The sequence below is a fragment of the Parafrankia colletiae genome (assembly GCF_001854655.1).
GTDB lineage: Bacteria > Actinomycetota > Actinomycetes > Frankiales > Frankiaceae > Parafrankia > Parafrankia colletiae.
Genome location: NZ_MBLM01000145.1, coordinates 1 through 55,784, shown reverse-complemented (window position 1 = coordinate 55,784; position 55,784 = coordinate 1). Strand labels below are relative to the sequence as shown.

At 70.1% G+C, this 55,784-nt stretch carries 59 protein-coding genes, 1 other RNA gene and 2 pseudogenes (1 of these 62 running past the window's edge); 29 read left to right on the top strand and 33 right to left on the bottom strand.

Annotated features, from left to right (window positions below):
* Positions 1-423 carry the 5' end (the start) of an SNG1 family protein gene (locus tag CC117_RS25810; protein WP_241830422.1) on the bottom strand. It extends 618 nt beyond the left edge of the window, so the window shows 423 of its 1,041 coding nt (coding positions 1-423); its start codon is at positions 421-423; its stop codon lies off the left edge, out of view.
* Between the two features lie 92 nt (positions 424-515).
* Here CC117_RS25810 and CC117_RS25805 point away from each other — a divergent pair, with 92 nt between their 5' ends.
* From CC117_RS25805 to CC117_RS25765, 9 genes and pseudogenes are all read left to right on the top strand, one after another.
* A complete protein-coding gene (locus CC117_RS25805; protein WP_071088563.1) occupies positions 516-1,088 on the top strand; it encodes a TetR/AcrR family transcriptional regulator in 573 nt (190 codons plus the stop codon).
* A gap of 399 nt (positions 1,089-1,487) precedes the next feature.
* Positions 1,488-1,700 carry an SDR family oxidoreductase gene (locus tag CC117_RS40690; RefSeq protein ID WP_241830421.1) on the top strand — a complete coding sequence of 71 codons (213 nt, stop codon included), beginning with the start codon at positions 1,488-1,490 and terminating at the stop codon, positions 1,698-1,700.
* Between the two features lie 188 nt (positions 1,701-1,888).
* Positions 1,889-2,371, top strand: a complete 483-nt coding sequence (locus CC117_RS25795) for a MarR family winged helix-turn-helix transcriptional regulator (protein WP_071088561.1) — start codon at positions 1,889-1,891, stop codon at positions 2,369-2,371.
* Between the two features lie 157 nt (positions 2,372-2,528).
* Complete coding sequence (locus tag CC117_RS25790; protein WP_071088595.1) at positions 2,529-3,152, top strand: DsbA family protein; 624 nt, start codon at positions 2,529-2,531, stop codon at positions 3,150-3,152.
* 47 nt (positions 3,153-3,199) lie between these two features.
* Positions 3,200-4,006, top strand: a complete 807-nt coding sequence (locus CC117_RS25785) for an MBL fold metallo-hydrolase (protein ID WP_071088559.1) — start codon at positions 3,200-3,202, stop codon at positions 4,004-4,006.
* Between the two features lie 5 nt (positions 4,007-4,011).
* Positions 4,012-4,434: a nuclear transport factor 2 family protein gene (locus CC117_RS25780; RefSeq protein ID WP_071088557.1), complete on the top strand. Its 423-nt coding sequence runs from the start codon at positions 4,012-4,014 to the stop codon at positions 4,432-4,434.
* Positions 4,435-5,132: 698 nt separating this feature from the next.
* A pseudogene (locus CC117_RS39380) lies at positions 5,133-5,360 on the top strand (transposase); the annotation flags it as partial.
* A gap of 90 nt (positions 5,361-5,450) precedes the next feature.
* Positions 5,451-5,672, top strand: coding sequence for a hypothetical protein (locus tag CC117_RS25770; protein WP_071088552.1), 222 nt, complete (start codon positions 5,451-5,453; stop codon positions 5,670-5,672).
* Entirely contained in the window at positions 5,669-6,073 is a 405-nt protein-coding gene (locus tag CC117_RS25765) for a type II toxin-antitoxin system VapC family toxin (RefSeq protein ID WP_071088550.1), read from the top strand. The genes CC117_RS25770 and CC117_RS25765 overlap by 4 nt, the downstream gene beginning before the upstream one ends.
* Before the next feature lie 249 nt (positions 6,074-6,322).
* On the opposite strand, the gene CC117_RS25760 is transcribed toward CC117_RS25765, so the two are convergent.
* Genes CC117_RS25760 through CC117_RS25750 form a run of 3 tightly spaced genes read right to left on the bottom strand, consistent with a single transcriptional unit; the run spans position 6,323 to position 9,755 of the window.
* Positions 6,323-8,551: an FtsX-like permease family protein gene (locus CC117_RS25760; RefSeq protein WP_071088548.1), complete on the bottom strand. Its 2,229-nt coding sequence runs from the start codon at positions 8,549-8,551 to the stop codon at positions 6,323-6,325.
* Positions 8,548-9,234: an ABC transporter ATP-binding protein gene (locus CC117_RS25755; RefSeq protein ID WP_071088546.1), complete on the bottom strand. Its 687-nt coding sequence runs from the start codon at positions 9,232-9,234 to the stop codon at positions 8,548-8,550. Before CC117_RS25755 ends, CC117_RS25760 begins: the two co-directional genes overlap by 4 nt.
* A complete protein-coding gene (locus CC117_RS25750; RefSeq protein WP_071088544.1) occupies positions 9,231-9,755 on the bottom strand; it encodes a PadR family transcriptional regulator in 525 nt (174 codons plus the stop codon). The genes CC117_RS25755 and CC117_RS25750 overlap by 4 nt, the downstream gene beginning before the upstream one ends.
* Before the next feature lie 576 nt (positions 9,756-10,331).
* On the opposite strand from CC117_RS25750, the gene CC117_RS39375 reads away from it, so the two are divergent.
* The gene (locus CC117_RS39375; RefSeq protein ID WP_071088542.1) at positions 10,332-11,150 is read left to right on the top strand and encodes a hypothetical protein; all 819 of its coding nucleotides are present in this window, start codon (positions 10,332-10,334) and stop codon (positions 11,148-11,150) included.
* 178 nt (positions 11,151-11,328) lie between these two features.
* Here the strand turns inward: CC117_RS39375 and CC117_RS36695 are convergent, their stop codons facing one another.
* The 4 genes from CC117_RS36695 to CC117_RS25725 form a co-directional block, all read right to left on the bottom strand.
* Positions 11,329-12,729, bottom strand: a complete 1,401-nt coding sequence (locus CC117_RS36695; RefSeq protein ID WP_116287903.1) for an ankyrin repeat domain-containing protein — start codon at positions 12,727-12,729, stop codon at positions 11,329-11,331.
* 123 nt (positions 12,730-12,852) lie between these two features.
* Positions 12,853-13,221, bottom strand: a complete 369-nt coding sequence (locus CC117_RS25735) for a hypothetical protein (RefSeq protein ID WP_071088541.1) — start codon at positions 13,219-13,221, stop codon at positions 12,853-12,855.
* Entirely contained in the window at positions 13,218-13,712 is a 495-nt protein-coding gene (locus tag CC117_RS25730) for a MerR family transcriptional regulator (protein ID WP_071088538.1), read from the bottom strand. Before CC117_RS25730 ends, CC117_RS25735 begins: the two co-directional genes overlap by 4 nt.
* Positions 13,709-14,056 carry a hypothetical protein gene (locus tag CC117_RS25725; RefSeq protein WP_241830420.1) on the bottom strand — a complete coding sequence of 116 codons (348 nt, stop codon included), beginning with the start codon at positions 14,054-14,056 and terminating at the stop codon, positions 13,709-13,711. Before CC117_RS25725 ends, CC117_RS25730 begins: the two co-directional genes overlap by 4 nt.
* A 200-nt stretch (positions 14,057-14,256) precedes the next feature.
* Between CC117_RS25725 and CC117_RS25720 the strand changes: the two genes are divergently transcribed.
* Positions 14,257-15,195 carry an arsenic resistance protein gene (locus CC117_RS25720; RefSeq protein WP_071088590.1) on the top strand — a complete coding sequence of 313 codons (939 nt, stop codon included), beginning with the start codon at positions 14,257-14,259 and terminating at the stop codon, positions 15,193-15,195.
* Positions 15,196-15,305: 110 nt separating this feature from the next.
* Here CC117_RS25720 and CC117_RS25715 read toward each other — a convergent pair whose 3' ends face one another.
* From CC117_RS25715 to CC117_RS25700, 4 genes are read right to left on the bottom strand one after another with little or no spacing between them, the layout of a single operon-like run.
* A complete protein-coding gene (locus CC117_RS25715) occupies positions 15,306-15,716 on the bottom strand; it encodes an arsenate reductase ArsC (protein WP_071088536.1) in 411 nt (136 codons plus the stop codon).
* Positions 15,717-15,773: 57 nt separating this feature from the next.
* Positions 15,774-16,460, bottom strand: a complete 687-nt coding sequence (locus CC117_RS40175; RefSeq protein WP_071088534.1) for an arsenate reductase ArsC — start codon at positions 16,458-16,460, stop codon at positions 15,774-15,776.
* Entirely contained in the window at positions 16,457-17,242 is a 786-nt protein-coding gene (locus CC117_RS25705; RefSeq protein ID WP_084132788.1) for an aquaporin, read from the bottom strand. The genes CC117_RS40175 and CC117_RS25705 overlap by 4 nt, the downstream gene beginning before the upstream one ends.
* A gap of 8 nt (positions 17,243-17,250) precedes the next feature.
* Positions 17,251-17,757 carry an ArsI/CadI family heavy metal resistance metalloenzyme gene (locus tag CC117_RS25700; protein ID WP_071088532.1) on the bottom strand — a complete coding sequence of 169 codons (507 nt, stop codon included), beginning with the start codon at positions 17,755-17,757 and terminating at the stop codon, positions 17,251-17,253.
* 98 nt (positions 17,758-17,855) lie between these two features.
* Between CC117_RS25700 and CC117_RS25695 the strand changes: the two genes are divergently transcribed.
* Positions 17,856-18,254 (top strand): ArsR/SmtB family transcription factor, encoded by a 399-nt coding sequence (locus tag CC117_RS25695; protein WP_071088531.1) that lies wholly within the window; start codon positions 17,856-17,858, stop codon positions 18,252-18,254.
* A 7-nt stretch (positions 18,255-18,261) separates the two neighbouring features.
* Here the strand turns inward: CC117_RS25695 and CC117_RS25690 are convergent, their stop codons facing one another.
* From CC117_RS25690 to ssrA, 3 genes are all read right to left on the bottom strand, one after another.
* Positions 18,262-19,536: an MFS transporter gene (locus tag CC117_RS25690; RefSeq protein WP_071088528.1), complete on the bottom strand. Its 1,275-nt coding sequence runs from the start codon at positions 19,534-19,536 to the stop codon at positions 18,262-18,264.
* 157 nt (positions 19,537-19,693) lie between these two features.
* Positions 19,694-20,617, bottom strand: coding sequence for a substrate-binding domain-containing protein (locus CC117_RS25685; protein WP_256385413.1), 924 nt, complete (start codon positions 20,615-20,617; stop codon positions 19,694-19,696).
* A 327-nt stretch (positions 20,618-20,944) separates the two neighbouring features.
* Positions 20,945-21,319: a transfer-messenger RNA gene (ssrA, locus tag CC117_RS25680) on the bottom strand.
* 290 nt (positions 21,320-21,609) lie between these two features.
* Here ssrA and CC117_RS25675 point away from each other — a divergent pair.
* Positions 21,610-22,080 (top strand): VOC family protein, encoded by a 471-nt coding sequence (locus CC117_RS25675; protein ID WP_071088526.1) that lies wholly within the window; start codon positions 21,610-21,612, stop codon positions 22,078-22,080.
* A 73-nt stretch (positions 22,081-22,153) separates the two neighbouring features.
* The gene (locus CC117_RS25665) at positions 22,154-23,074 is read left to right on the top strand and encodes a YoaK family protein (RefSeq protein ID WP_241830417.1); all 921 of its coding nucleotides are present in this window, start codon (positions 22,154-22,156) and stop codon (positions 23,072-23,074) included.
* Here CC117_RS25665 and CC117_RS25660 read toward each other — a convergent pair.
* The 4 genes from CC117_RS25660 to ftsE are packed head-to-tail and all read right to left on the bottom strand — an operon-like array spanning position 23,028 to position 26,638.
* Positions 23,028-24,413: a THUMP-like domain-containing protein gene (locus CC117_RS25660; RefSeq protein ID WP_071088521.1), complete on the bottom strand. Its 1,386-nt coding sequence runs from the start codon at positions 24,411-24,413 to the stop codon at positions 23,028-23,030. The genes CC117_RS25665 and CC117_RS25660 overlap by 47 nt on opposite strands.
* Positions 24,413-24,889: an SsrA-binding protein SmpB gene (smpB, locus tag CC117_RS25655; protein ID WP_018638655.1), complete on the bottom strand. Its 477-nt coding sequence runs from the start codon at positions 24,887-24,889 to the stop codon at positions 24,413-24,415. The genes CC117_RS25660 and smpB overlap by 1 nt, the downstream gene beginning before the upstream one ends.
* A gap of 58 nt (positions 24,890-24,947) precedes the next feature.
* Entirely contained in the window at positions 24,948-25,820 is an 873-nt protein-coding gene (gene ftsX, locus CC117_RS25650; RefSeq protein WP_071088519.1) for a permease-like cell division protein FtsX, read from the bottom strand.
* On the bottom strand, positions 25,820-26,638 hold the full coding sequence (gene ftsE, locus CC117_RS25645; RefSeq protein WP_071088517.1) for a cell division ATP-binding protein FtsE: 819 nt from the start codon (positions 26,636-26,638) through the stop codon (positions 25,820-25,822). Before ftsE ends, ftsX begins: the two co-directional genes overlap by 1 nt.
* 227 nt (positions 26,639-26,865) lie before the next feature.
* On the opposite strand from ftsE, the gene CC117_RS25640 reads away from it, so the two are divergent.
* Both CC117_RS25640 and CC117_RS25635 read left to right on the top strand, forming a co-directional pair.
* Positions 26,866-27,048 (top strand): hypothetical protein, encoded by a 183-nt coding sequence (locus CC117_RS25640; RefSeq protein ID WP_071088515.1) that lies wholly within the window; start codon positions 26,866-26,868, stop codon positions 27,046-27,048.
* 87 nt (positions 27,049-27,135) lie between these two features.
* A complete protein-coding gene (locus CC117_RS25635; protein WP_071088514.1) occupies positions 27,136-27,801 on the top strand; it encodes an AAA family ATPase in 666 nt (221 codons plus the stop codon).
* A gap of 38 nt (positions 27,802-27,839) precedes the next feature.
* Here CC117_RS25635 and cobA read toward each other — a convergent pair whose 3' ends face one another.
* From cobA to prfB, 3 genes are all read right to left on the bottom strand, one after another.
* Positions 27,840-28,616 (bottom strand): uroporphyrinogen-III C-methyltransferase, encoded by a 777-nt coding sequence (gene cobA, locus CC117_RS25630; protein WP_071088512.1) that lies wholly within the window; start codon positions 28,614-28,616, stop codon positions 27,840-27,842.
* A 424-nt stretch (positions 28,617-29,040) separates the two neighbouring features.
* The gene (locus tag CC117_RS25625) at positions 29,041-29,910 is read right to left on the bottom strand and encodes a polysaccharide deacetylase family protein (RefSeq protein ID WP_071088510.1); all 870 of its coding nucleotides are present in this window, start codon (positions 29,908-29,910) and stop codon (positions 29,041-29,043) included.
* 438 nt (positions 29,911-30,348) lie between these two features.
* Positions 30,349-31,449 (bottom strand): peptide chain release factor 2, encoded by a 1,101-nt coding sequence (gene prfB / locus CC117_RS25620; RefSeq protein ID WP_071088583.1) that lies wholly within the window; start codon positions 31,447-31,449, stop codon positions 30,349-30,351.
* A 1,351-nt stretch (positions 31,450-32,800) separates the two neighbouring features.
* On the opposite strand from prfB, the gene CC117_RS25615 reads away from it, so the two are divergent.
* Positions 32,801-33,871 carry a hypothetical protein gene (locus tag CC117_RS25615; protein ID WP_071088508.1) on the top strand — a complete coding sequence of 357 codons (1,071 nt, stop codon included), beginning with the start codon at positions 32,801-32,803 and terminating at the stop codon, positions 33,869-33,871.
* A gap of 139 nt (positions 33,872-34,010) precedes the next feature.
* Here the strand turns inward: CC117_RS25615 and CC117_RS25610 are convergent, their stop codons facing one another.
* From CC117_RS25610 to CC117_RS25600, 3 genes are all read right to left on the bottom strand, one after another.
* Complete coding sequence (locus CC117_RS25610) at positions 34,011-34,499, bottom strand: pilus assembly protein TadG-related protein (protein WP_071088506.1); 489 nt, start codon at positions 34,497-34,499, stop codon at positions 34,011-34,013.
* Positions 34,500-34,510: 11 nt separating this feature from the next.
* Positions 34,511-36,862: a molybdopterin-dependent oxidoreductase gene (locus CC117_RS25605; protein ID WP_071088504.1), complete on the bottom strand. Its 2,352-nt coding sequence runs from the start codon at positions 36,860-36,862 to the stop codon at positions 34,511-34,513.
* A gap of 104 nt (positions 36,863-36,966) precedes the next feature.
* Complete coding sequence (locus CC117_RS25600; protein ID WP_071088502.1) at positions 36,967-37,767, bottom strand: alpha/beta hydrolase; 801 nt, start codon at positions 37,765-37,767, stop codon at positions 36,967-36,969.
* A gap of 257 nt (positions 37,768-38,024) precedes the next feature.
* Between CC117_RS25600 and CC117_RS25595 the strand changes: the two genes are divergently transcribed.
* Both CC117_RS25595 and CC117_RS25590 read left to right on the top strand, forming a co-directional pair.
* The gene (locus CC117_RS25595; protein WP_071088500.1) at positions 38,025-39,047 is read left to right on the top strand and encodes a helix-turn-helix domain-containing protein; all 1,023 of its coding nucleotides are present in this window, start codon (positions 38,025-38,027) and stop codon (positions 39,045-39,047) included.
* A gap of 500 nt (positions 39,048-39,547) precedes the next feature.
* A complete protein-coding gene (locus CC117_RS25590) occupies positions 39,548-40,192 on the top strand; it encodes a dihydrofolate reductase family protein (RefSeq protein WP_071088498.1) in 645 nt (214 codons plus the stop codon).
* A gap of 95 nt (positions 40,193-40,287) precedes the next feature.
* On the opposite strand, the gene CC117_RS25585 is transcribed toward CC117_RS25590, so the two are convergent.
* Positions 40,288-41,049: a TetR/AcrR family transcriptional regulator gene (locus tag CC117_RS25585; RefSeq protein WP_198541986.1), complete on the bottom strand. Its 762-nt coding sequence runs from the start codon at positions 41,047-41,049 to the stop codon at positions 40,288-40,290.
* A gap of 85 nt (positions 41,050-41,134) precedes the next feature.
* Between CC117_RS25585 and CC117_RS25580 the strand changes: the two genes are divergently transcribed.
* On the top strand, positions 41,135-41,545 hold the full coding sequence (locus CC117_RS25580) for a VOC family protein (RefSeq protein ID WP_071088495.1): 411 nt from the start codon (positions 41,135-41,137) through the stop codon (positions 41,543-41,545).
* Positions 41,546-41,608: 63 nt separating this feature from the next.
* Here CC117_RS25580 and CC117_RS25575 read toward each other — a convergent pair whose 3' ends face one another.
* Entirely contained in the window at positions 41,609-43,825 is a 2,217-nt protein-coding gene (locus tag CC117_RS25575) for a WD40 repeat domain-containing serine/threonine protein kinase (RefSeq protein ID WP_071088493.1), read from the bottom strand.
* A gap of 474 nt (positions 43,826-44,299) precedes the next feature.
* Here CC117_RS25575 and CC117_RS39365 point away from each other — a divergent pair, with 474 nt between their 5' ends.
* Positions 44,300-44,716, top strand: a complete 417-nt coding sequence (locus CC117_RS39365) for an alpha/beta fold hydrolase (protein ID WP_071088491.1) — start codon at positions 44,300-44,302, stop codon at positions 44,714-44,716.
* Positions 44,717-44,723: 7 nt separating this feature from the next.
* On the opposite strand, the gene CC117_RS25565 is transcribed toward CC117_RS39365, so the two are convergent.
* Positions 44,724-45,413, bottom strand: coding sequence for a histone deacetylase (locus CC117_RS25565; protein WP_071088579.1), 690 nt, complete (start codon positions 45,411-45,413; stop codon positions 44,724-44,726).
* Between the two features lie 76 nt (positions 45,414-45,489).
* Between CC117_RS25565 and CC117_RS38245 the strand changes: the two genes are divergently transcribed.
* The 4 genes from CC117_RS38245 (at position 45,490) to CC117_RS25550 (ending at position 48,080) form a co-directional block, all read left to right on the top strand.
* Complete coding sequence (locus CC117_RS38245) at positions 45,490-45,744, top strand: hypothetical protein (protein ID WP_198541985.1); 255 nt, start codon at positions 45,490-45,492, stop codon at positions 45,742-45,744.
* A gap of 386 nt (positions 45,745-46,130) precedes the next feature.
* Positions 46,131-46,493 carry a hypothetical protein gene (locus CC117_RS25560; RefSeq protein ID WP_071088489.1) on the top strand — a complete coding sequence of 121 codons (363 nt, stop codon included), beginning with the start codon at positions 46,131-46,133 and terminating at the stop codon, positions 46,491-46,493.
* A 387-nt stretch (positions 46,494-46,880) separates the two neighbouring features.
* Entirely contained in the window at positions 46,881-47,285 is a 405-nt protein-coding gene (locus CC117_RS25555) for a YchJ family protein (protein ID WP_071088487.1), read from the top strand.
* Between the two features lie 438 nt (positions 47,286-47,723).
* Positions 47,724-48,080: a VOC family protein gene (locus tag CC117_RS25550; RefSeq protein WP_071088486.1), complete on the top strand. Its 357-nt coding sequence runs from the start codon at positions 47,724-47,726 to the stop codon at positions 48,078-48,080.
* Here CC117_RS25550 and CC117_RS40685 read toward each other — a convergent pair.
* Entirely contained in the window at positions 48,058-48,630 is a 573-nt protein-coding gene (locus CC117_RS40685; RefSeq protein ID WP_198541988.1) for a PIN domain-containing protein, read from the bottom strand. The two genes, CC117_RS25550 and CC117_RS40685, sit on opposite strands and share 23 nt — an antisense overlap.
* 48 nt (positions 48,631-48,678) lie before the next feature.
* Positions 48,679-48,822, bottom strand: coding sequence for a hypothetical protein (locus tag CC117_RS39360; RefSeq protein ID WP_241830425.1), 144 nt, complete (start codon positions 48,820-48,822; stop codon positions 48,679-48,681).
* Positions 48,823-48,933: 111 nt separating this feature from the next.
* Between CC117_RS39360 and CC117_RS39355 the strand changes: the two genes are divergently transcribed.
* Positions 48,934-49,242 carry a C40 family peptidase gene (locus tag CC117_RS39355; RefSeq protein WP_321572642.1) on the top strand — a complete coding sequence of 103 codons (309 nt, stop codon included), beginning with the start codon at positions 48,934-48,936 and terminating at the stop codon, positions 49,240-49,242.
* A gap of 263 nt (positions 49,243-49,505) precedes the next feature.
* On the opposite strand, the gene CC117_RS35295 is transcribed toward CC117_RS39355, so the two are convergent.
* The gene (locus tag CC117_RS35295; protein WP_084132779.1) at positions 49,506-50,717 is read right to left on the bottom strand and encodes a patatin-like phospholipase family protein; all 1,212 of its coding nucleotides are present in this window, start codon (positions 50,715-50,717) and stop codon (positions 49,506-49,508) included.
* A gap of 1,015 nt (positions 50,718-51,732) precedes the next feature.
* Here CC117_RS35295 and CC117_RS25540 point away from each other — a divergent pair.
* A pseudogene (locus tag CC117_RS25540) lies at positions 51,733-51,942 on the top strand (DUF4326 domain-containing protein); the annotation flags it as partial.
* Between the two features lie 734 nt (positions 51,943-52,676).
* Here the strand turns inward: CC117_RS25540 and CC117_RS39840 are convergent.
* Positions 52,677-52,805, bottom strand: a complete 129-nt coding sequence (locus tag CC117_RS39840; RefSeq protein ID WP_256385411.1) for a hypothetical protein — start codon at positions 52,803-52,805, stop codon at positions 52,677-52,679.
* Between the two features lie 169 nt (positions 52,806-52,974).
* Here CC117_RS39840 and CC117_RS25535 point away from each other — a divergent pair, with 169 nt between their 5' ends.
* Entirely contained in the window at positions 52,975-53,466 is a 492-nt protein-coding gene (locus tag CC117_RS25535) for a dihydrofolate reductase family protein (RefSeq protein ID WP_071088480.1), read from the top strand.
* A gap of 289 nt (positions 53,467-53,755) precedes the next feature.
* Here CC117_RS25535 and CC117_RS25530 read toward each other — a convergent pair whose 3' ends face one another.
* Complete coding sequence (locus CC117_RS25530) at positions 53,756-54,655, bottom strand: Vgb family protein (RefSeq protein ID WP_071088478.1); 900 nt, start codon at positions 54,653-54,655, stop codon at positions 53,756-53,758.
* Between the two features lie 300 nt (positions 54,656-54,955).
* Here CC117_RS25530 and CC117_RS25525 point away from each other — a divergent pair, with 300 nt between their 5' ends.
* Positions 54,956-55,603: a TetR/AcrR family transcriptional regulator gene (locus CC117_RS25525; protein ID WP_198541983.1), complete on the top strand. Its 648-nt coding sequence runs from the start codon at positions 54,956-54,958 to the stop codon at positions 55,601-55,603.
* The last annotated feature ends 181 nt before the right edge of the window (positions 55,604-55,784 follow it).

Below are 55,784 nucleotides of genomic sequence, written 5' to 3'. Positions count from 1 at the left end.
GGTGGCCGGGACGTCGCTGGCACTCGCGATGCCGGCGCCGACCCCCTGCGCGGTGGCGGCGATCGAGACGCTGGCCGCGCTGGCGACGAGGGTGTGGACGCCGTCCGGGTCCAGGATGACGGCGCCGTAGATCTTGCGTTCCAGGATCGCGGTCCGGGCGGCGTCGGCGTCGGCGTAGGTCTTGATGTCGAAGGCGTCACCGCGGCTCTCGAGCTGCTGTCGCGCTGCGGTGACGGCCGATGGCGGGCCGACGACACCGAGGCCGACATGGTGGGGGTTCAGGTTCGCCGCAGGCAGGGCGAACGCCGTGAGCATCACCCCGAGCAGGATCGTCAGCCCCGCGACGACGCCGGCCACGCGCACCGCGTCGGAGGGGGTTCGGCCCGGCGCTGGGGAGCCGGTGGTGGGGGATGTAGCGCCCATAGAGGACTCCCTTAAGTTACGATACGTTCCTTAACCCATGGGCACGATAGTCTCGGCCCTTAGGGAACGCAACGTAGCTTTGAAGGAGTGGGATGGCCGCCACACGTCGACGCGGCGCCGAGCTGGAGAGCGCCATCCGCGAGGCCGTGCTGGCCGAGGTCGCCGAACACGGCTACGCCGGGACCACCTACGAAGGCGTCGCCGCTCGGGCCGGCACCGGCAAACCGGTCCTCTACCGGCGGTGGCCGACAAAGGCTGAGATGGTGCTCGCGGCCAAGGTCGACGACTTCGTGCTCCCGCGTGCACCAGACACCGGCAGCCTGGAAAAGGACCTCAAAGCCCTGCTCCATGAGCTGCGCTCGATGGTCGAGGTCGTCGGCCGCGAGACAATGCTGCGCCTGCTGGCTGACCTCGAGCCGCCGTCCATGGGCATCATGCGCTCGTTGCTGCTGACCCGGGGTATCGAGGCCACCGCCCCGGTGATCGAGCGTGCGTGGGCCCGCGGCGAGCTGCCGGACATCGACCTGCCGCCGCGGCTGCTGTCGCTTCCCCTAGACCTGGCCCGGCACGAATTCATTCTCGCTGGGGAACTGCCGGACGATGTCATCGACGCCATCGTCGAAGAGGTACTCCTCCCGGCGATGCGCCATGGCCGCTCTGCATGAGGGCGAGAGGTTGCCTGCTCCAACACGACCGCGTCGGCGCGCCGCGCGGCGGCCAGGCCCGCGGCGAAGTGCTCGGCGGGCAGGTGCCGACCCAGCAGCAGCACCCCGATCAGCACGCGGGTTCCCTTGATGTCACGGTGGGCCTTGCGGGCGGCGGTCCATAAGGCGTCGTGGACCGGAGGAAACTTGCCCGCTGCGCGGGCCTGTTCGAGCACCGTCGCTCCGGGCAGCGCGCCGGGTTTGCGGAGCAGCAGCTCCAGGAGCGATCGAGTTCGAGGCGTGAGGTCGGCTTCCCGGACAGGCGTTCGCGGCGGGCGATCTCGGCCCGGCCGTCGAATACGACAATCTCCGTTCACCCGGCAGGCCGCGGCGGAGGGTGCCGCGCGTGGGATCCGGGCGGTGGCGATCAGCCCGGGGACGATCGAGACGCCAGGCGCGGCGGAGCAGTTCGCGGTCCCGGAGGTCCGGGAGGCCCTGTTCGGTGGGGACCTCATCCCGCGTCCGGGCCAGCCGGTCAAGGTTGTCGACCTGGCGGTTCTCCTCGCCTCCGACGAGGCGTCCTTCATCACCGGCGCGAATTTCGTCGTGGACGGGGGCATGTCCGTGATCTGACCGAGATCTCCGTACGAGAGCAGAACCGGTGCGGCGTAGGCGAACGCCCAGCTCGCGTCTGATCCTGGCTGGGTCGGCCTGCCTGCTGGCAGGGTGGGGATGGCTCTGTTCTCCGGCTTGCACCACGGCATGATCGGTGTGTGGGTGCCAGTGGCGACGACGTAGACAGGGGACCTGTTCATGAGCGGATGGGGATCTCGACGGCAAGAGACGCCGCGAATGACAGTCTCATCTTGGCCTTCGGACGGTTGCAGGGGGCGGCCAACCGGCTGGGGTATCTGCTCGGGCGAGCACTGGAGGAGGAGTGCGGGATCARCCATCTGATGTTCGAGGTGCTGCTGATCCTGGGGCGGGCGGGCGAGCCGGGGCTGTCGATGCGGTCCATCGCCCAGGAGCAGGTGTTGACCACGGGTGGTGTGACGCGGCTGGTGGACCGTATGGAGGCGGCCGGGTTTGTCGAACGTACGGAAGCCCCCGGTGACCGGCGTGGGAGGCTGGTTCGACTCACTCCTCTCGGTGAAGAGACCGCTGTCCGTGCTTCCCGGATCCATGTGGAGAACATCAGGCGGTACTTCCTGGAGCCACTCCCCGTAGCGGACCGCGAACGGTTCGCGGAAGACCTCCGCATTCTCAGCCATACGGCGCGGGACACGCTGCCGCGTCTACCCTGAGCCGCAGCCGGCGCGGGAGCGCCGATGCGGTGGCACCGGAGACCTGAGTGTGTCGGAGGTCACTCGCCAAATCTCGAAATATCTGACTGGTCAGATACTGTTCTGTCAGGTGAATCGCTCGCATCGGACGATGCGTCGCACCCTGGCGAGGTTCTCGGTGAAATTTGTCTACGTTTTCGATGCCTATTGTGGCTGGTCGCACGGGTTCTCCGACACGGTGCGCGAGGTCCTTCACCGCCATCCCGGGCTGTCGATGGAGGTCGTCTCGGGTGGCCTGTTCACTGGGRAGCGTCGGGTACCGATCCGGGCCTTTGGCTACGTGCAGGGAGCGAACGCCAAGATCAGCGAGCTGACCGGGGCGGAGTTCGGTGACGCCTACGATCGGCTGATCTCTGACGGTTCCTTCGTCATGGACTCCGAGGCCGCCGCCCGTGGTGTGGCCGCCCTGCGTCAGGCCGCCCCGGGACAGGCGGTGGAACTCGCGGCGGCCCTGCAGCGGGCCTTCTACGTCGACGGGCGCAGTCTGTCCGATCCGGCCACCTATCGGAAGGTCGCCGAAGAGGCCGGGCTGGACGGCGATGCCGTCGTCGCCGCCTTCTGGGCGCCCGAGACACAGGCCGCGGCCGAGGCGGACTTCCGCCTCGCCGCCGAGCTGGGCGTCACCAGTTTTCCGACCCTGCTCGCCCTTGACGGCGAGCGCGTCACCGCGCTGGCCCGCGGCCACGCCACCGTCGGCGAGGTCGACCAGCGCCTGGCCACGCTGCGCACCGGCACCCGCTGAACGTTCCGTCCGTCTCCGTCCGTCCCACGGAACAAAGGAGCACTCGCATGAGCACCCTGGACTTCACCGTCTTCGACCTGGACTTTCCCGTAGGCAGCAAGAACAAGACCGCCACCCTCGTCACGGGTGAGAACGAGGCACTGCTGGTCGATGCCGGCTTCACGCGCGCGGATGGCCACCGGCTGGCGGCCGCGGTGCTGGACTCCGGCAAGAGGTTGACCACCGTGGTCGTCAGCCACGGCGACCCGGACTTCTACTTCGGCGCCGAGGTGCTCGCCGACGCCTTTCCCGATGCGCGCCTCGTCGCCACCGAGCCGGTCATCGAGCACATCCACCGCTCCTACGAGGGCAAGCTCAAGGCGTGGGCGGCGCTCGGCGCGAACCTGCCCACCCGCTTGGTCGACCTGGCCCCGCTGAGCGGCGGCCTCACGCTGGAAGACCACCGTTTCGAACTGAAGGGCGGCTCGGCTGAACTGCCCGACCGCCACTATCTGTGGCAGGCCGAACAGCGTGCGATCCTCGGTGGCGTGCTGCTGTTCCAGCAGGAGCACGTCTGGGTCGCCGACAGCCCCACCCCGCAGCAGCGGGCCTCCTGGATCAGGCAGCTGGACGACATGGCCGCCCTCAAACCGCGGCTGGTCGTGCCCGGCCACCGCCTGCCGGACACCCCCGCCGACACCTCCGCCATTACCGCCACCCGCGACTACCTCACCGTCTTCGAGGAGGAACGCGCGGGCGCCGCCGACGGCGCCGCGCTGACCGACGCCCTCGTGCGGCGCTACCCCGGCCACGGCATGCTGATCGCCGCGCAAATCGGAGCCAAGGTCGCCAAAGGCGAGATGACCTGGGGCTGACGACCATGACCGCACAGGCCACCGACTTCGCCGCCTCCACCGCGCCCGCCGACGTCGTACGCCGCCAGTACCTGGCCTCCGCCGCCGGCGACCTGCAAGCCCTGCGCGCCAGCCTCGCTCCGGACGTGGAGTGGACCGAGATGGCCGGCTTTCCCCTCGCCGGCACCTACCGCACCCCCGAAGGCGTCACCGCGGGTGTCATGGAACGGCTCGCCCAAGACTGGGACCACTGGACCGCCCACGACGACACCTACATCGTCGACGGTGAAAACGTCGTCGTCCTGGCCCGCTACACCGCAGTGAACAAGAACACCGGCAAACCCCTCGACGTCCGCGTCGCCCACCACTTCACCGTCCGCGGCGGCCAGATCGTCCGCTTCGAACAGTTCGTCGACACCGCGTTCGTCCGCGACGCGATGACCGACTGACTGCAGCCAGGATCTTCGAAGTAGATCAACATTTCTGGCTTTCTGTCGACGGAAAGGCGCGGCCAGCCCGTCGTCGATGATCTCGGCGCCCTTGGCTCGCGGGTGGGCTTGGGCTTCCTGCCTTGTACCGGTCCACCGGAAGCAGAAATCGGCCGATCCAGGGTCGACCGACGGGCGACGAGCTTCGCGCCGTTGCCTTGCTGGTAGATGTTCAGGCCTGCGGTACCTCATCGAATGGGGCTTCCGGTGTCGGTGACACAGGAGGCCATTCCGCCGACCGATCCGTCAGCGGACAACGTCCGCTGCCAGATCGCCCCCAAGAGCGCCTCGGAGTACACGCCGACGGTCGATGCCATTTGCCGACCCCCCCGCCGCAACTACGCCCCGTAACCAAGGTCCGCCGGCACGTTCAGGGATCGAACCAAACGATCAATACCCCGACCTGGACATCTCCCATTTGATCAACCATCAGATCTCATAGGTTTTACCTATTTGCCCAGGTCAGGGCATTGTTACGCATCGTGGTGGACCTGACGCAACACAATAAGAACCTCCTGATCTTGGTTCAGGGCCCTGAGATCATCGTCCGCCCGGTCTCTGCGAGGCTCCCGACCAGGGGCGATGCCGAGTGAGCACTCGACTCGCGACATCATCGCCAGAATCGAACACGCGTTCCGTAGGTCTGGCGGGTCTGGACGCTGCGGTCCCGTTGGCGGCGCCAAGCGGGTCCCGTCGTCCCGTCAGGGGTGTGTCGCCCTCGTCCTGGCCTGGCGCCGCATCCCTGGCGGCAAGCCCCAGCCGAACTCACCGGATGGTGTGCCCGCCCGGTCCTCGCCGACGCCGGCTACGGAGACTCGGCGGAGTTCCGCCAAGACCTCACCGGCCAGAACCTGGTCTACGTCGTCGGCGCGGCCCACACCGCGACCGTGGCGGCCGTGCGGGGCTGAGATCCGCCGTGCAGCTCGCGTCCCGGCGGATCTCGGTGGCTGGCCACGCGTCGGTCGTATCCTCGATGGGTGAGTACTCTGCGGGACGAGCTGCACAGTCTGATCGACCGCCTGCCCGAGTCGCACGTGGCGCCGATCCTGGCTCTCGTGCGCGAGAGCGCGCCCGCCGAGAGCGGCGGCGACGAGTGGCCACTACCGGATTTCGTAGGTGCGTTGGCCAGCGGCAAGGGCGATCTCGCCGCCCGTTCGGCTGAGATCCTGCGCGCGGAACTGGGGCGCGACCCCGAGTGATTGTCTGGGACACCGGGCCGCTGATCGCCGCCGCCGACACCGACGACGAGCACCACGCCCGCAGCGTCGCGCTCATGCGGCGCACGCCCCGGCCGCTACTCGTTCCCTATCCTGTCTTGACCGAAGTCTGTTTCATGCTCGAACGGGAGAAAGGCACCCGCGCCGAAGCCGCATTCCTGCGCTCCATCAGCACGGGACAGATCAGCCTGATCCCGCTGGCTCGCCAGGACCTCGCCCGGATGGTCGAACTGGTCGAAAAGTACAGCGACTTCCCACTCGGTGCCGTCGACGCCTCCGTTCTCGCGATCACCGAACGGCTCGGTGCCGATGCCATCGCGACCCTCGACCGGCGGCACTTCTCGGTCGTCCGCCTCACGAAACCGGTCGCACTGCTGCCATGACGCGCTGACGGAGCGTCCGCCGGCCTTGAAACCGGCCGGCGGTCCGAGGCATGGCAGGGTCGTTCCAATACTGGCCGTCTTGCGGCTGGGCGCCTGAGACTTCGCCGGACGACGCGTTGCGGGGCAGCCTCGAACGCGGCGATCCGGACGGACGGGGCAAGGTCGGTCGTCGCTCATCCACCGAATCCGGACGACGGATAGGGCAGGCCACAGTTGGGCTCCGTCGCGGTGGGGGCGTGGCGGGAAGCATCAGCTGTTACGCGTGGCCTCCGGGCCTGTGATCCGCTTGAGCAGGGGCAGGGTCGAGGTGATGATTCCCAGCGCCGCGGCCAGACCGAGGACGACGAGCGTGTAGTACGCCGCGCCTGGCGAGATCAGGTCGTATTCCATCTGGGATTTCAGGAACATGGCCGCGGCGGCGAAGCCTGTTCCGATCGAGAGGGCGGCTCCGGCCAGCAGCGGCAGCGCGCTTTCCAGGCCGACGACTCGCTGCAACAGTCGTAGGGGCGCGCCGGTGAGCCGCAGGCTCGCGAAGGGGCGCCTGCGTTCGGACAGGCCCGCGACGATGCTGACCGCGAGGCTGGCGCCCGCGATCGGCAGGGTGGTCAGTAGCACCACATTGGCCAGCTGGCGCCAGCTGGCCAACTCCTGTTGCTGGTGGGAGCCCCAGTCGTTGACCGTGCGGGCCATGTAGTTCGGGTAGGTCCTGGTCAGCAGGGTCCGGGTCTGCTCCATGGCCGCCGTCGACCCGTCGGTGGTCACGTAGAGCATCTGTACGGGCAGTTTGGCGGCCTGCTCCGGGGAGATCGTGGCGGAGGGCCACTGCCGGGTGCTGTTCGACTGGACGTYGAGGAACGTGAAGAGCGGCACGGCCGCGCTGCCCGCCCCGGGCGGGCAGCGGCCGATGACCGGGATTTGCACCAAGTCGGTGYAGACCACCAGGCCGGGCGCCCATGGCCGGGGATCCGCCGGATCCATTCCGATCTTGTGGGGGTTGGCGTGGACGATGCCGAGGCCCCGGAAGCCCGGGACTGCCCGGATGTCCGCGAGGAGCCGGTCCGGCATGGCGCCTGTCATCGGCGGGTCACCGGGCTGCGCACCGTCCACTACCGCGACCCGGGTCTGCGGATCACCGCTGAGCACCCCGCGGTTGTGGTCGATGGTTCCGATGATGCTGACCGTCGCCGTGGTGACGAACAGGGCCAGGACCAGTCCGCTGACCGAGCGGAAGCCTGCCTTCGGGTCGTCCGCGAGCCGGCGCGCCGCGATCAGAGTCGCCGGACGGCTGGTGCGCCGTGCGACTACCCGGGCCGCGGCCATGGTGAGCCACGGCCCCGCGACCACCAGGCCCAGCATCACCAGGAGGAAGCCGCCGAGGTAGGCAGCCGTCTGGCCGTTGGTGGTCGCCGGACGGCGGGCGACGAAGAAGGCGAGTTCCCCGAGACCGGCCAGCAATGGGACCAGCCACCAGGCCCGGGGCGGACGTGGGGGCACCCGGCGGGTCACGCCCAGCGGGGAGATTGTGACCCGGCGCAATGCCAGGCGAGCTGCGATCGCCGCTGCCATCGGGACGCCCAGGGCAGCCCCCAGCTCCTGGGAGGCGGTGAGCGTCAGATCCTCGGCGAAGAAGCGGCTGCTGGTGAACGGCACTGTGGCGAGTACCGGACGCAGCGCGAGGTAGAGACCGAAGCCGACGGCTGTGCCGGCGGTGGCCGCCAGTGCGGACTCGACCGCTGCGATCAACGAGATCTGCCGAGGGGTGGCGCCGGCCAGTCGCATCGCGGCGTAACGCTGCTCCCGCGTCGCGGCGGACAGGCGGGTCGCGGTCCCAGTGAAGATCAGAATCGGGAAGATCAGCGCGCCTGCCACCACCGAGAGGACGAGGGTCATCGCGTCACCGCGCACGCCCTCGCCGAGACATGCATCGTCGCAGGCGGGCGGCAGCATGCTGGCGATGGTGGTGACTGCTCGTGCCCCAGGCGCGGCCTTGACCTCGGCCGGGGCGCGGCCGATGACCGCCACCAACGAGTCCGGGGAGGCAAGCGCGGCCTTACCGATCCTGCCGACCATCCGGCCCGGGATGCGGTCGCCCAGCTGGGCCGCCGGAATCTCGTGCAGCAGCGTGGCAAGCGCCGGCGAGGCGTAGTACTCACCGGGGGCCGGAAGCCTGCCGAGGCCCGGCGGGACGGGCGAGGTCGGCCCGGTGGCAGCGACATCCATCTCGATGAGCGACTTGCCGTCGTAGAAGTCGCGGTGGGCCCGCCACCACAGCGGGTCCACCGAGGCCGTCTCGGTCCGACTGGCAGCGCCGGTGTTGTACCAGAGCTGCCGGGCGTTCGACCGGTCGACGGCGTTGAGGCTGGCGAGCGTGGACAGCAGCAGCCCCACGCCGATGGCGACGGCAGCAGTGATCATCACAAGCCGAGCGAGGGCGTGGCGGCCGCCGCTGACGGCGAGGCGGAGCGCGAAGAGGATCACGGGGCGATCCGTTCGGCCGCGAGTGTGCTGGCCTTGCCGTCCCGAACGACGGTCTCCCGGTCGGCGTAGGCAGCGACCCGGGGCTCGTGGGTGACCAGGATGACGGTCGTGCCCTGCTCGCGGGCCGTGCCCACCAACAGTTCCATCACCTGTTCGCCGGTGAGCGAGTCGAGTGCGCCGGTCGGCTCGTCGGCGAAGAGCACCTGGGGCCGGGCCACCAGGCCACGGGCGAGCGCGACACGCTGCGCCTGGCCTCCTGACAGTTCGCCGGAACGGCGCCGCTGCATGCCGTCCAAGCCGAGCCGGGCGAACCAGGGCCGAGCCTGGGCGAGTGCTCCTGCCCGGCGGGTACCGCCGAACAGCAATGGCAGAGCGACGTTCTCCTCGGCGGTCAGCTCGGGGACGAGCTGACCGAACTGGAAGACGAAGCCGAAGGTGCGTCGGCGCAGTTCGCTGCGCTGGGCCTCGTTCATGGTGTCGATTCGTCGGCCGTTGAAGTGCACCTCCCCCGAGTCGGGGGTGAGGATGCCGGCCAGGCAGTGCAACAGGGTGGACTTGCCGGAACCGCTCGGGCCCATGAGGGCGAGTACCTCGCCGGCATCGGCGGTCAGGCTGGCGCCGCGCAGGGCAGGGGTCTCACCGAAAGTGAGCGTGAGATCGCGGGCCTCGATCAGGGCGGTCATGAGCGCACCGCCTCGGCGATCGCGTCCAGCCGGGCCGTGGTCAGGTCGATCCAGCGCAGGTCAGCTTCCAGGTGGAACAGGCCGTGGTCGGCGAGCAGTGCGTCGACGAGCGGGCCGGTACGCCGTAGCTCGGTCAGCTCGCGCATCCGCCGCAGGTGGGCAGCGCGCTGCGCGTCAAGGTACTGCTGGGCGTCGCGGCCGAGCATCAGCGCCAGCACGACCTTGGTGAACAGCACCGTCTGCAGGGAGGGTTCGGGGGCCACCGGTTCGGTCAGCCAGCTCTCGAACTCCGTCGCCCCTGTCTCGGTGATGACGTAGCGCTTGCGGTCGGGCCCGTCGCCGGGCTCCGCCTCGCCGACCATGACCTTGCCGTCGCGCGCCAACCGGCCGAGCGTGGCGTACACCTGCCCGAACGGCAGCGGCTTGCCCCGGCCGAAGAACTCGTCGTAGACGCGCTTGAGGTCATAGCCGTGACTCGGCTCCCGCTCCAACAGCCCCAGCAGGGTCAAAGGAACACTCACGAGGGCACTATACGCTAGAAATATACTTCGAGTGTATACCCCGCGAGAACGCGGCGTTGACCTGCGGCGAAGYGGACACCAGGCTCGCTACAGAGGTGCAGGACGGGATGAAGTCGCCGGTGTGACCGGGGTCAGGTTCCCATCGTCGCCCGGCGGGCAGCCGCGTAGCCGCCAGTAGCGGGTCAGCAGCTCCGCTACGTCATCGCAATCTTTGATGATCTCCGGACGTAACGCGCCGCGGACAGATGGCGTTCCCAGACCGTGCCACCACCGCCGATGACGCCATGATCCCACCGCCCTGCCACCGGATCGCGCCCGCAAGATCCCGGAGGCTCATGGCCCCGGCTACCACCACCCGACCACCCCGGGCCAGATCCACGCCGGCCGCTCGGGGGTCCGGGGGTCGCCCCCGGAAAACATCGCGGCCCGCCGGGAAGCCGACCAAAGGTCGGCAACCACGGCGGGCCAGCTCGTGGACCTAACGCAACACAATAAGAACCGCCTGATCTTGGTTCAGGGCCCAGAAATCACCGTCCGCCCGGTCTCCAAGAGGCTCTTGACCAGGGACGATGCCCGGTGAGCGCCCAGCCGACAACATCATTGACCGAGTCGAACATACGTTCCGTAGACCTGGYGGGTCCGGACTCTGCGATCCGTCTGGTTACCGTGATCGTGGGGATCGTCGTCGGATTGACGTTCCTGTTCGGCCTCGGCAACGTCGCTACGCTCGGTGTCCGTCTGGGAGTCCCGACATACGTCGCGTTCCTGGTGGCACYGGCGGTCGATCTGTCCGTTGTGGGCCTTCTGCTCGGCACTCGACACCTCRTGCTGCACGGCGGGCCAGCAGAGGTGGTTCGTTCCGCGCGGCGTCTACTCATGTTCTCCAGCGCTGTAACGCTCGCGTTGAACATTGCGGAACCCCTCATCGCCGGCCACTACGGCAAAGCCGCGTTCGACGCGGTCGGACCGCTTCTTCTTATCGGGTGGGCAGAGGTCGGGCCGAGCCTGCTCCAGGCCATGCAGACCACGACGGCAAGCGCACCTACGCTGGGCGGCGAGGCGGCGAGCGACTCGTCTGCGTCGATCCTTGCAGTTCAACCCGGAGTGCCACGGTCTACTCGTCCACAGGTCGGGGCGGGAACGCCGTCAGCCGAGGTGACGGACGACGGGAACAGGTCTGGCGCGCGGTACCAGGACCTGCTTCACCGGGCACGCGCCGAAGACGTCCTACATTGGCAGCTCCATCGCCGCCCGATCTCCGCCGAGACGCTCCGCAAGCGGCTTCACGTCGGTGCGGGCACCGCCCGCAGCATCGTGGCCCAGCTACGCCGCGATGCTCGGCCCGCTGTCGATGCCAGGACGCCCCGGCCRTCGGCACCGTCACCGACCTCGTGACGGTGGGCTTGCCGCACGTCAAGATCCTCACCGGGCGCCTTACATTTGRGCGCCGGTGTCACCGTCCGCCGTCCTGTGGACGGAGGACGTGGTGCCCATGGGCCGTGCCGTGTTTCATCAAGATCTGGCCCGATTTCTTCGACGGATTCTGGCACCAGTTGTCCGCGTTGTCGCCGGGTCAAGCGGAATGCTGGGCCGATGTGCCGCCGTGCTGTTCGAGCCATTCGACTACATCGGCCGCCTCCGAGCGGCGAGCTGTGTCGAGTGGGGTGAGGTCGTCGTAGCCGGCCCAGTTGATGTCGGCGCCGTGGTCGAGCAGCATTGCGGCGGTGGCGACGTGGCCGCCGTGACAGGCGCCCCAAGAGCTGCTGGTGATGTCTTCCGCGGCCGGCTGGCTGGTGTGCAGATGCCGGTGGACTTCAGCGACGAGTCCGAGGGCGGCGGCTTCGAAGAGGTTGGTGCCGGCGCCGCGTTCGAGGAGGCGGCGGGCCGCGTCCCATTGACCGAAGGCGGTGGCGTCGGCCATAGGGGTGCCGCCGGCGACGACGGCGCCAGGTGCGTCGATGTCGGCGCCGTTGTCGAGCAGGGCGTCGATAGCAGCGACGTCGTCGCTGCTCGCCGCCCAGTGCAGCGGTGTCTCGGGGTGCTCTCCGACGGCGCCGGTGTTCGGGTCGGCCCCGGCGGCGACGAGTGCCGTGAGGGTGGCTGCGACGTTCGGGAAGTGCCCTGGCCAGTCGGTGGCGACGTGCAGCAACGTGCGGTCCCCGTGCCGCTGCAAGCGGATCGAGGCGAGGCGGGGGTTCTCGGTCAGGAGCCGTTGCAGGGCAGGCACGTCGCCGCTGTGGATCGCATCGACAGCGGCGTCGTGGGCGGGATCGCCGATCAGCGCTTCGATGATCCACTCGTCCGGTGGGGCGCCGACGGTGCCGTCGGGGGTGCGGTAGACACGGCACTGCATCCCGTAGCGGCTGGCCGCGTCCTTCGTCACGTGGGCCTGCCGCTCGGCGGCCGGGTCGACGTCTTGGCCGTTGACGCGGACGGTGGGTGAGCCGAGGAAATGGTGGGCCTGGGCGTCCTCGTCGTCTCGGACGCGGACCAGGGTGACCGGGGCAGTGATGTGGTGTTCGGCGAGCAGTGCGGTCAGGTGCGGCAGGAACGCCTCGTGGTTCGGGCAGCCGTCGAAATAGAGCACCTCGACGGTCGGCAGCGGGTCGAGTTCGCGGATGTCGGCGATCAGACCGTCGCGCAGTGTGAGTCGAATGGTGATCTGCGGCGGGAACTCGTCGCCGTCCGGTGACCGGATCTGCAATCGGGCGGTGACCTGTGCGGCCTCGCCATTGGGGGCGGTCCCAAGCTCGGCGAGTTGGAGGGTGATGCCGGCGGCYAGGAGGCCCGCGTAGTGGTCGCCCGCCTGTTCACGGCTGGTGCATTCGTTGCCGCCGTGTTCGCCGCCCCAGCGGACGTCCTCGGTCAGCAGCGCGGTGAACGCCTCGCGGGTGCCGGTGGTCAGAGCGGCGGTCAACGTCGTGCTCAGGGCCGCGAAAGGGTCGCCGGCAGCGCCACGGCTCGGTGCGGACATGGCGAACTCCTTCTGGGTCGAGGGCGTCAGTATCGGCCCAGCGGCCTGGCGGTGTCAGCAGTGCGTGCCTCGCGGCGGTGGGCGTTCAGGTCCGGTGGCGACTGATGGTCTTCGTGCCTGGTGTCAGCAGGCGCATCCTCCGCCGCAGCCGCAGGACCCCCCGCCGGTCACGGTGCATGCGGTGGTCCTGCGGCGCTGGTGCCATCCCAGGAACACCACCGCGAGGACGGCCAGGGCGATCGCGGCGGCGACCAGCGTCTGGTTGACCGCGGCGGCGGCTCCGGCCGTGAGTAGCCCCGCGCCGATCAGCAGCGGCAGCGCGCAGCACGCGGCGCAGGCGAGCACCGCCAGGGTCGCCGAGACAGCGGCCCGGCGCGGTGTCCGAGATCGGTCCGAGGCCGGGGGCTGCTCGGTGGCCGTCCGGAGCTCGAACGGTCCCGCGGCGGTCGAAGGCGGCGTGGCGGGACGTGGGTCGGTGGGCGTGGGGGTCACGGCTGGCTCCTCGTGAGGGCGACAGGGCTGGGCGAGCTGGCTGGGCCGGGCGGGATGGCATCGGGATGGTCGGGTGGACGTCGCGCGATCTCGACGTAGGGCAGGGGGCAGTCGGGGCAGGTGCAGTAGGTGAGGCTGTCGCAGCCGGCCTCGACCACGCCGGACAGCGCGGCTCTGATCGTCTCCAGGTCGCGGATTTTGATGTTGATCTCGTCGAGTTTCGCCAAGGCACGCTCTTTCAGCGCGCCGCTGGGGTGGCGGCGGCGGCCGGTGTCGAGCAGGTCGGCGACCTCGTCGAGGGTGAACCCGAGCCGCTGCGCGGCCTTGATCACGCCGAGCAGGGTCACCGCGTCGGCTGGGTAGAGCCGGTGCCCGCCGGGGGTGCGTTCCGGTTCGGCGAGCAGCCCGCGTCGTTCGTAGTAGCGCACGGTTTGGAGGTTCACCCCCGCCGCGGCGGCCAGCTCACCGGAACGCAACCCTGCGCCGGTCATCGGGCTGTAGGTGCGGCGGCGGCGGCGGTGAGCGTGACGAGGCCGTCGAGGACCGCGGTCTGCGTGTCAGGTACCTGGACGTCGAGGACGACCTGGTCGCCGGTGGGGGTGATGGTGAAGGTGAAGAAGGTGCAGCACTGGCTTTCCCGGGCGGTCAGGTCGCGGACGGTGTCTTCCAGTCCGCCGTCTCGGGTCAGGGTCAGCCGCAGGTGGCGGGCATCGATGCGCTCTATCCGGTACAGGGCTGTCGCGAACAGGGCGTCGAACTCGGCGATCCGCAGCGGTCGAGCGGCGGTCGGCAGAGTGCAGGCGTCCACGTGCGGCACCTTCATGGTGAAGGGCATCAGCTTCTCCTGTCGGGCCTGGTGGCGCCGTGTGCTGGCGCCCTCGACTCGACGGTAAGGCTGTACCTGGGTACCGGATGCAAGCCCGCCCGCCCGCCAGCTTCGTCACAGGAACGGCTGGGTCAGGATGAGCGGACAGCCATGGTGGCCAGGTCGGACAGGGCAGGGGGCTGGATGTGATCGACAGGGTCGTTGCGGCGATGGAACGCCACCAGATAGCGATCTACCTCGCCGCGATCGCGGCCGGCGGCCTGCTCGGCTGGGCCGCGCCCGGCGCCAGCCCCGGGTTCGAACACGCGATCAACCCGGTGCTGGCGGCGTTGCTGTTCGTCACGTTCCTCCAGGTCCCCGCCGCGGAGCTGGTCCGCTCGCTGCGAGCCGGCCGGTTCCTCGGCGCCGCGCTCGCCGTGAACTTCCTGGTTGTTCCCCTTGTCGTGGCGGCGATGTTCCCTGTCCTGCCCGACGACCAGGCGCTACGGCTGGGCGTCCTGCTGGTGCTGCTCTGCCCGTGCGTCGACTACGTCATCGTGTTCAGCGGCCTGGCTGGCGCGCGCAACCAGCAGCTGCTCGCCGCGACACCGCTGCTGCTCGTCGCGCAGATGCTGCTGCTTCCACTGTTCCTGCTGGCCTTCCTCGGCTCGGGGCTCGCCGACGTGGTCGACGCGGGCCCGTTCCTCGAAGCCTTCACCTTTCTGATCGTCGTCCCGCTCGCCCTGGCCTGGACAGTCCAGGCATGGGCCGCCCGCCGGCCCCGCGGGCAGGCCGTCATGGCGGTGGCGGGGACGACCATGGTGCCGCTGATGGTGGCAACCCTGGTCACGGTCGTCGCCTCCCAGGTCCCCAAGCTCGACGACAACCTCGCCGACATCGCCCGGCTGGTGCCCTTCTACGTCCTGTTCCTGCTGGTGATGGCCTTCGCCGGGCTCGCCGTCGCTCGCCTGTTCCGTCTCGACGTCCCCGCCGGCCGCGCGATCGTGTTCACCGGCGCGACCCGCAACTCCCTCGTCGTGCTCCCGCTCGCGCTCGCTCTGCCCGACCACCTCGCCGTCGCCGCCGTCGCCGTCGTCACCCAGACCCTCGTCGAGGTCGTCGGCATGGTCGTCTACGTCCGCGCCGTTCCGCGGCTCCTCCCTGTGTAGGGCTCTTCCAGGGCAGCTCGAAGAACGCGGGCAGGGGTGTCCGGCGGCTCCCGTGAGCACGGGAGCCGCCGGCTGTTCGGTGAGAGCGGCCGTGTGGTGTGGCCCGGGTGTCAGCGGCCGGCGGGCAGGAGCTCGCCGATCAGCTTCTCGACGCGGGCGCGAATGTCGTCGCGGATCGGTCGGACCGCGTCGATGCCCTGCCCGGCGGGGTCATCGAGTTTCCAGTCCTCGTAGCGTTTGCCGGGGAACACGGGGCAGGTGTCACCGCAGCCCATGGTGATGACCACGTCAGAGGCTTGGACGGCCTCGACGGTGAGGATCTTCGGGGTTTCGGCGGTGATGTCGATACCGACCTCGCTCATCGCGGCGACGGCGGTCGGGTTGATCTGCTCCGCGGGCATGGAGCCGGCGGAACGGACCTCGATCTTCCCGGCCGCGAGGTGGGTGAGCCAGCCGGCGGCCATCTGGGAACGGCCGGCGTTGTGGACGCAGACGAACAGCACCGAGGGCTTCTCGGACACAGGCAGGTCCTTTCGACCAGGTGGGCGTGCGCGGCCGGGGCGGGCCGCGCGTGAGGGTCAGCGGGGGTCGGGCAGGGTGAGCTCGGGGAGCATGCTGGCGATCAGCCCGCGGACCCGCCGGTCGATGTCGTCGCGGACGGCGGCGACCTGATCGGCCGGCGCGCCGTCAGGGTCGTCGATCGGCCAGTCCTCGTAGCGTTTGCCGGGGACGTAGGGGCAGCGGTCCCCGCAACCCATCGTGATGACGACGTCGGCGGCGGCGAGGATGTCATCGGTCAGCGGCTTGGGGAACTCCTCGTCCAGGCTCAGACCAATGTCCTTCATCGCCGCGACCACCTCGGGATGGATGTGCTCGCCCGGGTCGGAGCCGCCGGTACGAATGTGCAGCGCAGTCCCGGCGTAGTGCCGGGTCAGCGCGGCGGCCATCTGGGAGCGGCCGGCGTTACGAACGCAGACGAACAGCACCTCGGGGACCCGCTTGGCGATCAGTCCGCGGGTCGCACCGAGCGCTTCGAGGCGTTCCCGGGTCAGCCGTTCCGCCAGGGTCGGGAGGAACAGGGTGACCCGGGCGGTGCGGGCGAGCTGGCGGTAGGAGTCGAGGAGCACCTCCTCGACCTCGCTCGCCGGGAAGGTGGTGTCGTAGTTGTAGGCGAGCCGGGCCGCACTCGCGGACAGCGCCCGTGCGGTCACCGGGTCCAGACCCGGTAAACCGCCGGAGTCGGTCGAGTCGGTCGGGGTGGTCATGAGACACCTCCAGGAAGACGTGGCTGGGCGGCACCGTTCGCCGCGGCGGCCGTGTCGGGGTGTGGGAGCAGGACCTGGGCGGCCTGCGCCGGGGTGCTCGGGATCGGTGGGTAGAACAGGCGCACCAGCCCGTACCCGACCAGCCCACCCACCGCCTGGACGGCGACGAAGGCGGGCACGGAGGCGGGGGCGATGCCGGCGAAGGTGTCGGAGAACATCCGCCCGACGCTGATCGCCGGGTTCGCGAAACTGGTGGAGCTGGTGAACCAGTACGCCGCGCCGATGTAGGCGCCGACCGCGGCCGGGGCCCGTTCGCCGCGCCCGGACCGCACCAGAGCGAAGATCAGCAGGATGAGACCGGCGGTCGCGACGACCTCGGCCAGCAGATGCGCCCCGGATGCCCGATGGTGCGTCGAGATCGATACGGCCGGCTGGTCGAACATCAGGTTCGCCAGCACCGCCCCCGCGATACAGCCGGCGACCTGGGCGGGCAGGTAGGTTGCGGCGTCCCGCCACTTCAACCCGCCGAACGCCGCGTCTACCGCGGTCACGACCGGGTTGAAGTGCGCCCCGGACACCGGCCCAACCATCAGGATGATCGCGTAGAGGCCGGCGGCGGTCGCCGCGGCGTTCTCGACCAGTTGCAGGCCGGTCTGGTCGGGGCTGAGGTGTTGTGCGGCGATTCCCGACCCGATGACCAGGGCGGCGAGCAGCATGCTGCCCACCGCTTCGGCGGCGAGGCGCCGCACCAGCGGCGGCTGGCTCTCCCCGTTGTCCGACACGTCCGGTGTCAGCGGGTCGCGCCGGCGGGGGCCGGTTCGATCGTCACCGTGGGAGCGCAGACCGGCCCGCAGTCACACGCGGAACCCGGACCGTCGCCCGGTTCGACGGTACGCAGCTGCGTGCCGGTGCTCTCAGCGATGTCGGCGAGCACCGTGTAGATCTCCCACGGCGCGCCGTCCGGGTCATCGACCCACACCTTGTCCTGCACCGCGTAACAGCAGGCGGTGTTCTCCTCGACCGCCGTGTCCAACCCGGCGCCCGAAAGCCGCGCGGTCGCGGCACCCACCTCGTCGGAGGACTCGACCTCGACCCCGAGGTGGTTCAGCGCACCGGCGACGCCGGCGCCGCGGGCGTCCGGGTTCTCGATCAGCACCAGCTTCAACGGCGGCACGTCGACGGCGAAGTTCGCGTACCCCGGCCGGCGCTTCGCCGGCGCGACTCCGAACAGCTTCGAGTAGAACTCCACCGCCGCGTCCACATCGGACACGTTCAACGCCAACTGCACCCTGGCCATCACAACCACCCATCACATCGACACTCGTCTATGTTGCTGACGAGCCGAGGATGGACGCAGACATAGACGCCTGTCAATAGCTGAGGCATGCTGGAGGCATGGCGACCACCACCGCAGCGGCGACCCTGCCGGTCCTCGGCGCGACGGCCGACAGCCCGCCGGGTCTCGCAGGGGCGATCTCGGCCTGTTGCACCCCGCTGTCCCGCGCACCGCTGTCCGCCGAGGAAGCCGACACCCTGGTCGCCGTCCTCAAGGCCATCGCCGTCCCCACCCGACTACGACTCCTGTCGATGATCTACGCCCGGGACGGCGGCGAAGCCTGCGTCTGCGAACTCACCGAACCCCTCGGCCTCACCCAACCCACCATCAGCCACCACCTCAAAGTCCTCGTCGACGCCGGCCTGATCACCCGCGACAAACGCGGCGTCTGGGCCTACTACCGCGCCGTCCCCGAAGCACTCGTTGCCCTCGCCGCCGTGTTCAGCCCACCCCAGTAGGCCCGGTTCAGGAGTGTGTGGGCCGACGGGCGCGAACCGGCTCCGAGCCAGGGGTTTTCCGCGTCGCCCACAGGAGCACTGTGAGCGCGAGCGCCATCCAGGCCGCGAGGTAGCCGAACGCGAACGTGGGTGAGGCCACCGTGTAGAGGAGCCCGGCGGCGACGCTGGCCGCGATGTTCCCGACCGCTTGCACGGTGGCGAGCAGTCCAAACGCCGACCCACGGATCTTCTCGGGAGCGAACACGGCGACCGCCGCGTGCTCCGCGGTCTCCGCGCACCCGATGCCGACCCCGGCCAGCACGAACGCGGCACCCAGCAGCCAGACCTGCGGCCCGGACACAGCGAACAGCAGGTAGGAGAGCAGGAACGCCGTCACGCCGGCGACCGTGACCAGCAGCGGCCCACGGCGGCCCAGCCGGTCGGAGACCCCTCCGGCGGGAAACGACGCGATCGTGGCAGCGACGTTGTAGGCGATGTACAGACCGATCGCGATCCGGGTGGCCGCGTCCGTGCCGTGGCCAGGGGCCAGCAGGTCGCTAGCCCGCAGGATCAGCAGGGTAGCAGCCACGTTGCCGACCTCGAAGGCGGTGAACCCGGCCAGCACCCGCCCGAGCTGCCCGCGCAACACCGGCCGGACCTGGAACCGCAGCCGGCGACGCTCACCGGCGCGGGGCAGCTTCGCCTGCCGGATCGCGTAGACGATCGCGACCGCGGCCAGCAACCCTGGAACAACTGACAGCAGCATCGCGGTCCGCACGCCGACCAGCGACACCAGACCGAGCGCGAGCAGCGGGCCCACGATCGCCCCAAGATTGTCCATGGTCCGCTCGAACCCGTAAGCCCGACCATAGGCGGCGGCAGGCACCACATCGGCAAGAAGCGCATTACGGGCCGGAACCCGCAGCCCCCGAGCCGCCCACGCCGCCCCACGCAACACCCCCGCCTGCACCGCCGACGTCGTCACCCCGATCAGCGCCGACAGCACAGCGGTAGTGGTATAGCCACCCACCGCGACCGTCCGGCGCCGCCGACGATCATCGGCCAGCGCACCCCCGACGAACCGGCCCGCACCAGCCAGCCCGTCCGAGATGCCCTCGATCACCCCCAGCGCGGCGGCCGGCGCACCCAGCGTCGAGGTGACGAAACCGGCCATCAGCGCGGTCGGCACCTCATGACCAACGTCGGCCAGGAAACTCGCCGTCCCGATCCCCCCCACCCCCGGGGTCAGCCACGGCCGACGACCAACCGACTCCTCCGGGGTACCGATCGCTGCTTCCGGCACCGATCCGGCCGCCGCCTCACTTTCCGCCTGCCTACGCACATAAGAAAGGAGACCGGATCAAGAGCCGCAGGTGCAGACTGTTCTTCCTCCCTCGCACCGCATATAATGATCTTCGGTGCGATCTGTGCTACCACTGTCCGCACCAACAACCGCAGGGCTATCCCTCGCGTGCACGGTCCGGGCCGACCGGCCGGACCGTGCCGGTGTGGGCGAGGTCATAGCCACCCAGTGCCGTGGCCGCTCGATGTAGGGCGGGGTCCCGCAGCGCGGTGAGCAGCGGCCGGGCCGCGCCCAACGCCTCCCGCCCGAGAGCGATCTCGTACGGCTCCCACAGCAGCGGGACGAACTCCAGCCCCAGATCCGCCAGCCCTGCCCGTACCCCCACCCCCACGTCGGCGATCCCCAGGGCGACCGCGAACGCGATCTCCATATGCGAGGACAGTTCCGGTCCGGCAACCGCGTCCGGGGCGATCCCCTCGGCAAGCAGCAGCTGATCAAGCAGTACCCGGGTCCCCGCCCCCATCTCGCGTCGGGCGACCTGCCGGCCGCCGATCCCAGCGACGGAGGCCAGCCCATGCGGATTACCAGCGGGGACGATCAGGCCCTGCTCGCGCCGCCACAGATGCAACAGGTACGGCTCCTCGCCGCCCAGCACCGCCCGCACGAACGCCTCGTTGTACACCCCGTCACGATGCCGTAGATGGATCACCGCGCCGTCAGCCTCACCCCGCGCGACCGCCCGCAGCCCGGGAAAACTCCCCCGCACCCCCACCGGCTCCACCAGCGCACCGAGCCGACCGAGCAGAACCCCCAACGCCGGATCGTCGCTGYCCGCCAGCCGGAATACCCGCTCCGGCTCCAACAGCCGCGCCGCCGCGATCGCACCATCCCCGGCGATCCGAGCCCGCCGCCGATCCGCCAGCGTGATCACCGCACCATCCGCCAGATACCGGTAGGCCCGCACCACCGTCGACGACGTCGTCCCCAGCACCCGCGCGTACTCCCGCACCCCCGGCAGTTCCGCACCCGCCGTCAGCTCCCCGGAGCGCACACGACACGCCAGATCATTTGCAATCTGCACATAACGGGCCACGGCCGACGACTGTACGACCCCAACCCAGAACGCCCTCAGCCCAATCACGCGGCGCCGAGCGCGATCATGCCCCGCTACGCGCTACTCACCGATTTACTCCGATCGGGCCGCAACGGGCCCGCACCAACTACACCTCGCGTTGACTGGCCAGCCGACCAACCCCCCGCAACTACTCCCCGTAACCAAGGTCCGCCGACACGTTTAGGGAATCGAACCAAACGATCAATGCCCCGACCTGGACATCTTCTATTCGATCAACCATCGGATCTCATAGATTTTACCTATTTGCCCAGGTCAGGGCATCGTTACTCATCGTGGTGGAGGTGGCGGGAATCGAACCCGCGTCCTCCGGCCCCGACACAGGGCTTCTCCGGGCGCAGCCTGCTTGTTTTTTCTCAGCCCCGCCGGTCCCGCAGGCAAGCCGGCGCAGGCTCAGCCGCTGTTAGATTTCCCGACTCACCCCGCGACCGGGTGGGACGGTGATCCTCCTGTCGACGCCAGATCCTGGGCCGGAGGAACTCCCAGGCTGACGGCTACTTGGTCTCTGCTCAGGCCGCGAGGGCGTAAGCGGAGGTAGCAGGCTGCGTCTTAGTGGCAGCTATTGTTTTGAACGGATCGTTTACGAGATAACCGCTCATCCTCGGCCCGCTTCCCCTGCCTCGACGTCCGGAGTCGAAGCCGGTCACCCCCTGGCTGTGTGACAACATCCTTACCCTACCGGAGCGCCGGCATGATGCCCGGCCTCCAGATGGTCCAACGACGACCACCACGCCGATGTTCCCACACGCCACCCGGACACCGCCACCGCGTTTCCGCCCGCGCCGCATCCGCGCCAGGGCCCGGACCCGACGGCCGGAGCCCATCGCCCTCGGGTCGACACCAGGAGGGGACGCCGGAGAGGGGCCCTACCGGGCGCGGAACATCCCCGACATCCCTATAGTTGAACGTTCAAGGATGTCGACGCGGAACCTGGAGGAGCCATGGAGATCAAGGAGCTCGGACATCTGGTGCTGTACGTGCGCAACCTCGAACGGTCGGCGGCCTTCTACCGGGATGTCCTGGGCTGGCCGCAGGTCTTCCCGGATCCGGCTGACCCCGAGGGCCTGCTCGGCTTCCCGGCCGCCGGGTTCTCCTCGGGGCGGACGCACCACGAGCTGCTGCTGATCGAGGTGGGTGAGGACGCCGCGGAGCTGCCTCGCGGACGTCGCGTCGGGCTGTACCACTTCGGGCTGAAGGTCGGCGACAGCGACGACGAGCTGCGCGCCGCACTGGAGCGGATCTCGCAGGCCGGAGTGCGGATCGCCGGCGCATCGGACCACACGGTGACGCACAGCCTCTACATCTACGACCCGGACGGGAACGAGATCGAGCTGTACGTCGACATGCCCGGCGTCGACTGGCGCAACAACCCGGCCCTGATCGCCGCGCCCATCCGTCCGCTGCGCCTCTGACCGGGCCGGGAAGGCGCCGGACGCCCGCGCGTCGGCCGGGGGCACCGGATGTGCCGGCCACGATACTCACCGGGTGCGCTCACTCGGCAGCCCTCGGCGCAGGCGCACCCGGCAGAGACGGAGACAGCGCGCGGCACGTACCACCGCGACTGCGGCCTGCGAGGGAGCCGCCGAGGGGGCGACCGCGACGGTCTCCCGCCACGCCGAGCGGCGGATCACCACGCTGCTGCTGACGATGACGGCGCTGACCGGCCTCATCGACTCGATGACCTTCCTCGGGCTCGGCGAGGTCTTCGTGGCGAACATGACGGGCAACGTCGCCGTACTGGGATTCTCGCTGGCCGGCGCCAGCGGTATCTCCGGTGTGCTCTCTCTGGACGCGCTGCTCTGCTTCGTGGCTGGCGCGCTGGTCGGCGGGCGGATCGGCACCCGTTTCGATCATCATGCCCGGCTGTGGCTGGGGACGGTGACCCTCGTACAGGCCGTGCTGGTCGCCACGGCGCTGATCTTCGCCGCGTTCCCGCTCAGCGAGGAGCTGCAGGTCGCGGTGGACGCCGGCGGCCGCCTGATCAAAACCCACTCCTCCCCCGCCGACTACATGCTGGTCTCGATGCTGGCCTTCGGGATGGGTCTGCAGCACGCGACGGCGCAGCGGCTGGCGAGGCCGGAGATTCCCACGAACGTGCTGACCACGACGATCACGACGTTCGCCATCCAGACCCGGCTCGGCGGTGGCCGCGGGTCGCGGGGGCTGCGGCAGCTGGCCGGTCCGGCCCTGCTGCTGGGCAGCGCGGCGGTGGGCGCACTGGGCTTTCTGCGGATGTCCACGCTGTTCCCGCTGATCTGCGGACTGGTGCTGGTGGCGACGAGCTTCGGGCTGGTCACCGCCCGGCCGGCGCTGGTCCAGGCTCATCCGCGGCGGGTGTCGGACCCTCCGCCGCCACCCCCTACACCCCCTCCGGCGCCTCCGCCTGCCCGGTCTGTGCGGCCGTGAGCTCGGTGCAGAGGATGGCCCAGGGGGCGTCACGCACCCTGGTCATGAGCACGGTCATCGCCGGGCCGTGCGGAACCAGGTGACGGCGGGCGGGCAGCAGCCGGCGGCGGATCGCGTCCACATCGCCCGCGAGGCCCCGGCGGCGGACGTCGAGCGCGCTGACGCCGGCGGCCCGCACGGCGGCGGCGACGCGCCGGACGTCGAACGCCATCTCGGCCTCGACCCGCAGTACCCGGGCGAACGGGGTGGCGACCGGGCGGTCGATGCCGAGGAACGCGATCCGCGGGTCGATCTGCCAGCCGTCGACCAGCCGGCCGAGAGTGCCGACGAGGCCTGCCCGGGTGACGGCCGGGCTGGGGTCGAGGATGAACGGGCCGGGCGGGCGCAGCGGGAGCCCGCCGGCCGGATCACCGGCGAGGGCATCGTCGGCGACGTCGCCGGAGCGGTCGCCGGAGCGGTCGCCGGAGCGGTCGCCGGAGCCGTCGGGCTCGCCCGTCAGCGTCGCCACCTCGCCGTTTCGCAGCAGGACGGTGGCGCGCCGGGGCGCCGTCCCCAGTGCGGGGGCGAAGAGCACGGATTCCTTCAGGCCCCGCCCGTCCGCGACGAACTCGATCTCCCAGCCGGGAGGCACGACATCCAGCCGCAGGCCGGGGGCGGCCTTGATGGCGACGGCCTCGACCCGGTCGGCCAGGGCGAAGCACCAGCCGAGCGGCGGTTCACTGGTGCCGGTGGCCATCCGCTGGTCGCCGCCGCGCCGCGCCGGGTCGACGAACAATCCCTCGACGCCGCGCAGATCGACCTCCCGGACGTCGGCCTCGCACGGCTCCACCCGGCCACGCTCACGGACGCCGGAACGGGAGACGGGGTCGACGGCGGCCGCCACCGCGGCGTTGTGGACGGCCATCCGCAGGTGCAGCGGATCTCGGTCGACGGCGAGGACGGGGTGCTCGGCGGCCAGGGCGATGAGGTCGCCGCCGATTCCGGTGCACAGGTCGGCAAGCCGGCCACGGCCGGCGAAGCGGGCGGCGCGGTGGGCTGCGGCGCGGTGCGACGACGCCTGCTCCAACCCGGGGCGGGTGAAGAACATCTGGTCGGCGGCGGGGAACTTCGCGGCCGCGCGGGACCGCAGCTCCGCCTGGCCGAACGCCGCCGCCACCAGCTCGGGCGGGTGGCCGGCAGCCCGCAGGCGGGTGCCGTCCGCGAGCTCGGACCCGCGGGCGAGGGCAGCGGCGGCCGTCGCGAGCAGCTCCGTGCCGAGCGGGCTGAGCAGCGCCTCGAAGGTGGTCAGCCGCGCGGCGGCGGCGTCGTCAACAGCGGCGGTGCCGCCGGCGGCGGTCATCAGCCGCGACGCTTGGCCTGCCGGCCCATGATCCGGGCCATCTCCCGGGTCGCGTCCCGCTCGGCGAGGGCGTGGCGCTTGTCGTAGTTCTTGCGCCCGCGGGCAAGGGCCACCTCGACCTTCGCCCGGCCGTCCTTGAAGTACAGCGAGAGGGGGACGATCGTGAGGCCGCCCTCCTGCGTCTTCCCGATCAGCTTCTCGATCTCGGCGCGGTGCATCAGGAGCTTGCGGCGCCGCCGCGGGGCGTGGTTCGTCCACGTCCCCTCGGTGTACTCCGGGATGTGCACGTTGTGCAGCCAGATCTCACCGTCGGCGATCTGGGCGAAGCCGTCGACCAGGGACGCCCGGCCGGCGCGCAGCGCCTTGACCTCGGTGCCCATGAGCACCACCCCGGCCTCGTAGGTGTCGAGGATGTCGTAGTCGTGGCGGGCGCGCTTGTTCTGCGCGATCAGTTTGCGCCCGGTTTCCTTCGGCACTGCCGTCAGCCCTGCTTCCCGTCCGTCGCACGGTCCGTCACACCATCGTGGGGCGCCGTCACGCCCGCAGGTGTCTGCGCAGCGCGACGGACGCCATGCCCGCCGCGGCCGTGACTCCGACGGCAAGCACTGTCGCGGCCGCCACCCACACCGCGTCCCATCCGAACAGTGGGAACATTGTCTGGCGGGCGAATCGTCCGTCCACCAGATATATCTTCGCCAGCACCAGAGCGCCCACTGCCAGGAGCCCACCCAGCAGGCCGGCGAGCGCGCTCTCCAGCATGAACGGCGCCCGGATCGCCGCGTTGGTCGCGCCGACCAGCCGCATGATCGCCGTCTCCCGCCGCCGTGCGTGGGCAGAGATTCTGATCATGGTGTAGATGAGCACGAACGAGGCCACGGCCTGCACGGCCGCCAGAACGAACGCGCCCAGGGTGAAGGCGTCGAGGAAACGGTACAGCGGGCCGAGCAGGGCACGCTGGTCCCGGACGGCCTCGACACCGTCGCGGCCAGTGTACGTCTCGACGATCACGGCGGCGTCCCGTGGATCGGTGAGCGCGAGCCTGAAGGACGCCGGGAGGTCGTCCGGCCCGACGCCCGCCACGACGTCCGGCGAGGTCCGGAAGTCGCGGCGGAACCGCTCGTAGACGTCCTGTTTGCTCTCGTAGGTGACGCCGACCACCAGCGGGTCGGCGGCGAGCTCGTCGCGCAGGGCCTGGCGGTCGGCGTCGTCGAGACCGTCCTGCAGGTCGACGACGATCTCGATCTGGTCGAGCAGGAAGTCGTCCACGGTGTGCGCCTGGGCACGCAGCAGCAGACCCGCGCCGAGCATCGCGAGACAGATCGTGACGGTGACGACCACCGCGCAGGTCATCGCGACGTTGCGGCGCAGGGTGGTGACCAGCGCGGCGAGCAGGGGACCGGGGCGCATCAGCCTGCTTCCCGGCCCGTGGGCGCCGGCGCCTGCACGCGGGGGCGTTGTGCGGGTACGTCGAGCGGGCCGGTGCTCGCGGGTGTGTCGAGTGGGCCGGTGTCGATGTCGGGGCTGGTCTCGGACGGGCCGTCGGGGTTGTCGTAGCCACCGCGGCGCTCGTCGCGGACGAGCAGACCGGCGTCCAGCTCCAGGACCCGCAGGCGCATGGCGTCGACGAGCCCGGCGTTGTGTGTCGCCATCAGGATGGTGGTGCCGGCCTGGTTGATGTCGTCCAGCAGGTCCATGATCTCGGCACTGGTGGCGGGGTCGAGGTTGCCGGTCGGCTCGTCCGCCAGCAGGACCTGGGGATGCCCGACGAACGCCCGGGCGATGGCGACCCGCTGCTGCTCCCCACCGGAGAGCTCATCGGGGAACCGCTTCTCCTTGCCGGTGAGACCGACCAGCTCCAGAACCTCGGGGACCACAGCACGGACCACATGACGCGGACGCCCGACGACGTCGAGCGCGAAGGCCACGTTCCCGGCCACCGTCCGGTCCGGCAGCAGCCGGAAGTCCTGGAACACACAGCCGACGGTGCGACGCAGCAGCGGAACCTTTCGGTCCGGGATCCGGGCGACGTCGCGCCCGGCGACCTCGACCAGCCCCGTCGTCGCGCGCTCCTCCCGGAGCAGCAGGCGCAGCAGCGTCGACTTCCCGGAGCCCGAGGGGCCGACCAGGAACACGAACTCGCCCGCACCGATCTCGGTGCTGACGTCGCACAGCGCCGGCCGGCTTCCCACGGCGTAGCGCTTGGTCACGGAGGCGAGCCGAATCACCTGGACCTCCCTTACCCACCCGTCGGACCCATCACGATACGTAGTCGGATGGGTGAGGTCCCGCACCGTCGCCCGCGCGCGTCCACGATCGTCGGGTTCACGGCACGCAGTGCGGCGGCGAACGACATCGACCGGGCGTACGGTGGAGGTGTCGTATCGCGTCCAGCCGGTGACGGGCCCTCCTCGGTGCCCGCCGGTCGCCGGGCCGGGCCGAAGGAGGACGGCACATGTGCTGCGAAGACCTGGTCTGTGCGAGATGCGCTGCTCCGGTCGCCGAAGGGCGTTGCCCCTCATGCCGTGCTGCGCGCGAATCCCTGCACCACTCGTCCTTCACGATCTCCCCGCAGCTGCTGATGGCGCTGTGCGCCGTCCTGCTGGCACTGCTGGTCCTGGCCGGCTACCGCATCTGAGGCCGCTTGCAGCCGCTTCGCCGCGGGTCAGCGCGGCCACCGTCACCGTCCGTGCCGAAACCGATGTCCGCGCCCGGTTCTAGCAGCGTGCCGGGCGGTCCCGCACCGCTGTCCGCCCCTCGACCGCCGGGTGGGGGCGCAGACGAGCACCCGAACACGGCCACGCCCGGCGACGCCGGCTGGGTTCTTGCGGTCCCCGCCGGCGGGATCCTGCTCGTCGCCGGCATTCCGGGCGCGGGGAAGAGCACCCTCATCCAGCGCGTGTTCCCCGCCGACCCGACGGCTGACCTGCCGGCCGGGGCCGGTTCCGGGCCGGTGGTGCTGGACTCGGCGCAGGTGCGGGCGCTGCTGGCCCGCCGGCTGGGGCGGATTCCCTACGTCCTGTACCGCCCGGTCGTCCACACCGTGCACTACTGGCGCATCGCCGCATGGACCGTCGGTCCACGGCGCGATCTGGTCATCCACGAGTGCGGCACGCGGACATGGGCCCGGCGTACCGTCGCCCTGCTGGCGCGGATACGCGGGCGGCCCGCGTACCTGGTCTTCCTGGAGACGCCGCCGGCCGCCGCCCTGGCCGGGCAGCACCAGCGCGGGCGGGTGGTCCCGCACCGGTCCTTCCAGCGGCACGAACGGTCGGCGGAACGCATGCGCACCGCGCTGCGGAACGGCTCACTGACCGCCGAAGGATGGGCCTGCGCCCGCGGCATCACCCGTGACGAGGCGGCCCGCCTGACCCGGATCAGCTTCGACTGACTCCGCCCGGTTCGGGCACGGCGTCGGGGCCGGGGCCGCTACTGCTCGGGGTCGGCGTCGGGTACCCGGCTCAGGCCGAGGCTTCCGTGCAGCCCGACGACCTCGCCGATCACGATCACCGCGGGCGAGGAGATCCCGGCGTCCTGCGCGAGCCCGGTGATCTCCTTCAGTGGGCCGGTGACGAGCCGTTCCCGGCTGGTGCCGCCATCCTGGATCACCGCTGTCGGGGTCTGCGGGGATCGCCCACGCTTGATCAGTTCGGCGCTGATCCTGGGCAGTGCCGCGACGCCCATGAGGATCACCAACGTGCCGGGCCCGGAGGCGAGCGCGTCCCAGTCGGCGGTCGAGCCGGGGTGGGACGGGTCGACGTGCCCGCTGACGATCGCCACATCCTGGGTGATCCCGCGATGGGTGACCGGGATCCCGGCCATCGCGGGCACAGCCACCGCGCTCGTCACCCCCGGGACGACCTCGCAACGCACCCCGGCCGCGGCACAGGCCAGTGCCTCCTCGCCGCCACGGCCGAAGACGAACGGATCGCCGCCCTTGAGACGGACCACGCCGCGGCCACGCAGAGCCTGCGCCACGATCAGAGTGTTGATCTCCGTCTGGGTGAGGTTGTGTCCGTGCGGCGCCTTGCCGGCGTCGACGATCTCAGCACCCGGCCGCACCTCGTCGAGCAGCTCGGCCGGTGCCAGGCGGTCGACCACCACCACATCGGCGCGCCGGAGCAGGCGCAGCCCGCGCAGCGTGATCAGATCGGCCCGGCCCGGCCCGCCGCCGACCAGCGCGACCCATCCGCCCGGTGTCTCCACACGCCCACCCCCACCTCGCCTGCTGGCGCCGCCTGCCTGACCGCGGCCTTGTGTCCCGCCTGGTCAGTGTCCGTCCTGACCCCGGTCGGCTGCGAACGGTCGTGACAAGCCGGGCAGTTTCGCCGCCGCCCGGCCGCGCGTCAGTCGGGCGTGGGCAGACCCGGGGCCCGGCCCGCGCCCCGCGCCCGGCCCGCGCGCCGGGCGCGGGGCGGGGGTGATCCGGAGACCCGGCGGAGGCCGAGCGGTGGCACCCGATGCCACCCTCGGGCGTCGCTCGGCACTTCCGGGCGGCGCGGGCGCGGGATCAGCACGCGGAACGCCCATGGAGGATTCCGAGCCGCAGCGGAATATTCAGGATGACGGTTGGAAAGACCCCCGGCCAGCCGCCGGCGGGAGGCCTGCTGGCTTCACCACGCGAAAGCCGTCAGGCGGTTTCCACGCCGAGGCGCCAACGGATCGACCGATACGCACGCCACCCGGCACTGAGTTTGCGGCGGGCGGCCAGTGCCGCGTCGCGATGCCCCTCGGTGACCAGGCGAATAATGTCAGCGGCACCCACGGAACGACCGACGATGAGCCGGCTCACCTGGAAACGGGACCGACTGCGCCGGTGTATGCGGTATCCCATCTCGCACGCCGACGCGAAACCGGCGCTTTCGACAATCCGCCGGACACCGGGTGAATGGTAGCCGAACGGATAGCAGAAACTGCTCGGACGGTGACCGGTCTCCTCGGCGATGGTGCGCATGCTCGCGGTGACGTCGTAGCGCGCGATGGCGGGCGGGACGACGTCGAGCTCGACGTGCCGGTGCCCGGCGGCGCCGATCTCGATCCCACGGTCGGTCAGCGCGGCGAGGCTCGGCCAGTCGAGCAGGGCCAGCTCGCGCTCCGCGTACGGCTCGAGCCAGCGGGCCCRCTGCCCGACGTACGCCGTCGGCACGTACAGGGTCGCTCCGGCGCCGAACTCGGCAAGCACGGGAAGCGCCCTGGTCACGAAATCCTCGAAGCCGTTGTCGAAGGTGACGGCGACCTGGCGCTCCCGCGGGTTCGCGAGCGCGTCGGAGAGGCTGGTGATGGTGTAGCCATGCTCGGCGAGGCTGCCGAGCTGCTCGACGAGGGCGCCTGCCGGTACCTCCCACCTGCGGAACGACGGGACGGAGCAGTCACCGATGCTGTGGTACACCAGCACCGGGAGCACGGCCCTCGACGGCCCGGGGGCCGAGTCCTCCGCAGTGGTGCCGTGATGCCACGTTCCACCCGGTGACGCCGCCATGGCCGTCGACATGCCGGTCATCGGTCGTCACGCCTCGATGCGACTACCGTGAGTTCGGACATTCCACCCGCCGTCTCGTCGATGAAGCTCGTTCGGCAGCACGTGGGACGACAGTACTTCGACCTGGTGCGCTTCGAAGGACGAAACCGCGAATCCACGTGGTGCCCCCATCCCCACGCCGCGGCCGACGGGAGCCAGGAACCACGTCGCGCGGCGGCGCCGAACGGAGCGTCACTCTACACGCGCGCGGACGATGAGCCAATCCCTCGATGTCCGTCCCGGCAGGGTGGAGCGCAATGGTCCGGTTGATGACCCGAACTGCGGAAGATTTTTCTCTTACGCGAAGCGGTCCGCTCGTTTCAGTCGCGTGCCGGCGGGTAAACCGCGCCGACTTCTTTCCGGCCATTCCCCGGCGACCGCTATTGCCGAATCAGGCCGGGGAACAGCCGGAAAATCCGGTCATGCGTCCTTTTCGGCAGCCCTGCGCCACCTGATCTCGCCGTCAATGAAGTCGTCGATGTCGCCGTCGAGAACCGCACCGGTGTTGGACGTCTCGACCTCGGTGCGCAGGTCCTTCACCATCTGGTACGGGTGCAGCACGTAGTTCCGGATCTGCGACCCGAACGAGACGTCCTGCGGCCCGCCGGTGAGGCGCTGCTTCTCCGCCGCCTCCTGGGCTCGGCGCCGCTCCAGCAGCTTGGCCTGCAGGACCATCATCGCCGCGGCCTTGTTCTGCAGCTGGCTGCGCTCGTTCTGGCACGTCACCACGATGTTGCTCGGCAGGTGCGTGATCCGCACGGCCGAGTCGGTGGTGTTGACGCCCTGCCCGCCGGGCCCGGAGGACCGGAAGATGTCGATCCGCAGTTCCTTCTCGTCGATGTCGACGTGGTCGGAGACCTCGACGGCCGGCGTCACCTCGACACCGGCGAAGGACGTCTGGCGGCGGTTCTGGTTGTCGAAGGGCGAGATCCGCACCAGCCGGTGGACGCCGTGCTCGCTGCGCAGCGTCCCGTAGGCGTAGGGGCACTTGACCTGGAAGGTGGCCGACTTCAGGCCCGCCTCCTCCGCCTCGGAGGTGTCGAACACCTCCGTCGAGTAGCCGTGCCGCTCGGCCCAGCGCAGGTACATCCGGAGCAGCATCGCCGTCCAGTCGGCGGCGTCGACCCCGCCGGCGCCGGCCGAGAGCTGGATGATCGCGTCGCGCTCGTCGTACTCCCCGGACAGCAGGGTGCGGACCTCCAGCGCGGAGATGTCCCGCGCGAGCGCGGGCAGACCCTCCGCGGCCTCGGCGAGCAGGTCGTCGTCACCCAGGTCGAGGGCGGCGATGAGGTCGTCGAGGCGGCGCCGCAGGCCTTCGACCCGGGCGATGTCCCCCTTGACCGAGGAGAGGCGCCTGGTGACGCTCTGGGCCCGGACCTGGTCGCTCCACAGGTCGGGATCCGCCGCCTCCTGCTCCAGATCCTGGGCACGACGACGCAGACCTTCGATGTCGAGCACAGTCTCGATGCCTGCCAGCGTCGCGTCGAGAGTCTTGATCTCCTCGGAAAGGTCGACGGCCATGGTGGCCAGCCTACCGGCGAGCACCGGTGGGCCCGCAGACGGTTGATCCGCAGACCGCGCCCCGCTCCCCCTGCCGGTCGGGCCGGGGGCCGGGGGCCGCTCGGCACGGGTGGTCAGGCACCTCCGGCGGGACGTCCGGACTCCCCCGGACACGCTCTCCGGCCCCCCGCTGAGGAACCCTCCGGAGACCACGGACCGGGCATCACCGACGGGATCCGTCCTGTCGGCGCGGACAACCGCGGGCCAACCACCAGTCAGGGCACGGCGAGTCACCTGCCRACAGCATTCCGGAACGGGTCCTCCGGGCCCCGCCGGCCGGCGCCCCGGGTACGACGGCCGAGCCGCTCCGACAGCGGGACGGAGCCTCCCGGGACGGACGGCCGGCGGGCGGTGGACCCGGTCCGCGCCAGGTCGGGTGGCTCCTCACCAGGCAGGTTCCCACCGCCAGACGGCGCCCGTGGGCACCCGCACCGCCCCGGGCGGCGCTGGCCGCGCACCTGTCCGAGCAGCTTCACCACGCGGATCTCCAGGTCACCAGAAAGAAACATGCAACGGCACCGTGAAATGTACGGTTAACATCTGGCCGGCCAGGCGACGACTAGCAAGTGAAATGGCACGAGATGTTTCGCGGGAGACATCCGGCGAGGTGCGTTCCACATCACGCCCCGCACCCGAACCGCTCCCGAGGCAGCCGGAAGCGATATCGTCGTTTCCGTCGCGGAGTGGTGAGACGCGGAGCCTTCGATTCGGCTCGGCGGGCGACCCGAATCGTTCGGGTGGCCTTCCGGCCGGCCGCGGGCGCCGCACGGCACGGCGGAGTTCCGTGCCCAGGGACGACGACGTCCACGGGCCCCGGGCCGCCGTGCGGCTGTACTGGCGGGGGCCCGCACCGCGGCGAGCCTGCACTGGCGCAGGTGGCCTTTGCCTGGTGGGCTTCTGCGCACCGGCTCCGGGCAATGACGCCCTGGCGGCACTGCGGCCGCCCGATCGGGCCCGGCATCGTCGCTGATGCCGTCCACAGGTTCGCCCTGTTGTTCGACGCACACGGACCACGACATCGCACTGGCGGGCCCACCGCCGGTGTTCGGCGTCGTTGTCACCCCGCCACGGCCAGCACCGCGGCGGCGGACAACGGCACCGCGGCAGACGACACAGCACCAGCAACAGACGTGAGGTCAGCGGATATGCGCACCCGCAACAGCCGGCAACCGATGGCCGGTGGATACCCGGCCGGGCCCGGACGAACTGTTTGCGAATGTCAGGGGTGTCATTTCTCCAGGCAGCGCCGTCCCGGCCCGGGTCTGGCGCGTCTGGCGGCTTTCCCGCAGACGGTATCGGTCACGTGGTCCCGATGACAGCGGAAAGCACCGGAACAGCGGCCCACGACACGGCCGCGGGCCTGCACGACGCCTGCCTGGCCTCGTTGCGCGCCGCGGTCGCCAACTACGAGACCGTCGACCTGGCTGTCACGGCCGCCGCTCTCGAACCACTGGAAGAGACCACGAAGACCATCCCGCAGCAGTACCGCCTGCGGGGACGTCCAGCCATCGACTGGATGTGGCTGCACGCCGCTGTGACCACCGCCGCCGCGGCCGCCGCCTACGACCGGGGCCAGCACGCCAGGGCCGCGAGCCGGGCAGACCGCGCCGCCTCCCTGGCCCGTGCGGCCGGGGACGGCCCGCTGGCCGCCCGCGCGTTGGCGCTGCGGGCCCGGGTGGTGCGCCCGCACAGCCCGGCGGTGGCCCTGCAGATCGCTGGCTCGGCGGCGCGGATCGCCGGTCGCAGCCCCACCCGCGCACTGATCTCCGGCAAGGTCGCAAGCAGCGCCTGCGCGGCCGCCGGCGACGCGGCCGGTGTCCGGGACTCGGTCGCCCGTGCCTGGGCGACCATGGCGGAGCTCGGCGAGGAGGCGCACGGCCGCCCCGGCTTCAGCCTGGACACCTACTCACCGGCCGATCTCGCCCTCGCCTGCGCGGAGGCGCTCACCACCGTCGGCGCCGCCGACGAGGCGACTCCGTACCTCGAGCGGGCGGCGTCACTCATCGCGCGCAGCGGGCAGACCGGCATGATCGTCTCGGTGCGGATGGCGCAGTCACGCGCCGCCGTCGCCCGGGCGTTCCCCGACCGCGACGAGGCGATCGAGCACGCCTCCGAGGCGGTCGCGCTCGCCGCGCGCCGTCCGGCCGAGTGGGTGGCCCGCCTCGTGCGGGATGTCTCCGACCTCGCCGAGATCCGCACCGGCCACGGCTTCGACGACCTGGTCGCGGTCACCGCGGGCTGGATCGCCGCCCCCGAGTCCCTGCCGCCGGGCAGCGGCTGTGCCGCCGACTTCGCCGCGATGCCCCGATCCAGCGGGCTGAGCACTGTTCCCGCCCCTCGGCGGGCACGTGCCTCCTGCCAGGGCGGCGTCGACGAACTCTGACCGTCGACGCGGAGACCGGCCGGCCTGGTCGGCCGACTGGCCGACTGGCCGACTGGCCGACTGGCCGACTGGCCGACTGGCCGACTGGCCGACTGGCCGACCATAGGACCGTTGCCAGCGTCAGGGCTCCGGGCCCACGTCAGGGTTCGGTGGGGAGCCTGACGCGGGCCTGTGCCTGGGCGCCCGCCCGCACGGTGATCGGACCGACGCCCAGGAAGCTCACCACGGGCAGCTTCACCACCCGGCTGCCCTCGACCCGCACCGTGGCCTCGTCGACGAGGTCGGCGGCAAGTGCGGTGCGGCCGGACGGATCCGCCCGGGTCTCGTAGTCCGCGACCGTGTCCTCGATGTCAGCCAGCGGCAGCGCGGTGTAGTCCTCGCCCGCGGTGTAGATCGCGTTCTCGTCGATGCGCTGGACGGCGGCCAGCGCCGCGCCGTCAGCCGCCGACGCCACCGACCGGCGCGCCAGGTAGACCACCGAGACGTCGGTGACGACCACGGCCAGCATCGCCGCCAGCATCAGGTAACCGAGCGTCAGGATCAGGATCGTCCCGCCGTCGGACGGAGCTCCGCCCGTGCCCTCGGGACGCCCTGCGGACTCCGCCCGTCCGACGTGCGCACCGGTCACCGCCCGCGGCCTCAGTCCGCCGGGATGACCCGCACCGGAATGCCGTTGAGCACGGCGTTACCGGAGAGCAGATCGACCCGCGAGCCGTCGGTCAGGATGTTCGTGTTCACGCCCGCGTGGTCCGCCGCGACCGACATCCGGGTGCCGTCCAGGCCGTGGCCCCAGCCGTGCGGGAGGCACACCACCCCGGTCATCATCTCGTCGCTGACCTGCACCGCGACGTCCAACGAGCCGGCGGCGGACGTGATCCGCGCGGATCCGCCGTCACGTACCCCGCGGCGGGCGGCGTCCTGCGGGCTGATCAGCAGGGTGCAGCGGTTCCGGCCCTTGGCCAGCGCCGGGACGTTGTGCATCCAGCTGTTGTTCGTCCGCAGGTGGCGCCGCCCGATCAGGGCGAGCTCCGCCTCGTCCGGCGCGTCCGTCCGGTCGAGGGTGGCGCGCAGCCGGGCGAGCTCGGCCAGAACGGGCTCGGGGCACAGCTCGACGGTGCCGCTGGCGGTCCGCAGCAGGGTCGGGATCCGCGGTTCGAGCGGGCCGAGGTCGATCCCGTGCGGGTTCGCCAGCAGGGTGGCCAGCCGCAGGCCGTCCGGCCGGGCCCCGAACGCGTCGCCGAAGTGCCCCGTGCGCAGGGCCACGTCCAGCAGGCGTTCCGGGACGGTCTCCCCGTCGACGAGAGCGCGCAGTTCGGCGACGTCCCGCCCGCGGACGGGTGAGCCGGCGTCGCTGGTCGCGCGGCGCAGGGCGTCGACGATCAGGCTCTCGTGGAAGGCCTCGACCTCGTCCGCGCTCGGCACGCCGGCAGGCCCGGCAGGCCCGGCAGGCCCGGCAGGATCTTCGGCAGGCGAGGCGTCGAGCGTGCGGGCGATGAGGGTCAGACGGGCCATGATGTCGTGCTCGGCCATCCCGCCGGGATCGGGCGGCAGCACCGGCGGCGAGTAGGTCGCCACCGTCCGGACGGCCAGCGCACCGAGGCTGAAGTCGTAGTGCCCGACCCTGGCCGCGTCGGTGGGCGGAAGCACCACGTCGGCATGCCGGGACGTCTCGTTGAGGTACGGGTCGACGCTCACCATGAAGTCCAGCTGCGCCAGCGCCGCGGCCAGCCGGGCGGAGTCGGGCGTGGACAGCGCAGGGTTCCCCGCGACGGTGAACAACGCCCGCAGCTGACCCTCGCCCGGCGTGTCGATCTCCTCGGCGAGCGAGGCGGACGGGAGCTCGCCCATCGCCTCGGGCAGCCGGCGCACCCGGGTGTGCCAGCGCCCGGTACCCCACCCGCGGCCCACGCCCCGCTGGCCGGACGGCACCCTGTCCGCACGGCCGTGCGCGCCCCGGCCGAACATCATCCCGCCCGGCGCGTCCAGGTTGCCGGTGATCACGTTCAGGACGATCGTCAGCCAGCTCGTGAGCCCGCCGAACTCGACCGTCGTGGTGCCCATCCGGCCGTAGACCGCCGCTCGCGGCGCCGCGGCCAGTTCCCGGGCGGTGCGCCGGGTCGTCTCGGCGGGGATTCCGCACCGGGCTTCGACCGCCTCCGGCGTGAACGGGCCCGCGAGGTCGAGCACCTGCCGCAGCCCTGTCACCTGGTCCGCCAGCCGCCCAGGCCGGACGAGGCCCTCCGCGGCGAGCACGTGGACGAGCGCGAGCAGCCACAGCGCATCCGACCCGGGCCGGATCGGCAGGTGCTCGTCGGCGAGTTCCGCGGTGCGGGTCCGCCGCGGGTCCACCACGACGACCTTCCCGCCCCGGGCCCGGATCGCGGCGAGCCGGCCGGGGAAATCCGGCGCCGTGCACAGACTGCCGTTGGAGACGGCCGGATTCGCCCCCAGAATCAGCAGATGATCGGTGCGGTCCAGATCTGGCACCGGGATCAGGGACGGATGGCCGAAAACCAGCCCGCACGCGACATGCATCGGCATCTGGTCCACCGTCGAGGCGCTGAACAGGGCCCTGGTCCGCAGCGCGCGTATGAGCGATGGCCGGTGCTGGGCACCGGCCATCGTGTGCGCGTTCGGATTACCGAAATAGAGCCCGACCACGGCCGGTCCGTAGCCGCCGACCACCCGGCTCAGCCCGGCCCGGACGGCGGCGAAAGCCTCGTCCCAGCTCACCTCGCGGTGCTCGCCGGTCGCCCGGTCACGCAGCAGCGGGCGGCGCAACCGGTCGGGATCGTTGAGCAGCGCCGGCAACGACGCGCCTTTAGGACAGATGAAACCGCGGCTGAAGACGTGCTTCGCGTCGCCGCGGGCTGATGCGACCCGACCGTCCGAGATCCGCAGTTCCAACCCGCAGGTCGCCTCGCACAGCGGACAGATCCGCAGGGCGGTGACCGATCCGGTCGACGTGTTCGGCCCCGGTTTCGTGGTCATGCCCGGCAGGATCGCATATTCCGGACGGGCCCGCGCGCTCCGGCCCCGCCGCCTGCGCCGATACCGCGCCGGGCGGCGAACCTGGCCTGGGACGTCCCGCGACCTCAGGAATGGTCGAGAGCCCAGGCGAGGGCGTGGTCGGCGACCTCCTCCCAGCCTTCCTGCGCGGGCAGCAGATGGGAGCGGCCCGGGAACTCCACGACCTCCGTCACCGTGCCGGCGGCCTTGTAGTGCTTCGCGTTCGACGCCTGCACCTTCGGCGGCATGAGATGGTCGTTCTCACCCGAGATGAACAGCAGCGGCGCACGCTCGGCATTGTGGTAGTTCACATGGGTGTCGGCATGGCCCGGGTGGATGTTGGCCAGGGCACTGCCCCAGAACACATGCCCGGAAGCGGGCACATGATAGCGCTCGTAGGTGGCCCGTGCCTGCTCCTCCGGAAATGTGTTCGTGAAGGCATACCGCCACTGATCGAAGGTCAGTCCGACGGCCCGGTGCCGGTTCGCGGGATTCTTCAGCACCGGGAACGCCGCCCGGACCTGCGACAGCGGAACGATCGCGACACCCTCGGTCGGCGCCGAGTTGATCGCCACGCCGGCCGCCCCGTACCCGTGGTCGAGCAGAATCTGGGTGAAGACTCCGCCGGCCGAGTGACCCATGATGATCGGCGGGGAAGCGAGCCCGTCCAGCAGCTTCTCGAACGACTCGACGACGGCCGGGACCTCGAGCTTCTCGATCGGGGTCGGGTCGGCGTTCAGCGCCTCCACCTCGACCTCGAAACCGGGATAGGACGGCGCGATGACCCGGAAGCCCTTGGCCTCGTAATGCGCGATCCAGTTCTCCCAGCTCCGCGGTGTGACCCAGAAGCCGTGGATGAGAACGATCGTGTCCGGTTTCACTGGCATTCCCTTCGCCCCTGGCGGCCCCGGCAGGGGCGCCTGCCGGAATCTTCACCTGTTCCGTCCCATGGATCTTTACCGTCCGCGCCAGGTCCTTGTCCGACGATGCCGTCGGCAGCTGCGCGGGGGCGGCCACCGGCGTCCGGACCGATCTTCGGACCGTTTCTCTTGCCGCGGGAAACGGCACCTGGTAACAGGTTGCTGACGAAGGTGACAGCGGCAACCGTGGGCGGGCGCCCCGCCGCCRCAGACGGGAGTTCGGCGTGCTTGTCCTGGACACCGCGCTCCTGCCACCGTCGGAGCGGGCGGACGCCTATCTCACCACTGCCGTCGGCGCGAGCGGGTCCTGCGTCGTCCACCACGAGCCGGGCCCCGACGGCACCTGGTGGAAGAGAATGGAGATCTGGCGTTTCGGCCCGCTGACAATGGTTGCCGTCAAGGGTTCAGGAACCTGCCTGCGGCGAACCGCAGAACATCTGCGCGCCGATGCGCTGCAGACCGTTTCCGTCATCACCCAGTCCGCCGGTATCGGCAGCTTCGCCTGGAACGGCCAGCAGCAGCGCGTGCCACCCCGGGGCCTGGTCCTCGCGAACAAGACGGCCGGCTACGAGTACGGCTGGAACGGGTCCGGGCAGTCCGTGGCCTTCATGGTCGACGCGCAGCACTTYGGCCTGCCGGATGCCACGGTCCGCGCGGCCATCCCGCTGGTGCACACGAGCCGGATCATGCCCCTGCTGCTCGGGCAGATCCGCGCTCTGCACCGGGATGCCGACGAGCTCAGCGCCGCCCCGGGTGCCAGCGACATCGGGGAGTCGCTCGTCGCCCTCACCCGGGCACTCGTCGTCTCCATCGCCGCCGACCGCCGGACCCGCCGGACCATTGCCGAGGAAACCCTCCTCGTCCGGGTCCTCGCCTACAGCCGCGCCCATCTGAAGGACCCGGACCTCACCCCTGCCCGCATCGCCCACGCGCACGGCATCTCCCTGCGTACCCTCTACCGACTGTGCGAGGACGGCGGTCTCAGCCTTGAACAATGGGTGATCCGCAGACGTCTCGAAGGCACCCGCGACGACCTGATCGCACCCGAGCACGCCCATCGCACCATTGAGGCCATCGCCCGCTCCTGGGGTTTCGGCAGCCCGGCCTACTTCGCACGGCGTTTCCGCCAGGCCTACGGCCTCGCCCCCAGCCGTTGGCGTCACGCTGGATCCGCAGCGGGACACGTCCCCCGGCCATCCGGTCCGCCGGCCCGCGGGAGCCACCCGTCCGACGGCGCCGACAACTGACACGCACAATGCGGGACACGACACCTGGCACGAACGTTCGAACTGGGCAGCCGATCGACCGGTGAATGCAAGAGTGATCTGGTCGACGGTGGCCTGGTCCGACAGTACGGGGGCAGCTGACGAAAAGCTCGTCGCCCCGGTCGACGGAATGCCTGGATACACAGGCGTGCTCGTGGCCGACGGCGCGGAGGCACCCGGYGACGAGGGCGCCAGGGCCGCCGGCGGGCTGCCCGGGTTCGCGGACGCACCGGTGGCCGGCTTGAGGCGGCCCTGCGCGCCACCCTCGGCATCCTCGCCCGCACCGTGGAACACCCAGGACTGTCGGCAGGCTGAACAGGCTGAAACAGCGGGCAGTGCCGGTGCGGCGTCCCGCGGGGCTCGACGAGGACGAAGCCGGGTGCTGTCGGAGCGACGAAGCCGGGTGCTGTCGGAGCGATGAGTCTGCCGGTGCCCGCAGGTCCACCTCCCGACCGAGACAACCAACTCATCGGGAGTAGGACATGGGCCTCATTCACCTCGAGCTGTTCGCAACCCTCGACCTCGTCGGGCAGGCACCGGGCGGCCCCGAGGAGGACCCGGCGGGGTTCCCGTTCGGCGGCTGGCAGGCACCGCTGCTGGACGAGGTCGCCGGGGCGCAGGTCGGCGCCGCGTACGAGGGCACGGACGCCCTTCTGCTCGGCCGACGGACGTATGACATCTTCGCCGCCTACTGGCCGCATCAGGAAGGCGGCCAGGACAACGAGATCGCCACACTCTTCAACAGCATCCCGAAGTACGTGGCCTCCCGCGGCAGACCCGATCTCTCCTGGGCCGGATCCACCCAGCTCGGCCCGGATCTGGCCGGTGCCGTGCGCGAGATCCGTGACCGGCACAAGCATGTAAAGGTCGTCGGCAGCCTGAACCTGGTACAGACCCTCCTGCGCGAGAAGCTCTTCGACCGTCTCGATCTCTGGGTTCACCCGATCGTTCTCGGCGTGGGGAAGAAGGTGTTCGACGGTGGCGCGATGCCCACCAACGTCACCCTCCTCGAACCACCGGTCGCCAGCCCGACGGGCACCGTCTACCTGCGCTACGGACTCGCCGACGGCACCCCCGGAACGGGAGACATGAGCGCACCCGACCGCGGCACCGGACACGACCGCTGAAGCAGCCGCCTGGAGCCGTCACGTCGCTGAGATCACCGCGGCTGGAGAAAAGATCTCCGTCCCGTGTGTGCGCAGGACGGCAGGACCGTCATCTGTCAGGGGCGTTCGATGAGGGGGGCCAAGCCGTCGAGCAGGCGGGCGAGGCCGAAGTGGTAGGCGTGGTCGGGGTTGTGGGCGCTGCCATGTGCCTGGCCGGCGGCCGTGCCGACCCGGGTCGCGCGCGGGTAGCGCTGCTCGTCCAGTACGCGGRCCAGCAGGGGGCCTACCCGGGCCCACCACCGTGTGTCGTCGCCGTCGGGGGTGGAGGCCGCGCTGGCAGCCTCGTGGGCCGCACGCGCGTTGGCCTGGACGAAGGACAGCAGGTAGGTCAGGCAGTCGTCCATCTCGACCTCCGAGAGGCCGAGGCCGTCGAAGGCTGAGAGTTCGTGCTCGTACTTGGCCATGAGACCAGGTCCCAGCGGAGGGCGCAGTGTGGAGACCTCGGCTGCCCAGGGATGAACGGCGAACAGGGCGCGGTTCTCATCGGCGATGGCGGTGAGCCGTTCCCGCCACGGCGCGCCGGCGGTGTCCGCGCGGGGCATCTGGGCGTAGGCCGCGTCGAGCATCAGGTCCAGCAGCTCCTCCTTGCCCGGCACATAGGTGTAGAGCGTCATCGGAACCACCCCCAGGGTGCGGGCGACCGCGCGCATCGTCACCGCGCCGAGGCCCTCCTGGTCGGCAAGATCATTGGCGGTTCTGACCACGGTGGCGAGGTCCAGGGCCCGGCTCGGCCCCCGGCGGGATGCCGTCGGTGCCTCTCCCCACAGCAGAGCAAGCGTGCGGGCCGGATCACCGGCACCCGATCGTTCAGCCGTCACGAGTGCCATCATCATACGAGAAACTCTGTACGATGTATGGTGTACGACGTACAGAGTTGATGCCGCCAGACCTCGGAGGATCCACGTGAAGATCACTTCATCCGCAGTGTCACTGAACGTCGACGACGTCACCGCCTCGGCCGGCTTCCTCACCGGGCACTTCGGCTTCACCGAGCTGATGGCCGCCGACGGCTTCGCCTCCCTCGGCCGCGAGGACGCCGGCATGCACGTCGTCTACCYGCGCCGCGGGCTGCCGACCCTGCCCGCCGACCAGCGCGACACCCACGCGGCAGGGCTCATCCTCGCGTTCGTCGTGGACGATCTGGAAGACGAGCTCGCCCGGCTTCAGGGCGAAGGCGTCACCATCACGATGCCGCTCACCGTCGAGGAATGGGGGGAGCGTGCCTTCCAGGTCCGCGACCCCAACGGCGTCATCGTCCAGCTGGTCGACTGGAACGGCCCCGGCGGCCACCCCACCATCGGGAACGTCCACTGACGTCGACCTCGTTCGGTCAGCTGCCGGCGCGGCTCAGCAGGGGGCGGACCACGGCGGCGCGGCTCAGCCGAGGCCCCACAGGCGGACCAGCTGGTCGCCACCAGCGGTGACCAGCATGTGCCCGTCCGGGGAGAAGGCGACCGACGAGAAGCCGGACTGGCTCGTCAGCGGCTCTCCCAGCCGGCGCGGAGCCGCCTGGTCGGTGACGTCCCACAGCAGCACCGTGCCATCGTCGCTGCCCGTCGCCAACGTGCGCCCGTCCGGCGAGAAGGCCGCGGCTGGGACGGTCGCGGTGTGGTCGGCCAGCGGCGCGCCGAGCCGCCTGGGCTCCGTGGGCCTGGTGATGTCCCACAGCTGGACCGTGCTGGCGTCTCCGGCGGTGGCCACGGTACGGCCGTTCGGGGAGAAGGCGATGGCGTAGACCCAGCCGGCGGCGACGGACGGCAGCTCGGCCGTCGCGTGGACGGAGCCCGCAGCGGTGACGTCCCACAGGACCGCCCGCGTGCCGTCRCCGCTGGCGGCGGTCCGGCCGTCCGGGGCGAACGCCACCGACGCGGTGTTCCCGTCGACGCGGGTCAGCAGCCTGGGCCTGGCGCGGTCGGCGACGTCCCAGAGGATCATCGCCTGTCCGCTGCCGGCGGCGGCGAGCCGGCGGCCGTCAGGCGCGAAGGCGACCGAGTACATGAGGCCGTCGTAGCCGGTCAGCGGCTCACCGAGGGCACGGGGAGCGGTGGGGTTGCTGATGTCCCACAGCCGCAGGGTCTCCTCGCCCGCGACGGCGAGGGTACGGCCGTCCGGCGCGAAGGAGACATCCTCGACCCGCCCGAGGTGGGTGATCGCCCTCGTCCCGAGATCGCGGGGCGAGGTCGGGTCGGACACGTTCCACAGCAGGACGACCTGATCGTCGCCACCGGTGGCCATCAGGTCGCCGCGTGGCGAGATCTCCACCGTCCAGACAGCCGCGGTGTGCGCGGCCAGCGGTGTGCTCAGCAGCTCGGGGGCGTTGCGGGAACCGACCCGCGCTGGTGGCCGGTCGGTGATCGGCGTCGACGGCACCGCAGTCGGCTGGGCACCTCCTCCTGCGAGCCGCCGACCGCTGTCGCCGCCGTCCGGCAGGAGGACGAGCAGGAGGCCCACCACCCCGACGACGAGCGCGATCGCGAGGCCGGCGATGGCGCTGCGGCCCGGACGCCAGCCCCCGGCTGGTCTGCGCCCGCCGGTACCCTGCCCCGCCGGGCCGTTCGGGGGCGGTGCTTGGTAAGGAGCCTGGAGCGAGGCCTGGTTGGGGTTGGGATGGGGCCCCGGGTGCGAGTGCGGGTGCTGCTGCGGGTGCGGGTGCGGGTGCTGCCGCGGGTATGACATGTGCGCCGGGAAGTGCGGGGCCTGCGCTGGTTGGGCCGGGTAGGGATGGCCTTCGGCGGCCGCGCGGACGTCGTCGTCAAGGCGCACCGCCATCCCGCCGCGGGTGAGCCAGCCCGGACCGAGCTCGACGATCGCCGCGTGGGCCAGCTCCACCGCGAAGGCATGAGCCGACGGCTGCCGCGCGGCCGGCTCCTTCGCGAGCGCACGCATCAGCACCTGGGAGATCCGGGCGGGGACCCCGGCCGGCGGTGGCGGCGGAACGTTCAGATGATGGGCGATGAGGGACGGCGCCGGAAGTCCCGCGCCGTACGGCGGTTTCCCGGTGAAAAGCTCGTACAGCATCGTTGCGAGGGAGTAGAGATCGGTCGCGGCGCTGAGCCGTCCCGCAAGCAGCTGTTCGGGCGCCATGTAGCGCGGGGTACCGATGACGGCGCTCGCGCTCGCGTCAGCAGCCGCGCCCTCCACGAGCTTCGCGATGCCGAAGTCGGTGACCTTCAGCAGCCCGGCCCGGTCGAACAGGATGTTCTCCGGCTTGATGTCGCGATGCAGCACCCCGTTCTGGTGCGCGCACGCCAGCGCGGCGGCCACCGCCAGCCCGACCGCGCACACGGCTTCGGTGGAGATAMCCGCCGCGCGGTGGGTGAGCGTCCCGCCGGCCAGCAGTTCCATCACGATCAGGTGGAGATCGTCCACGGTGACGGCGTCGAAGACCCGCACGACATGCGGATGGTCGAGGAGCGCGAGCAGCCGGGCCTCGGCCATCGGCCCCTGGCCGATCGGCAGGACCTTGATGGCCACGTCCCGCCCCAGTTCACGGTGCCGGCCGGCCAGAACCACGCCGAACGCCCCCCGGCCCAGCTGGGAACCCAGCTCGTAGGCGGGCAGGGCGGCGACGAGCCGCGTCTCGTTCAGGATCACAGGAAGACGAACCAACCTCGATCGGGACTGCCACCGATTGTCGGTGTAACGGTGACATTCTGACAGCAACGTCCGGAGCTTTGCGGTCAGGGCCCGCGGGTCGTTCAGCCTCCGGCGTGCCGCCCGGGACACGGGGGTACGGACATCAGCCTCGGGCGCCGGAGCGGCCGGTGGCCTCCCGGCGGCGGAGCATGTCGGTGAGTTCCCGGCGCATGAACCAGCCTCGCGCAGCACGCCGCCGGCTCGCCGCGCCGCCCGTGCCGCTGCGCACCGTCCCGACACCGCAGGGCGCCGTGGAGTACCTCGATCTCGGCGACGGAACACCGGTGCTGGTCGTGCACGGCAACAACGGCGGCTGGGACCAGGCGGCGGACTGGTCACGCCGGCGCCTCGGCGACGGTCACCGCACGATCGCGGTGTCCCGGTACGGCTACCTGGGCTCCGAGCTGCCCCCGGACGTTCTTCCTGCGGGCGATGCTGCGCTCGGAGCGGCCGACCTGGCTGACCAGTGTCCGCCCGTCCCTGGTCGCCCGCGCCAGCGGCGTCGGCTGGACGAACCTGCACGCCGACGGCCAGACCGAACTGGCCGAGATCATGACCACCCTGCTGCCGGTGCACCCGCGCCGCGCCGGCATGATCTTCGACAATGTCGTGACCGCACCCGAGATGCTCGCCGACCAGCTGCCCTGGGAGAAGATCAGCGTCCCGACGCTGGTCGTCACCGCCGAGGACTCCCCACTCCCCCGGCCCGCCGCCGCGCGGGCCGTCGTCGACCGGCTGCCGCGCGGGAACCTGCTCGTCCTGCCGCGTGGCGGGCATCTCCTGCTGGGGAACATCGGGCCGCTGCGCGCGGCGCTCACCGCCTTCCTGACGGACATCGCGTCCAGGTAAGAAGGGATCACCCGGCGGGTTCGGCCACGTCCGCGGCGGTGAGACGTCCGGCGATCTCGTCGGGCTGCCAGACGCCGTGGGCACCGGCCAGCCCGGCCAGGTAGGCGGCGATCCGCGCTGGCGGCCAGCCGTTGCCCTCCCGCAGCCCGGCCGCCAGCATGTCCAGGTAGGCCCCGGAAGGAGCGGTGAGAGCGACGTCGGCCAGCCCCCACGGGGCGGTGAACGTCAGCAACGGCACCGGACCCCAGTGGCCGACGAGCAGCACCGTCTCGTACCGGCCGGGCCCGAGAACGGCCCGGCCGGCGCCGAGCAGAGCGGTCAGGTCGAGGTCGCCGCCGGGTTCCCGGTGCATCTCCTGCGCGGCGATGTCGACGAACTGCTGGCGGCTGAGCAGGTACGCGCGGGCCGCGGCCGGACCTGGCACCGCCGGGTCGTAGAACGCCATCCCACCGCCCCAGACCTTCGACTTCAGGGCGAAGTACACCGATCCCGGCAGCAGGAGCGGCGCGGTGGCACGCGGCGGACGACGGTCACGGCAACCCGGGTAGACGTGGGTCGTGCCCGGCATCGTCCCGCCCGCCAGGTAGTAGGCCAGCCGCGACGACCGCAGGTTCGACCCGTAACTGACGTACCAGACCAGTGGCGTGCCCTCCCAGTCCGCCGCCACCTCAACCTCCTCGACCACCGCTGCCACCAGCCGACGTCCTGCCCGTCCAATCCTGGATCGTCGGCAATTCTCACCCGGATCGTCGCCCCTGTGGAGAGGCACTCCCGTGTTCGGACCGCCCACCACCGCCATGACCTTCGCTGACGATCCCGAGAAGCCCGCATGCTGGTGGACCGATGTTCTCCACACCCCGGTGCACCTCGCCGGCGCCGGCGACGGCGACGGCGACTCCGGCTACGCCTGGCTGACGTTGGCGCTCTCCCCCGCGCCAGAAGCAGGAGGATCCTGGCGAGCAGGACGGTCGCCTACTTCGGAACGACCAGGCGTCATCACCCGCCGGCTCCCCCTGATCGTGTCCTGATCAGCACCGGGATGCGCCGTGAGGTAATCACTGACACGTCGCGCACAGCCCTCCGGGCAAGCTCCGCACCGGAGTCCTTCCGCCTCTCGGCCTCGTTCACCAGGACGGAGACCTTCACCATCTCGTCTCCCAAACGAACAGGTCTCCACCGAACCCGGTGCGGTTCATTTCAGCCACCCCGGGTTTCGCCAGCGAAATTAGGAATCTCCGGCAGCCAGACCAACCAGAAATAAGAGGACTTTTCCGGCTCCCCGCCGAACAGAAGTCACCGACATCCAGGCGAACAGAAAATGGTCGACCAGAGTGAATAGCACTCTCGGGGTCGGGTAACCTAATCAGCAGACAAGAGGCTCAGTGGGCTGTGACTGCCAAGGGAGGTTTTTGTTATGAGAGCTCGCAGGACCGCCGGTTTCCTTGCTTCCGCCGCGGCGGCAGGCACGCTGACGCTGGCTGCGGCACTTCCGGCAAGCGCCGATCCGAACAGTCCGAACGTCACCATCAATGGCGTTGCCCGATGCCCGGCCAGCGTCTCGACGGGCGTGGCGGTCAGCACGACAGCCGGCGAGTTCGACTCGTCCGGTGTCAGCGCTGGCGGTTTCTACAACCTGAGCCTTCAGCAGGTTCCGGCCGTCGGCACGAACGCCACGTTCAGTGTGTCGTGCTCCAGCCCGGCCGACAACTACACCCGCACCATCTTCATCGCGCGGCCGATCAGCGGGAAGACAATCACCCAGAACCTCTTCTCGTAGAAGATCTCCCGTTTGAACAGCTGACACGATCTCGACCCCGAGACAGCTCAGCTTCTTGTCACCTCGCATGCCGGTTCCCGGACGCTCTCGGCCGCACCCGCACCCTGCCGAGGGCGCCCGGGGACTTCCTTCCAGGGAGCTGGACAGGCACCTGACCGATCAGCCCGGTAGGCGTCGAGACGCCGCAGCCGGCTACCCCACAGCGGGACRCAGATCGGACAGCACCCCGGCCAAGGCACCTCGCCGGAGTCCGAGCCCGCGGGGCCGGCACTTGACCCGGCGACCTGGATCGTGAAGGTCAGCCAGGTCACGCGGGCGCGCTGGCATGGGTCCTGAGGGCCGGCAGGCGGAGTTGGACTACTCTGTTGTGATGCCGCGCCGCACCGCATGAGCATCGTCGACCAGTGCCCATGCGGCTCCCACCAGGAGTACGCGGAGTGCTGCGAGCCTTTCCATCTCGGGATCCCGGCGCCGACCGCCGAGGCGCTCATGCGATCCCGCTACAGCGCCTTCGCCCGCGGCCTCGCGCCGTACCTGCTGCGCACCTGGCATCCCTCAACGCGCCCCGATCGCCTGGACCTGGACGCCGGTATGACCTGGCGCGCCCTGCAGATCGTCGACACCGTGAACGGTGGCCCCGGCGACGACACCGGTGTCGTGGAATTCCGCGCGATCGCGCGCTCGGCGGACGGCGAGCGTCGCGTGCAGCACGAGCGCAGCACGTTCACGCGGATCGACGGCCGCTGGCTCTATGTGGACGCCGGGACGGGGCCGCTGGTCCGCGACCGGTGATCCTGTGGCAGGTGATCCTGTGGCCGCCGTCTCCAGCCATGCTCGTCGAAGACCAGGTACTTGCACTCAGAGTGGAGACCGGCCGAGGACACGCGGCGCAGGTTCGGCGCCGCATGACCGTCACAGTCGTCGCCATCGACCACCGCCGCGGCGTCTACCACCGCTGGCCACCCGAGAACCACCGGTCAGACGCCGGACCGATCGGCCCGGTAAACGTCGATGACCACGGTGAACTGGCCGTTCATTCCACGTTCTCCGCTGTATTAAGCAGCGAGGACACCGATCAGCCGCGGACGGAAGGCCCCCACCGGCGGGGCGGGTTCGAACGTCAGCACCATGTCCGCCTCGTCGTGGTAGGTCATTGTGAAGTTGACCCGCCGCAGACCACAGCGGCTGGATAGCCTCCCCAGATCATCGCCCCTACGGAGAGGCTCTCCCGTGTTCGGACCGCCCACTACCGTCATGACTTTCGCCGACGATCCCGAAAAGTCCGCACGCTGGTGGGCCGGTGTCCTCAACGCCCCGGTGCATCTCGAGGTCGACGGCGACTCCGTCTACGCCTGGTTGAACGTGTCCGGCGTCGAGCTCGGATTCCACCAGGCCGACGACGACCGCAACCCACGCGGCGGATCCCCCGTCGTCTACTGGTCCGTCACCGACCTCGACACCGTCCGCGGGTGGCTCCTCGACGCCGGCTGCCGTCACCACCGCGGACCGCTCACTGTCACCGAAGGACGACGAATCTGCCAGCTCGTAGACCCCTTCGGAACCATCATCGGACTCGAAGGACCGTGATAGCGAGCCAGTAGGGAAGGGACGGGTGCTGGTAGGCCAACCACCCTGTCCCCCTTTGGCCCTGCCTGCTGTCCGATGACCGGCGGATGGGGACCGCGAAGGGTGGCTGGCGTACCGGTGCGGGTCGCGTGCATCGACCGCCTCCACGTGGTGCAGCCTCAAGGCTAGCGCCACACACGCGCCGCGGGACTGGATTCCGCCGACGGAACGCACCCTCCGACCTTGGAGGGTGATCACTCTGGAGGACTGGGTGGTGTCGTCGATCTTCGATCCGCATCCGGGAGTCCGCGATCTGTTGGATGGCTGCCACCACCGCCTGCCCGCTGATGCTCAGCTGTCCCAGCACGAAGGCATCAGGCGACTGCGCCTCGACGGCCCATGGTTCCAGATCGGCAGCCGGGAAATCCTTCAGGTTCCGGGTGACGATGACCTGYGCGCCAGCCTTGATCGCGGCAGCCAGCACRTGCCGGTCATCAGGGTCGGGAAGCTTCAGTCCGTCGAYCAGCGGCTCATAACCGGACACCAGGACGYCCCGAACGGAYGCKTTCATGAGRCTRCGGAGRCGGTCRCRCTTCYCAGCCGAGATCTCCGGCCTGTTTCACCTGACCGCGGCGAGCATCTCGTCGAGGATCTCATTGGTCCACTTCGCCTGGACCAGGCCCGACTGCGCGACCCGGATCAGCAGATCGCGCAACGTGTTCGGGTAGAGCACGTTGGCGTCGTAGACCACCGTGAAGGCCATCGGTCAGTACAGCCCCAGTTCCGTCGACAGTTCAAGTCCGGAACTGATGATTTCAGTAGTGCGGGGCTGGCGGYGGTCGCGTTTTCCTATGCGCAGATCGGTAAGTCGTACGTGTGGGGCGGCAACGGTGATCCCGGGTTCGACTGCTCCGGGTTGACGCATGCGGCGTACGCCACGGTCGGTATCGAGATCCCGCGGACCGCCCAGACGCAGTATGCCGCCGGTCCACCGCTCCCAGCCGGGACGCCGCTGCAACCAGGTGACCTGGTGTTCTTCGGCACCCCGCGAAACGTCCATCACGTCGGGATCCCCTTGAGAGGAACAGCCATGCTCGATACGCCCGATTTCGGAAGGTCGGTCACGGTACGGGACTTCCATGGTTTCCCTGACTATGCGGGTGCTTCCAGGCCGGCGCAGTAAGCGCAGTGGTCATCGAGCACGYCCGCCAGCCAGAACGCACTCAGACTCTGCCGCATGATCTGTTGCGACCGAACGCCCACCGGTTGACCGCGATGCCGCTCTCTTCATGTCCGAGGCCTTCATCCACTGGGCAGGATCAGAACCATTGCCAGGCACATCAGGCACATCAGGCGCGGACACCATCCACATATTGGGGAGATCAAAGATGACTCAACGGCTACGGAGCCGAAAGATCAGGTTAAACGGCGAGCTCAGACATGCTCCTACGGCTCATCCTGCCAGCCGCATCGATAGGCCGCTCTCGCGCGACGCATTCCCAACGAGAACTGATCGATTAGATAGTCGTCATCAAAGAGCAGGTAGCTCAGTAGCTCCTTATGGCCGTCGCCCTTTCGGGCGAGAAAGAGAATCTGGTCGAGAAGCCCAATTACCTGGTAGTCCGTCGACCGCACCCAGTTTGGYGCGGAAAAAAGGGCTCGTGGCCCGCGGTACTTCCGCTCGAAAGTACGGTGTGCCAGCGTGGACAGCTGCCCCTCACGTGGTGAGACGACCATGAACGGAATCTGGCGGTAGGGACCGTGAGGTACCGACGCCATCCTGGACCGGCCGATCAGGTAGTTGACACGGTGCAGGTTGTTGATGTCTTCGATCATCGAGTTGGAGAGCACGGCGTGGAGCGACTGGGCGGCGGCATCGACCGCATCGGGCCGCCGCGCTATCGTGGGCCCACGCTGACGGCGGTTCGTCGCGTGGCTGGATATGACGACCAGACGGTCGACGCCGAGGTCGAGAGCCGGTTTTATCGGCGTGTTTAGCTGTACACCGCCGTCGATGTACCAGCCGCGGTCGTCGTCCGACTCCCTGATTTCCACCGGTGGGAACAGCGAAGGTATTGCCGCTGACGCGAGAACATGTCGATGCGTCACGTCCGTCGGAACGTATTGGACGCCGCCGCTTGCTGGAGGAAGCCGGGCGGAGCGAGGGCCGGACACGAATACTCGGCTGCTTGGCCCGCGGCCGTTCTGCTGGCACACGGTGGYGGTCACGGCGAGCGCATCTACTAGACCGTTGGCGATGTTGGCCGACACCTGGCTGTGATTGAAATCGTGCTCGACGAGGTGCCGCAGCGGACTCGTGTCGAGCAGGCTGATGACCTGCCTATTCCACACAGTTCTTGTCAACTGAGATAGCGCAAATAGCGGAAATGTCCATACCTTGCGTGGGCCGAGACCACACCAGGTCGCCCGGAGGACGTTGGCCGCTTCGTCGGCCGTCTGGTGCGCGGACATCGCGAGCAGGGCAGCGTTGATGGCACCGGAGCTAGTACCGACGAAGACGCTCAGGCGTCGCTTGTCCTTATTCAGCAGCGGGAGGAGCGCGGCAAGGGCGCCGGCCTCGTAGGCACCGCGAGCGGCAGCCCCGGAAATTACCACACCAATCGTCTCTCGATCAGATTTCTTCTGCTTGGCTGGCATTTTCCCGAACCTACCCTCCCGATCGGCGGGGTTCCCAGATGTTTGCCGGTACGACTCTAAGGAAGTAGACGGCGCGACGAAGCGTTTCGCCGGGCGACCGACCGCGAGTATCTCACCCGTAGCCACGGGCCGGCGACCACGCCGAGCGAATAGGTTGAAATAATCTCGAATGGGACAGGGTGCGCTCCACCGAGCAATTCGTGGTCACGATGCCGCGCCGCAGGAACCACGGGGAACGCCAAAGTGGTCAGCACGAGTCCGAGCATAGAGAACTCAAGTAAAGCTACGCGGCGAGCTAGCGGAACTGACGCCGGGTAGCCACGAAACATACACCAAAAAGACCACGTTCTCCACCACGCCACTCATACCAGCCATCGCCGCGGCGGGCATGAGCGCACCGATCCAGCGACCGCGCCAAGAAGCCCCGCAGGCATTCACGGTACAGTGCAGAGCTACGACCGCGGCAATCGTTTAGGTGGCCGGGTAAGGGAAGACCGGTAGAGATGGCGGGTGGCGTCGATTATCAGAAGGGGGCGGTGCGCTCTGGCCACCGTCCGACGCAGACCAAAAGATCCACTTCATACGCAATGGCCAGACCGACRCACCCCAGGACTTCAGCGCCCAGCTCACAGCATGATCCGACTGAAGCGCTCGGACACGGTTGACACCACTGGTGGCGAACGTCTCGTCGAGGATCTCATTGGTCTACTTCGCCTGGGCCAGGCCTGACTCCGCCTGATCAAACAGGGCGGGACACGTTCAGGAAGTCGGCCGCCTGCTGTGTGGTCAGCGCAGCGGAGTCGGGCATGACATTGATGCGCTTCCCCTCTGTCAGGTGCGACGTCGTGCAGCACGGGACGTCGCGCAGCACGCCCTGGAGGCAGTATGACCGCCGCCCCGGCCCGCATCCGGCTGTCCCGCGCCCCGGGGTGGCGCATGCCGGCGGGCGCCGAGAAGGTCGACCGGACCCACCCCGTGGGGTAACCCGTTCGATCACCGCGAGTGTGGCCGGGCCGACGCCATCCGGCGGTACGCCGCATCGCTAGCCGGTGAGGGACCGGACGAGCTGCCCGGGGGCCRGCGTGTGGGGACGGTCTCCCGCTCCTGGGTGCTCGACTACCTGCCCGACCTCGCCGGCCATCAGCTGGCGTGCTGGTGCCCGCTGGACGAGCCGTGTCACGCCGACGTACTCGCTCGCCTCGCCACCAAGAGTGCCGGGGCCTGACAGTCCCCCGGTGTAGCTGGGTGTCGGCCGCGCCCCTGACCACGCTGGCCGCGAAGATGCAACCCGGTCACAGCCGCCCGAGGGCCTCCCACGCGACCGCCTGTGGCGACGTCCACAGGTGCGCCCAGTGTTCCGCCTCCCCCTCGGTCCGCGTGGCCAACGGCCCGGCTGGGGATGTCCCCCGGGACGGGGGTTTGACCGGCCCGCCCCGGGGCATTACTTGAAGTCGGGGCGCAGCCGGGCCCTCCCGGAGTTKGCAACTGTGTGGCTGACGGCGCCCCGCCTCGACCGCCGGCCTCGCTGCCCCACCCCGGGACCGGCGGCCCAGAGACGTTGCCGCTGGCGTCACCTCGGCGCCGGGGGTGGCCCTCCGTCCGGGGCGGAAGCCGGCTATATCCGCACACCCGGGCGGGACCATCGGCCCGCCGGCCACCACCGGCGGGCCGTGGCCGTTCCGGGGGCCGTAGGCGAGACGCTCAGATCGGCGGAGAGCGCCGTTCCTGGGCGTGGTGATGTTGGATTGGGCCAGCAACGACAGCGGCCCGCCCCCCGAGGACGGGCCGCTACGCCGGTCGTTCAGGCGCCCGCCGGCGGGGCGGATTCGACAGCCCGGCAAACGGTCGGCCTACTCACCGGGAGGGGCCTTTCCGGGCATTCCCGTTTTGGGGCTCGCTGTCGAGCGGCTCAGATTGACGGAGGCGACCGACCCTGAGCAGGCCGGGGCACGGGGACGCTCACCGCTTGTGCGGCGGTCCCTCTGTCGGCGCGCTCTCCAACGGCTCGGCCAGCACCCGGCTGATCACGTCCGCCGGGTTGTCCGCCTCGCCGTCAATGACCATCCCCTGCTTCGGGATCAGATCCACCCGGGCCACTCCCCAGAAGTACGCACGGAGCGCCGGTCCATCGGTGCCACGGGTGCGCGATCCTCGCGCCCTCCCAGCAGGTCCGCACGGGGGACCGATGAGAAATGGCGGGCGGTGGTCTGATTACCGTCCGCCAGGTGCCTGCGACCGCAGCAAGGGAGAGCGACCTATGAGACCGCTCCGATACTCGATCAACGTCACCCTCGACGGCTGCTGYGACCACCGGGCGATGATCGCGGACGACGAGTCGCATCGTTATTGGGCCGCCAGCCTGGAACGAGCCGATGCCCTTCTCTTCGGCCGGGTGACCTACGAGATGATGGAGGCGGCGTGGCGGCAGCCGACGACGGGAACGTGGCCTGACTGGATGGCCGACTGGAACGCGGAGCTCGTGCAGGGTGACCTGGGGAAAGCCGTTGCGCAGCTCAAGCGGGAGCCTGGCAGAGGCCTCTTCGTGGGAGGCGTGACCCTCCCGCTGGCCCTGGCGGATCTGGGTTTGATCGATGAGTACGAGTTCGTCGTGCAACCCGTCGTGGCGGGCCACGGACCGACGTTGTTCGCCGGCCTGAGCGAGCGGCTCGAGCTGAAGCTCGTGGAGCGCCAGGAGTTCCGGTCGGGGGCGGTCGCCCTGCGGTACCAGCCCGGTCGAGTCTCGGCCTGAAGGTCGGCTGCCCCTGGGCACGCGGACCTGGCGACTCCGCCGCAAAGCCGAGGTCGTTGACCGAAGCGGCACCGGATGCCCCAGCGCGGACCCGACCGACGTACGCCAGTCCCTTCGGGCGGCCAAACGATCGGCGCGGTAGGCGTCGATGACCACGGTGAGCTGGCCGTTCATTGCACGTTCTCCGCTGTGCTGACCTGCAAAAAGGCACGTCGCGCGTGAACGGAACCGCGTCAGTTTACCGTGGTGCGGTCAATCTTCCGTCCACTGTGGCCGTAGTTGACAGGGGTCAGTTTTCAGGGTCGACGGCAGCCCGCTCCAAACGCGCGAGGCCGCCGGTTTCGAGGGCAACGTGGACAGTGCCGTCCCCGGCGACGGTGAGGCCGTGCGGCTCGCTTGATGGGGTCGGCAGATCGTATTCGTCGATCTTTCCGTCCGGGGTGATGTGGCCGATCCGGCCCGCGGCCCACGCGGAGAACCAGCAGCCGCCGGTGGTCGGGTCGGCGATGATCGCGTGGGGCCGGGCGCCCCGGTCGGGAAGGGGAAACTCCTCGATCCGTCCATCGGTTCGGATCCGGCCGATCTGACCGGCGGCGATCTCGACGAACCAGATTGCACCGTCGGCGGTCCCGCAGATCCCGACCGGGGCTGCGCCCGGGGTGGGCAGCGGGTGAAGCGTGATCTGCCCGGACGGGGTGATGCGGCCGATCGCGTTCGCCTGGTTGAGGGTGAACCAGACGGCCTGGTCGACTCCGGCGGTGATCGCCGCCGGCAGGGCCTGGGGTGCGGGGAGCGGGTACTCGGTGATCGCACCGTCGGTGGTGATGCGCCCAATCCGGTCGCCGTTCATCTCGGTGAACCACAGGGCGCCGTCCGGGCCGGTCGTGATGCCGAAGGGCCCGCTGTCCGGGGTGGGAACGGGGAAGGACGCGGTCTCGCCGTCGAGGGCGATCCTTCCGATCTGATGGTCGCCGTTGCGGGTGAACCACATAGCGCCATCCGGACCCTCGGTGATAATTGACGGTCCGCAGGAGGCCGGGGTTAGCTGGTAGGAGTCGAGGTGGCTGTCTCGAGCCAGCCGCGCGATCTGCCCGGCGTGGACCATCGTGACCCACAGCGCCCCGTCGGGTCCGAGAGTCAGGTCGTAGGGGCCAGCACCAGGGCCCGCTATCCGCTTTTCGTGGATCATGGTGCTTCCATTGTGGGGAATCACGGGTCTCCTCGGCGGAAAAAGCATGGTTCTGTTCTCCGTGCCCTCGGGAACGCGGGGTCGACGCCAGGGCGAGGCATGCGCCATGCCCTCGAACGCGCAACGCGCGGTCATGGCTGACGAGGAAGAGGTAGCCGACCCCGGCAACGGGCGGCACGGCCGTACCAGGCCGTCAGACCAGATCGGCGCCTCATCGGATCATCGGCAGGTCTCCTATCGCGACAGATGTAGCGATAGGATCGTGCCACGGTGACCCCCGCCAGGCAAAGGACTTTCGCGATGCCCCCCCGCCACCCGGGCACGGCGCCGGACGACCTTCCGCCGCTACCCGACCCCTCAGGCGTTCGCGCGCGTCCCGGCGGTCGCAGCGCCCRCATCCGGGCTCTGGTTCTCGCGGCTGTGCGCGCAGACTTGGTCGAACACGGCTACGACAGCCTCACCATCGACACCATCGCTGTCCGGTCCGGCGTGCACCGCACCACCGTCTACCGACGATGGCGCGACGTCGGCGGCCTTCTCACCGACGTCCTCGCCGAGGCCACCGCCAACATCTGGCAGCCGCCGGATACCGGCACTCTGGAAGGCGACCTTTCCGCGATCAACCGCGAAATCTATGCAGCCCTCACCGCGGACCCACCGATAACGACCGCTCTCATCGCCGCGTCCTTCCGCTCGCCGGGCGCAGCCCGTGCCCTGCAGGCTTTCTGGACCGACCGCTACACCCGCTGCCGACCGGTAGTCGATCGCGCCATCGTCCGTGCGGAGATCCCTGCAGACACCGATCCACACCGGCTGCTGATAGCCGCCACCGCCCCGCTTTACCACCAGCTGATCCTTCTCCGGACACCGGCCAGCCAGGCACTCCCCGACCAGGCAGCCCACGACGCGGCGGCAGCCGCGACAGCCGGCGCCTTCACATCCCAATAGCGCCGCTCCCCAAGCGCTATGCCACAGCGCCTCAGATCATCAGACCAGAAAGACTCCTGGTCAGGATCCAATGCCGTGAAGCGTAGTTTGATCTTGCCGGGATCTGGTCATGCTGCGCGCGGGGCGAGCGGGTGGACCCGGATCTGAGGTGCTGCCCGTTTCTCGGACACCGACGTAGCGG

What these genes read in the sequence shown, in the direction of transcription:
- CC117_RS25555 (WP_071088487.1), top strand. Translation starts at nt 46,881, where the DNA reads ATGAGCATCGTCGACCAGTGCCCATGCGGCTCCCACCAGGAGTACGCG.
- prfB (WP_071088583.1), bottom strand. Translation starts at nt 31,449, where the DNA reads ATGGCCGTCGACCTTTCCGAGGAGATCAAGACTCTCGACGCGACGCTG.
- CC117_RS25785 (WP_071088559.1), top strand. Translation starts at nt 3,200, where the DNA reads ATGAGCACCCTGGACTTCACCGTCTTCGACCTGGACTTTCCCGTAGGC.
- CC117_RS25660 (WP_071088521.1), bottom strand. Translation starts at nt 24,413, where the DNA reads ATGACCGCCGCCGGCGGCACCGCCGCTGTTGACGACGCCGCCGCCGCG.
- CC117_RS25590 (WP_071088498.1), top strand. Translation starts at nt 39,548, where the DNA reads ATGGGCCTCATTCACCTCGAGCTGTTCGCAACCCTCGACCTCGTCGGG.
- CC117_RS25560 (WP_071088489.1), top strand. Translation starts at nt 46,131, where the DNA reads ATGAGAGCTCGCAGGACCGCCGGTTTCCTTGCTTCCGCCGCGGCGGCA.
- CC117_RS25530 (WP_071088478.1), bottom strand. Translation starts at nt 54,655, where the DNA reads ATGATCCACGAAAAGCGGATAGCGGGCCCTGGTGCTGGCCCCTACGAC.
- CC117_RS25805 (WP_071088563.1), top strand. Translation starts at nt 516, where the DNA reads ATGGCCGCCACACGTCGACGCGGCGCCGAGCTGGAGAGCGCCATCCGC.
- CC117_RS25615 (WP_071088508.1), top strand. Translation starts at nt 32,801, where the DNA reads ATGACAGCGGAAAGCACCGGAACAGCGGCCCACGACACGGCCGCGGGC.
- CC117_RS25730 (WP_071088538.1), bottom strand. Translation starts at nt 13,712, where the DNA reads ATGACCGGCGCAGGGTTGCGTTCCGGTGAGCTGGCCGCCGCGGCGGGG.
- CC117_RS25700 (WP_071088532.1), bottom strand. Translation starts at nt 17,757, where the DNA reads ATGGCCAGGGTGCAGTTGGCGTTGAACGTGTCCGATGTGGACGCGGCG.
- CC117_RS25600 (WP_071088502.1), bottom strand. Translation starts at nt 37,767, where the DNA reads ATGCCAGTGAAACCGGACACGATCGTTCTCATCCACGGCTTCTGGGTC.
- CC117_RS25780 (WP_071088557.1), top strand. Translation starts at nt 4,012, where the DNA reads ATGACCGCACAGGCCACCGACTTCGCCGCCTCCACCGCGCCCGCCGAC.
- CC117_RS40175 (WP_071088534.1), bottom strand. Translation starts at nt 16,460, where the DNA reads ATGACCACCCCGACCGACTCGACCGACTCCGGCGGTTTACCGGGTCTG.
- CC117_RS25640 (WP_071088515.1), top strand. Translation starts at nt 26,866, where the DNA reads ATGTGCTGCGAAGACCTGGTCTGTGCGAGATGCGCTGCTCCGGTCGCC.
- CC117_RS25605 (WP_071088504.1), bottom strand. Translation starts at nt 36,862, where the DNA reads ATGACCACGAAACCGGGGCCGAACACGTCGACCGGATCGGTCACCGCC.
- CC117_RS39360 (WP_241830425.1), bottom strand. Translation starts at nt 48,822, where the DNA reads ATGGCCTTCACGGTGGTCTACGACGCCAACGTGCTCTACCCGAACACG.
- CC117_RS25720 (WP_071088590.1), top strand. Translation starts at nt 14,257, where the DNA reads ATGGAACGCCACCAGATAGCGATCTACCTCGCCGCGATCGCGGCCGGC.
- CC117_RS25725 (WP_241830420.1), bottom strand. Translation starts at nt 14,056, where the DNA reads ATGCCCTTCACCATGAAGGTGCCGCACGTGGACGCCTGCACTCTGCCG.
- CC117_RS25675 (WP_071088526.1), top strand. Translation starts at nt 21,610, where the DNA reads ATGGAGATCAAGGAGCTCGGACATCTGGTGCTGTACGTGCGCAACCTC.
- CC117_RS25695 (WP_071088531.1), top strand. Translation starts at nt 17,856, where the DNA reads ATGGCGACCACCACCGCAGCGGCGACCCTGCCGGTCCTCGGCGCGACG.
- ftsX (WP_071088519.1), bottom strand. Translation starts at nt 25,820, where the DNA reads ATGCGCCCCGGTCCCCTGCTCGCCGCGCTGGTCACCACCCTGCGCCGC.
- CC117_RS25755 (WP_071088546.1), bottom strand. Translation starts at nt 9,234, where the DNA reads ATGACCGCCCTGATCGAGGCCCGCGATCTCACGCTCACTTTCGGTGAG.
- CC117_RS39365 (WP_071088491.1), top strand. Translation starts at nt 44,300, where the DNA reads ATGCTGCGCTCGGAGCGGCCGACCTGGCTGACCAGTGTCCGCCCGTCC.